Annotated in this window: 45 protein-coding genes and 1 tRNA gene; 22 read left to right on the top strand and 24 right to left on the bottom strand. The window is 67.4% G+C overall.

The genetic code is table 11. The features are described 5' to 3' along the window. The first annotated feature begins 322 nt into the window (after window positions 1–322). The gene (locus ACWEWT_RS33220; RefSeq protein WP_452564802.1) at window positions 323–757 is read left to right on the top strand and encodes an SRPBCC family protein; all 435 of its coding nucleotides are present in this window, start codon (window positions 323–325) and stop codon (window positions 755–757) included. Window positions 758–868: 111 nt separating this feature from the next. On the opposite strand, the gene ACWEWT_RS33215 is transcribed toward ACWEWT_RS33220, so the two are convergent. Beyond that, complete coding sequence (locus tag ACWEWT_RS33215) at window positions 869–1,222, bottom strand: VOC family protein (protein WP_452564801.1); 354 nt, start codon at window positions 1,220–1,222, stop codon at window positions 869–871. A 91-nt stretch (window positions 1,223–1,313) separates the two neighbouring features. Next, window positions 1,314–1,865 (bottom strand): hypothetical protein, encoded by a 552-nt coding sequence (locus ACWEWT_RS33210; RefSeq protein WP_452564800.1) that lies wholly within the window; start codon window positions 1,863–1,865, stop codon window positions 1,314–1,316. A gap of 139 nt (window positions 1,866–2,004) precedes the next feature. On the opposite strand from ACWEWT_RS33210, the gene ACWEWT_RS33205 reads away from it, so the two are divergent. Both ACWEWT_RS33205 and recR read left to right on the top strand, forming a co-directional pair. Then, complete coding sequence (locus tag ACWEWT_RS33205) at window positions 2,005–2,337, top strand: YbaB/EbfC family nucleoid-associated protein (protein WP_452564799.1); 333 nt, start codon at window positions 2,005–2,007, stop codon at window positions 2,335–2,337. An 18-nt stretch (window positions 2,338–2,355) separates the two neighbouring features. Beyond that, window positions 2,356–2,964, top strand: a complete 609-nt coding sequence (recR, locus tag ACWEWT_RS33200) for a recombination mediator RecR (RefSeq protein ID WP_452564798.1) — start codon at window positions 2,356–2,358, stop codon at window positions 2,962–2,964. 15 nt (window positions 2,965–2,979) lie between these two features. Here recR and ACWEWT_RS33195 read toward each other — a convergent pair whose 3' ends face one another. From ACWEWT_RS33195 to ACWEWT_RS33175, 5 genes are all read right to left on the bottom strand, one after another. Beyond that, window positions 2,980–3,624, bottom strand: a complete 645-nt coding sequence (locus ACWEWT_RS33195; protein ID WP_452564797.1) for a hypothetical protein — start codon at window positions 3,622–3,624, stop codon at window positions 2,980–2,982. A gap of 61 nt (window positions 3,625–3,685) precedes the next feature. Continuing rightward, window positions 3,686–4,396 (bottom strand): type 1 glutamine amidotransferase, encoded by a 711-nt coding sequence (locus ACWEWT_RS33190; RefSeq protein WP_452564796.1) that lies wholly within the window; start codon window positions 4,394–4,396, stop codon window positions 3,686–3,688. After that, the gene (locus ACWEWT_RS33185) at window positions 4,393–5,631 is read right to left on the bottom strand and encodes a MurT ligase domain-containing protein (protein ID WP_452564795.1); all 1,239 of its coding nucleotides are present in this window, start codon (window positions 5,629–5,631) and stop codon (window positions 4,393–4,395) included. Before ACWEWT_RS33185 ends, ACWEWT_RS33190 begins: the two co-directional genes overlap by 4 nt. A 415-nt stretch (window positions 5,632–6,046) precedes the next feature. After that, window positions 6,047–7,858 carry a hydroxysqualene dehydroxylase gene (locus ACWEWT_RS33180; protein ID WP_452564794.1) on the bottom strand — a complete coding sequence of 604 codons (1,812 nt, stop codon included), beginning with the start codon at window positions 7,856–7,858 and terminating at the stop codon, window positions 6,047–6,049. Between the two features lie 105 nt (window positions 7,859–7,963). After that, on the bottom strand, window positions 7,964–8,962 hold the full coding sequence (locus tag ACWEWT_RS33175) for an EamA family transporter (RefSeq protein ID WP_452564793.1): 999 nt from the start codon (window positions 8,960–8,962) through the stop codon (window positions 7,964–7,966). Between the two features lie 72 nt (window positions 8,963–9,034). On the opposite strand from ACWEWT_RS33175, the gene ACWEWT_RS33170 reads away from it, so the two are divergent. Beyond that, window positions 9,035–9,973 carry a LysR family transcriptional regulator gene (locus ACWEWT_RS33170; protein ID WP_452564792.1) on the top strand — a complete coding sequence of 313 codons (939 nt, stop codon included), beginning with the start codon at window positions 9,035–9,037 and terminating at the stop codon, window positions 9,971–9,973. On the opposite strand, the gene ACWEWT_RS33165 is transcribed toward ACWEWT_RS33170, so the two are convergent. Next, the gene (locus ACWEWT_RS33165) at window positions 9,967–11,361 is read right to left on the bottom strand and encodes a MinD/ParA family ATP-binding protein (RefSeq protein WP_452564806.1); all 1,395 of its coding nucleotides are present in this window, start codon (window positions 11,359–11,361) and stop codon (window positions 9,967–9,969) included. The two genes, ACWEWT_RS33170 and ACWEWT_RS33165, sit on opposite strands and share 7 nt — an antisense overlap. A gap of 1,158 nt (window positions 11,362–12,519) precedes the next feature. After that, a complete protein-coding gene (leuA, locus tag ACWEWT_RS33160) occupies window positions 12,520–14,319 on the bottom strand; it encodes a 2-isopropylmalate synthase (protein WP_452564791.1) in 1,800 nt (599 codons plus the stop codon). Between the two features lie 514 nt (window positions 14,320–14,833). Here leuA and ACWEWT_RS33155 point away from each other — a divergent pair. The 3 genes from ACWEWT_RS33155 (at window position 14,834) to ACWEWT_RS33145 (ending at window position 18,371) form a co-directional block, all read left to right on the top strand. Then, window positions 14,834–15,598 carry a sulfite exporter TauE/SafE family protein gene (locus ACWEWT_RS33155; RefSeq protein WP_452564790.1) on the top strand — a complete coding sequence of 255 codons (765 nt, stop codon included), beginning with the start codon at window positions 14,834–14,836 and terminating at the stop codon, window positions 15,596–15,598. A gap of 99 nt (window positions 15,599–15,697) precedes the next feature. Beyond that, window positions 15,698–17,335, top strand: a complete 1,638-nt coding sequence (locus ACWEWT_RS33150) for a GMC oxidoreductase (protein ID WP_452564789.1) — start codon at window positions 15,698–15,700, stop codon at window positions 17,333–17,335. Between the two features lie 184 nt (window positions 17,336–17,519). Further along, on the top strand, window positions 17,520–18,371 hold the full coding sequence (locus ACWEWT_RS33145; RefSeq protein WP_452564788.1) for an ion transporter: 852 nt from the start codon (window positions 17,520–17,522) through the stop codon (window positions 18,369–18,371). Here ACWEWT_RS33145 and ACWEWT_RS33140 read toward each other — a convergent pair. The 3 genes from ACWEWT_RS33140 to ACWEWT_RS33130 all read right to left on the bottom strand — a co-directional run bounded on the left by ACWEWT_RS33140 (window position 18,352) and on the right by ACWEWT_RS33130 (window position 20,443). Then, entirely contained in the window at window positions 18,352–19,563 is a 1,212-nt protein-coding gene (locus ACWEWT_RS33140; RefSeq protein WP_452564787.1) for a low temperature requirement protein A, read from the bottom strand. The genes ACWEWT_RS33145 and ACWEWT_RS33140 overlap by 20 nt on opposite strands. A gap of 62 nt (window positions 19,564–19,625) precedes the next feature. Next, entirely contained in the window at window positions 19,626–20,084 is a 459-nt protein-coding gene (locus ACWEWT_RS33135; protein ID WP_452564786.1) for an SRPBCC family protein, read from the bottom strand. Window positions 20,085–20,257: 173 nt separating this feature from the next. Then, on the bottom strand, window positions 20,258–20,443 hold the full coding sequence (locus tag ACWEWT_RS33130; protein WP_030524229.1) for a DUF1918 domain-containing protein: 186 nt from the start codon (window positions 20,441–20,443) through the stop codon (window positions 20,258–20,260). A gap of 311 nt (window positions 20,444–20,754) precedes the next feature. Between ACWEWT_RS33130 and ACWEWT_RS33125 the strand changes: the two genes are divergently transcribed. From ACWEWT_RS33125 to ACWEWT_RS33115, 3 genes are all read left to right on the top strand, one after another. Continuing rightward, window positions 20,755–21,339, top strand: coding sequence for a dihydrofolate reductase family protein (locus ACWEWT_RS33125; protein WP_452564785.1), 585 nt, complete (start codon window positions 20,755–20,757; stop codon window positions 21,337–21,339). Window positions 21,340–21,519: 180 nt separating this feature from the next. Further along, complete coding sequence (locus tag ACWEWT_RS33120; protein WP_452564784.1) at window positions 21,520–22,785, top strand: aspartate kinase; 1,266 nt, start codon at window positions 21,520–21,522, stop codon at window positions 22,783–22,785. Between the two features lie 75 nt (window positions 22,786–22,860). Then, on the top strand, window positions 22,861–23,895 hold the full coding sequence (locus tag ACWEWT_RS33115; protein ID WP_452564783.1) for an aspartate-semialdehyde dehydrogenase: 1,035 nt from the start codon (window positions 22,861–22,863) through the stop codon (window positions 23,893–23,895). An 18-nt stretch (window positions 23,896–23,913) separates the two neighbouring features. Here ACWEWT_RS33115 and ACWEWT_RS33110 read toward each other — a convergent pair whose 3' ends face one another. Then, window positions 23,914–25,272: a serine hydrolase domain-containing protein gene (locus ACWEWT_RS33110; protein WP_452564782.1), complete on the bottom strand. Its 1,359-nt coding sequence runs from the start codon at window positions 25,270–25,272 to the stop codon at window positions 23,914–23,916. A gap of 440 nt (window positions 25,273–25,712) precedes the next feature. Between ACWEWT_RS33110 and ACWEWT_RS33105 the strand changes: the two genes are divergently transcribed. Then, window positions 25,713–25,937, top strand: a complete 225-nt coding sequence (locus tag ACWEWT_RS33105; protein WP_452564781.1) for a hypothetical protein — start codon at window positions 25,713–25,715, stop codon at window positions 25,935–25,937. Window positions 25,938–26,499: 562 nt separating this feature from the next. Here the strand turns inward: ACWEWT_RS33105 and ACWEWT_RS33100 are convergent. After that, a complete protein-coding gene (locus ACWEWT_RS33100; protein WP_452564780.1) occupies window positions 26,500–27,780 on the bottom strand; it encodes an FAD-dependent monooxygenase in 1,281 nt (426 codons plus the stop codon). Window positions 27,781–27,886: 106 nt separating this feature from the next. Here ACWEWT_RS33100 and ACWEWT_RS33095 point away from each other — a divergent pair, with 106 nt between their 5' ends. Both ACWEWT_RS33095 and ACWEWT_RS33090 read left to right on the top strand, forming a co-directional pair. Next, window positions 27,887–28,468 (top strand): TetR/AcrR family transcriptional regulator, encoded by a 582-nt coding sequence (locus ACWEWT_RS33095; RefSeq protein WP_452564779.1) that lies wholly within the window; start codon window positions 27,887–27,889, stop codon window positions 28,466–28,468. Between the two features lie 167 nt (window positions 28,469–28,635). After that, window positions 28,636–29,583 (top strand): quinone oxidoreductase family protein, encoded by a 948-nt coding sequence (locus tag ACWEWT_RS33090; RefSeq protein ID WP_452564778.1) that lies wholly within the window; start codon window positions 28,636–28,638, stop codon window positions 29,581–29,583. A gap of 487 nt (window positions 29,584–30,070) precedes the next feature. Here ACWEWT_RS33090 and ACWEWT_RS33085 read toward each other — a convergent pair. Both ACWEWT_RS33085 and ACWEWT_RS33080 read right to left on the bottom strand, forming a co-directional pair. Further along, window positions 30,071–30,144 (bottom strand) — tRNA-Pro (locus ACWEWT_RS33085). An 85-nt stretch (window positions 30,145–30,229) separates the two neighbouring features. Then, window positions 30,230–31,192: a metallophosphoesterase gene (locus ACWEWT_RS33080; protein ID WP_452564777.1), complete on the bottom strand. Its 963-nt coding sequence runs from the start codon at window positions 31,190–31,192 to the stop codon at window positions 30,230–30,232. A gap of 204 nt (window positions 31,193–31,396) precedes the next feature. On the opposite strand from ACWEWT_RS33080, the gene ACWEWT_RS33075 reads away from it, so the two are divergent. After that, window positions 31,397–31,861, top strand: a complete 465-nt coding sequence (locus ACWEWT_RS33075) for a GatB/YqeY domain-containing protein (RefSeq protein ID WP_452564776.1) — start codon at window positions 31,397–31,399, stop codon at window positions 31,859–31,861. A 40-nt stretch (window positions 31,862–31,901) separates the two neighbouring features. Here ACWEWT_RS33075 and ACWEWT_RS33070 read toward each other — a convergent pair whose 3' ends face one another. Beyond that, window positions 31,902–34,289 (bottom strand): penicillin-binding protein, encoded by a 2,388-nt coding sequence (locus tag ACWEWT_RS33070; protein ID WP_452564775.1) that lies wholly within the window; start codon window positions 34,287–34,289, stop codon window positions 31,902–31,904. 350 nt (window positions 34,290–34,639) lie between these two features. On the opposite strand from ACWEWT_RS33070, the gene ACWEWT_RS33065 reads away from it, so the two are divergent. Beyond that, entirely contained in the window at window positions 34,640–34,963 is a 324-nt protein-coding gene (locus tag ACWEWT_RS33065; protein ID WP_452564774.1) for a WhiB family transcriptional regulator, read from the top strand. A 99-nt stretch (window positions 34,964–35,062) separates the two neighbouring features. Here the strand turns inward: ACWEWT_RS33065 and ACWEWT_RS33060 are convergent, their stop codons facing one another. Beyond that, window positions 35,063–36,202, bottom strand: coding sequence for an ArsA family ATPase (locus ACWEWT_RS33060; protein WP_452564773.1), 1,140 nt, complete (start codon window positions 36,200–36,202; stop codon window positions 35,063–35,065). Next, window positions 36,199–37,218 (bottom strand): ArsA family ATPase, encoded by a 1,020-nt coding sequence (locus tag ACWEWT_RS33055; protein WP_452564805.1) that lies wholly within the window; start codon window positions 37,216–37,218, stop codon window positions 36,199–36,201. Before ACWEWT_RS33055 ends, ACWEWT_RS33060 begins: the two co-directional genes overlap by 4 nt. Window positions 37,219–37,386: 168 nt before the next feature. On the opposite strand from ACWEWT_RS33055, the gene ACWEWT_RS33050 reads away from it, so the two are divergent. The 3 genes from ACWEWT_RS33050 (at window position 37,387) to ACWEWT_RS33040 (ending at window position 38,923) form a co-directional block, all read left to right on the top strand. Next, window positions 37,387–37,551 carry a DUF4177 domain-containing protein gene (locus ACWEWT_RS33050; protein WP_085995322.1) on the top strand — a complete coding sequence of 55 codons (165 nt, stop codon included), beginning with the start codon at window positions 37,387–37,389 and terminating at the stop codon, window positions 37,549–37,551. 5 nt (window positions 37,552–37,556) lie between these two features. Further along, window positions 37,557–38,039: a RidA family protein gene (locus ACWEWT_RS33045; protein ID WP_452564772.1), complete on the top strand. Its 483-nt coding sequence runs from the start codon at window positions 37,557–37,559 to the stop codon at window positions 38,037–38,039. Window positions 38,040–38,107: 68 nt separating this feature from the next. After that, entirely contained in the window at window positions 38,108–38,923 is an 816-nt protein-coding gene (locus ACWEWT_RS33040) for an MBL fold metallo-hydrolase (RefSeq protein WP_452564804.1), read from the top strand. A gap of 171 nt (window positions 38,924–39,094) precedes the next feature. Here the strand turns inward: ACWEWT_RS33040 and ACWEWT_RS33035 are convergent, their stop codons facing one another. After that, window positions 39,095–39,769: a Crp/Fnr family transcriptional regulator gene (locus tag ACWEWT_RS33035; RefSeq protein ID WP_030524212.1), complete on the bottom strand. Its 675-nt coding sequence runs from the start codon at window positions 39,767–39,769 to the stop codon at window positions 39,095–39,097. A 154-nt stretch (window positions 39,770–39,923) separates the two neighbouring features. Further along, window positions 39,924–40,163 carry a hypothetical protein gene (locus ACWEWT_RS33030; RefSeq protein ID WP_452564771.1) on the bottom strand — a complete coding sequence of 80 codons (240 nt, stop codon included), beginning with the start codon at window positions 40,161–40,163 and terminating at the stop codon, window positions 39,924–39,926. A 232-nt stretch (window positions 40,164–40,395) separates the two neighbouring features. On the opposite strand from ACWEWT_RS33030, the gene nth reads away from it, so the two are divergent. The 4 genes from nth (at window position 40,396) to ACWEWT_RS33010 (ending at window position 44,030) form a co-directional block, all read left to right on the top strand. Then, the gene (gene nth / locus ACWEWT_RS33025) at window positions 40,396–41,103 is read left to right on the top strand and encodes an endonuclease III (protein ID WP_452564770.1); all 708 of its coding nucleotides are present in this window, start codon (window positions 40,396–40,398) and stop codon (window positions 41,101–41,103) included. Further along, window positions 41,100–41,753, top strand: a complete 654-nt coding sequence (locus tag ACWEWT_RS33020; RefSeq protein WP_452564769.1) for a TlpA family protein disulfide reductase — start codon at window positions 41,100–41,102, stop codon at window positions 41,751–41,753. The genes nth and ACWEWT_RS33020 overlap by 4 nt, the downstream gene beginning before the upstream one ends. Window positions 41,754–42,135: 382 nt before the next feature. Beyond that, complete coding sequence (locus tag ACWEWT_RS33015) at window positions 42,136–42,840, top strand: NUDIX hydrolase (RefSeq protein WP_452564768.1); 705 nt, start codon at window positions 42,136–42,138, stop codon at window positions 42,838–42,840. Then, the gene (locus ACWEWT_RS33010) at window positions 42,837–44,030 is read left to right on the top strand and encodes a MarP family serine protease (RefSeq protein ID WP_452564767.1); all 1,194 of its coding nucleotides are present in this window, start codon (window positions 42,837–42,839) and stop codon (window positions 44,028–44,030) included. The genes ACWEWT_RS33015 and ACWEWT_RS33010 overlap by 4 nt, the downstream gene beginning before the upstream one ends. 24 nt (window positions 44,031–44,054) lie before the next feature. Here ACWEWT_RS33010 and ACWEWT_RS33005 read toward each other — a convergent pair whose 3' ends face one another. The 3 genes from ACWEWT_RS33005 to nhaA are packed head-to-tail and all read right to left on the bottom strand — an operon-like array spanning window position 44,055 to window position 46,822. Next, window positions 44,055–45,023, bottom strand: coding sequence for an alpha/beta fold hydrolase (locus tag ACWEWT_RS33005; RefSeq protein ID WP_452564766.1), 969 nt, complete (start codon window positions 45,021–45,023; stop codon window positions 44,055–44,057). 49 nt (window positions 45,024–45,072) lie between these two features. Then, window positions 45,073–45,573, bottom strand: coding sequence for a phage holin family protein (locus ACWEWT_RS33000; RefSeq protein ID WP_452564765.1), 501 nt, complete (start codon window positions 45,571–45,573; stop codon window positions 45,073–45,075). 37 nt (window positions 45,574–45,610) lie between these two features. Next, the gene (gene nhaA / locus ACWEWT_RS32995; protein WP_452564803.1) at window positions 45,611–46,822 is read right to left on the bottom strand and encodes a Na+/H+ antiporter NhaA; all 1,212 of its coding nucleotides are present in this window, start codon (window positions 46,820–46,822) and stop codon (window positions 45,611–45,613) included. Window positions 46,823–47,679 lie beyond the last annotated feature (857 nt).

Below are 47,679 nucleotides of genomic sequence, written 5' to 3'. Positions count from 1 at the left end.
TCGAGACTCGCGCCTTCGGCGCATGCGCTTCGAGGCCTGAACGGCGGGACGGGCCTCAACCCTTGGAGGTGTCTCGTAAGACTCGACTCGGGGGGTTGCGGGGGCATCGACGGCCTGGTCGGCATGTTTATTGATTGTGTGGGGGTGGGGCTCACTGTTGTTCGGAGTGGGCCGGCGTCGAGTGGAAGTTCCGGGCGGGGACGATCTCGCGGTCGATTCGGGGTGCGTCCGTAGGGGGGTTGACAGGGGCCCACCCCGGGCGCGCTGGGGGCGGGGCCGACAATACTGCCTGTCACAACGCATCCCGAATAAGGAGTTCACCGTGGGACAGGTCAAAGCCGGCAGTTCGATCGAGGTCGCGGCAGATCCGCAGCGCGCGCTGGCGGCGGTCACCGATTACACGGAGGTGCGCCCGAAGATCTTGTCGGCGCACTACCGCGACTACAAGGTCGTCGAGGGCGGCCAGGGCGACGGCACCGTCGCCGAATGGACCCTGCAGGCCACCGAGAGCCGGGTCCGCAATATCCGTGCCGAGGTTTCGGTCGCCGACCAGGTCGTCACCGAGAAAGATGCCAATTCCTCGCTCGTCAACACCTGGACGATCGCGCCGGCCGGGTCCGGTTCGACGATCTCGCTGGAGACCACCTGGCAGGGTGCCGGTGGTGTCAAAGGCATCTTCGAAGGCATTTTCGCCCCGCTCGGCCTGCGCAAGATCCAGGCCGAGGTGCTGGAGAATCTTAAGCGCGAACTGGCCTGATCGGGCCGGGATCGCCGTGTATCGGGCGGTCACCGGGCACGGATCCCGATCCGTGCCCGGCACCCGCCCGATACACGGTCGGGTGCCGCCGCCGCGGTCGCCGGGCAGCGGTCATGGGAGGGCCGCGATATCGAACAGGTTGCCCTCCGGATCGGCGAGGGTGGTCCATTTCATGCCGGACTCGCCGAAATCGCCGATATGTCGTGCGCCCAGCGCGAGTGCCCGCTCGATTTCGGCGGGCAGATCGTCGGCCAGCAGATCCAAGTGGATCGAGTTCTTGCCCGGGGTCCGTTCGGGCACTTTGACGAACATCAGCGGCGGGGTCATCCCCGATTCCCGACCGACGGTGGCGAAGAACTCGCCGGCTTCCGGGTCCACCGGGTGGCCGAGTAGCCGGGCGTAGAAATTCGCCAGTTCCGCGGCGTCGGCGCAGTCATAGGTTGTGCAGGCGATGGTCAGTCCCATTGTGTTCTCCTCGGGTCGGCGCATGCGGTCCGCGAAGACCGCAGCGAAGGCAGAGGTATCGCATCATCGGCTCACCTACCGACAGGTTCGCTCACGCGAGCACGAACGACAGCAGTACGGGGGTCTCGACAGCGCCGCGCCACCAGGAGTAGCCGAGCCACACCCCGGGTACGACCTCCCGGATCTCGTCGTACACCTGCGGCGTGATCGCGGATGTGTAGTCCAGCACCCAGGCCTGCTCGCCGTCTACGCGCGAGGGGGCCAGATAGACCTCCGCCGGCCAGCCCTCGATATCCGCGCCGGTGACCCGATTCGTCAACCGCCCGCCGTCGAGCTCGGTGTAGAAGGTCTTCCCGAGCCAGAACGCGGGCGCGAGGGAATCGACGGGAGCCGAGGTCGAGGTCACCCAGCCGTTCTGCGCGCCGGACGGAACCGCGCCCGCCCGGGCCGCGTGGAAGATCTGGACGTGCTGCCGATCGGTACAATTCGAGCGCAACGATTCGATGGTGACCGCCGGTGCGGCGGGATCGATGACGCAGCCGTTGCCGTGGTCGGTGGCCGCCTCGGGATCGGCTTCGGCGGCAGCCGCGCGGAACACGCCGGACACCATCATGAGGGCACCCAGCAAATACCCCTTGGACACAATCAGCTCCGTAGCAGTCAGGATTTTCGGCTCGGTACGAGTGCACCGGCAAACCGATATTAGGCGGGTGTGGGTGCGGCGGGATCCACGGCCGAGGCGGTCTAGGCTGAATCGTGACCCGTCCGTAGAGAGGAATCCCGTGCAGCCCGATGGTCAGTTCGATATGCAGCAGTTGCTCCAGCAGGCCCAGCAGATGCAGGAGCAGGTGATGGCGGCGCAGGCCGAGATCGCCGCCGCCGAAGTGGACGGTCAGGCCGGTAACGGTCTGGTCCGGGTGACGATCAAGGCGACCGGCGAGGTGCTGTCGCTGACGATCGCTCCGAAGGCCGTCGACCCCGAGGATGTGGAAACCCTGCAGGACCTGGTGATCGGCGCGGTCAACGATGCCATGACCAATGCCCAGCAGCTGGCGGCCGAACGGCTGGGACCGCTGGCCGGTGGCGGCGGCGCACCGGGTCTGCCCGGCTTCTGATCGCGCCGGGGTATCGCGGTGTACGAGGGTCCGGTTCAGGATCTCATCGACGAACTGGGGAAGCTGCCGGGTGTCGGTCCCAAGAGCGCCCAGCGGATCGCGTTCCACCTGCTCGGAGTGGAACCGCCGGAGCTCGACCGGCTCCAGGCGGTACTGCAGAAGATCCGTGACGGTGTCCGGTTCTGCGCACAGTGCGGCACTGTCGCCGACGGCGATCTGTGCCGGATCTGTGCCGATCCACGCCGCGATCGCAGCATGATCTGCGTGGTCGAGGAACCCAAGGACGTTCCGGCCATCGAGCGGACCCGGGAGTTCCGGGGGCGCTATCACGTGCTGGGCGGCGCGCTCGACCCCTTGAGCGGGGTGGGCCCCGAACAACTGCGTATCCGGGAACTGCTGACTCGTATCGGGAGCCAGGACGACGGCGTGGATGTCACCGAGGTGATCATCGCGACCGATCCGAACACCGAGGGCGAGGCGACGGCGACCTACCTGGTGCGGATGCTGCGTGATTTCCCCGGACTCACCGTCACCCGCCTCGCGTCCGGGCTGCCCATGGGCGGCGACCTGGAGTTCGCCGACGAGCTGACGCTGGGCCGGGCGTTCTCCGGTCGGCGCGCCCTGTAACCGGCGGACCGGCGGTCACAACTCCAACCGCTCCCAGGCCACACTGTCGAGCCGGGTGCGATCCTCGCGGGTCCAATCCCAGATGAGTCCGGCGACGGTATCCGGTCCGGCGACCCGCGCGCCGAAATGCCGATCGGCACCGCCGTCGCGGTACTCGACCGTGTATTCCTCGGCGGATTCCCGGTAGGTCTGGATATAGACCTCCGGGGCTCGCTCCACGATCAGATACGGGTTCGGGTCGATGAGCCCCCGCACCCACTCGGTGGCGAGTTTCTCTGTCAGATAGGGGAATTCACCCGCTCCGCCGTGCGTGACGGTGATCGGGATATGTCCGGTGGGGTCGATCAACCAGGTGAGTTGCGGATCGTAGACCGCGTACTGCCGCGGTGTGGCCAGCTCGAAGAGCAGATCGCGGACGAAGCCGATGGCGTCGTAGGGACTCGGCACCTGCAGCGCCGACCCGCTCGCCGCCCCACCCAGCGGCGAGACGCTGAGGAAACTGTCGGATTCGGGCAGCCCCGCATTACGCGCGTTCAGCTCCGCCGCCAGCTCTGCGACCACCACCGATTCCGCCTGGCCCTGCTGACTCGTGAGATACGCGTCGACCTCGGCTGGGGTGGAGGCGATACCGGACGGCAGCAGCACATGGTCGTAACTCACCCGAGGGAGTCTAGGGGGCGCCGCCCCGAGCGTTCAGGGGGGCGGCGCCGAAGAAAATATCTCAGGCGCGGAGACGTTCACGGCGGAGCTGGTCGACTTCGGGGAGGTCCAGGGGCGGTAGCGAATCCGTGCCGAGCGCCCGGCACAGCAGGTAGTCGGCCAGCTCGGGGTTGCGGGCCAGCGCCGGGCCGTGCATATAGGTGCCCAGGACCGAACCCTGCACCACACCCTCCATCCCGTCTCCGACACCGTTGCCGATACCCCGGGTCACCCGGGCCAGTCCGGTGGCGTCCGGTCCCAGGGTGGTCCCGCCACGATGGTTCTCGAATCCGGTGAGGGGCGCGGACAGGCCGGTGAGCAGCGGGTTCGTCGTCACTTCGCCGATCGCGCGGGTCTGTTGCGGTGAGGTGGTGGCGTCCAGGAGGCCCACACCCTCCACCCGTTCGCCGCTCGAGGTCTCGTACCAACGGCCCAGTACCTGGATCGCCGCGCAGATGGCCAGTACCGGAGCGCCGCGCCCGGCCGCGGTCTGCAGACCCGGGAAACGCAGTAGATGGCGGGTTGCCAGGCGCTGGGCCGAATCCTCGGCACCGCCGAGGGTGTAGATATCCAGCGAATCGGGGACGGGATCGGGCAGGGTGATCTCCACGATCTCGGCGTCGATATCGCGCAACCGCAACCGCTGCCGCAGTACCAGCGCGTTGCCGCCGTCACCGTAGGTGCCCATCACATCGGGCAGGACCAGCCCGATCCGGACGGTCGAATCACTCATCGGGTCCGCTCCTGGAGGTCACGGTTGAGATCGCGGAACGCGGTGTAGTTGGCGAGCACCTCGACCGAGCCCGCCGGGCAGGACGCGATGGCGCGGACGGGATCGGCGACGGTGGTGTGCGCGACCCCGGCATAGGTGAGCCGTACCGCGAGATCGGTCGCGCGTTCCCCCGCCGCGACCACATGCACATCCTCGAAATGCTCGAATCGTACGTCCCACAGCCAGGACAGGTCCTCGCCGTCGGGTACCTGCCCGTTCACGGCGATCACCAGCCCGGACGCACTGTGGTCGATCATCGACAGCGCCTCCTGCCAGCCGGCCGGGTTCTTGGCCAGCAGCAACCGGGCGGCGTGTTCGCCGACCTGGACGGTGCGGTAGCGGCCCGCGATCTCCTGCACGGTCCCGGTGGCGGCACAGGCCTGGTCGGTATCGGCGCCCATCGCCACCGCGGCGGCCACCGCCTGCGCGGCGTTACCCCGGTTCGCCCGGCCGGGCAGGGCCAGCCGCAGGGGCAGCCGTACGCCGTCGGGACCGCAGAGTTTATCGCCGTCCAGCCACCAATCCGGTTGCGGCCGGGAGAAATCGGTGCCGGTGCTGTACCAGTGCGGGCCTTCCCACAGGATCGGTTCCCCGCTGCGCGGGCAGCTGGTGGCGTCCATCGCCCAGCCGCCGCCGGCCGCGACCCACACCACGTTCGGATGGTCGTAGGCGATGGAGGTGATCAGTACGTCGTCGCAGTTGGCGATGACCACGGTGTCCGGATGCCGGGCCAGGCCCGAGCGCAGCCGGCGTTCGATCATATTGATCTCACCGACCCGGTCCAGCTGATCGCGGCTCAGGTTCAGCAGTACGACGGCCTCGGGCCGCAATGCGTCGGTCACATGCGGCAGATGTAGTTCGTCCACCTCGATCGCGGCCAGCGGCGCGTCCCGGTGCACATTGAGCGCCGATACGATCCCGGCGTCCATATTGGCCCCGTCGGCCTGGGTCGCCACTTCGCCCAGCGTGCTCAGCGCGGCGGTGGTCATCCGGGTGGTGGTCGATTTGCCGTTGGTGCCGGTGATCAGCACGGTGCGCCGTCCGCGACCCAACTGCTTCATGATCTGCGGGTCGACTTTCAGCGCGAGCAGTCCGCCGATCATCGACCCGTTGCCACGGCCCGCTCTGCGCGAGGCCCATGCCGCCGCGCCGGCCACCCCGAGGGCCAGTCGCCCCCGCACCGATATCTCTGCCACGCCGGGCAGTCTAATGACCCGCCGAGCTCGCACTCGCGCGGCGCGGGGGAGTTCACCTCATGGTGACACCGCGTCCGTGCCGACCTGCGGAGTCGTCTCTGTGTGCGCCCTGTTCCGGCGCGGGTACGCAGGCAGAAAGGTTGTCCGCGGTCAGGCTGTTGTCGCGATGCCGGTATCGCCCGGTGATGTCTGCGGCCGGGAGCGCATCGAGTCGCGACGATCGCCGGAGGCGCACCGGCAGATGTCTGCCGGCGTTCCGGCGATCATCCTGTACGCACTGTGCTCTGTAAGAAGCCCCGATGATGGTCGGTGGACCGAGACCGGCCGGCGGCCTCAGGTGGAGGGCTGAACTTTGGTCGGCCGCCGTGTCCCGGCCCGTCGTTATTCTCTGTTTCGGGAAGTGGTATCGCGACGCTCAGAGCTGGATATCGAAGATGTTCGGCCGCCCGGCCGCATAGGCGTCGGCGTCGGCCCGGCGCAGGGGTTCGAGTTCCGGGGCGCGCCAGAGCGTGTAGGTCCGGCAGCGGGGTGCATCCGAACCGATGACGTCCAGTAGCGCGTTCACGGCGGTCCGGGCGGATTCGTTGGCACCCTCCATCGTGGCCAGGTCGATTCCGGTGCGTACGTAATCGCCTGCGAGATAGAGGTTCTCGACGCCGCCGTATGCCTCCGGTCGCAGGTCCCAGGAACCCGCGGTGTTGATGAGCAGCGGGTCGGCGTTGGTGTTCTCGGCTCGGTCGGCGTTCCAGCTGATACCGGGGTCGAGGAACCAGGAGTGCAGGTCGGCCTCGCGCAGTATCTCCTCGCGGTCGTTGAGATGCGCGATGATCTGCGCCCAGGTCTCCCGGGCGATCTCCTCGTGCGTGCATTCCTTGGCGGTCTTGCCGAACAGGATGCCCGGGGTGTTCCAATCGGAGATATCGACCGACAGACAGTCGAGCACCGTGCCGTCCCCGTATTCGGGCAGTTTGCGCGCCCACAGAGCGTCCTGGGCGATGGAGGTGAGCGACCAGGGAGAGTCGATGTACGCGGAATGGCCGCCCCCGAGCCCGGGGCGGCGGCGCAGGTAGAACTGGATACCGCTCATCCAGTCGGTGAAGAGCCGGCTCATCCCGGCCAATTGCGGCCAGGCGGAGAGGATATCGGCGTTCCACAGGTCGCGGGCGCGTTCGGCGGGTAGGGCCACGACGAAATGGTCCGCGGTCACTGTTTCGGAAACACCGGAACCGTCGACGATCCGGGCACCGGTGATCCGCCGGTCGCTGACCTCCAGTCCGCGGACCTCGGCGCCCACCTCGAACCGCACACCCAGTTCGCGCAGGCGCGCGACCCACGGGTCGATCCACGCGATATTGGTCGGGCCGTCGAGCACCCGGTCCAGGTCGCCGTCGTTGCCGATCTGCATCGGGTTGCCGAGGAACTGCTCGCCCATCGACCCGATCGTGCGTACGCTGGCCAGTTCGTCTTTCGCGGCCACCAGCAGACTGGTGAGTGTGCGCGAGACCAGTGCGCGGAATTCGTGCGACCGTGCGTGCGCGCCGACGAAATCCGCCCAGGATGTGTGTTCCCACTGGCCGAAGCGGCGTGCGTCGCAGCTGGTGTTGAAGACCAGGAGCCGGTTGGCGAAGAACATGCCCTCCGTGGGCGGCATCTTCAGCGCGGTGGAGATCACCGCGGCCAGGCTCTCCCGCATCCCTTCCGGTGAAGCGGCGTCCATCCGGCCGAAACCCAGTGGCGCACGGATATCGTCTGCGTCGGCCCTGGAGAACCGGGCATCGGGGACACCGATCAGGTTGTCCCATACTCCGTTCGTGTTCTCGCCGAACGGGATCCGGCGCATGGTGTCGGGTATGTGCTGATAGAAGCCGGGAAAGAAACGGAAACCGTGCTCGCCGGGCAGGTCCGGGCGCCCGCCGGTCCCGGTTCCGGGTACCGGCATGCTGCGGGCCTTGCCGCCGAGCGCCCGGCGTTCGTAGACGGTGACCTCGAAGCCGCGTTCGGCGAGTTCGTGGGCGGCGGTGAGCCCGGCCACCCCGCCGCCGAGCACGGCCACCCGGGATTTCGTCCGTGCCCGGGCGCTGCCGCCGGGTAGTGCCGAAACCGCGGCCGCGCCGATGCCCGCGGCCGCGGTGGCGCGGAGCACGGTTCGCCGGGTGAATTCCCCCACCCCGGCAGATCGACCTGGAACGACTGTGGCACCCGACGTGGGCCACCGATGCTCTGCCATATTGTCTTCCGCTGCCTAACCCGGGGTGCTGTCTCGATCGCGCCATACTTTAACGGGGTGCGCCCGGTGGGGCGCACCGACCGCGCGGTCGGAGGCCGGGCCGGCTCACCCGACGACCGGCTCCAGGGGCTTCGCGTTTCGGATATCCACATTCGCCCGGAGCTCGGTCGTCTCCCTCGCCGGCGCCGCCGCGGTATCCCGGTCCGGCTGCCGTGGGGCGGCGGTCTTCTGGGCGCCCGCGGTCGCCGCGAAGGCCCCGGCGATGACGATCGCCCCGCCGATCAAGCTCATGGAGGCCGGCGTCTCGTCCAGGAAGATCCACGCGGCGGTGAACCCGACCACCGGAACGAGCAGTGTCAGGGGCGCGACGCTCCCGGCCGGGTAGCGGCTCATCAGGTACGTCCACAGTCCCGATCCCACGACTGTCCCGAGCACGACGATATAGGCCAGGCCGGCCAGCGCGGGCCAGCCGTCCGCGGTGAACGTGGCGGCGAGCGCGCGTACGCCCGTGGCCGGACCTTCCCAGAGAGCGGAGAGGGCGAACAGCGGGAGTACCGGTACGGCGGTGATCCACAGCGTGAGGTGCAGCGGATTGATGCCCGGCGATTCCACTGTGGCCCGGCGTGCCCCGATATTGCCCAGTGCCCAGCTGAAACCGCCCGCGAGGGTGAGCAGCACCGGTACCAGGGCGGCGTGTGCGAATTGATTCCAGCCGATCACCGCCATTCCCGCCACCGCGACCGCCAGGCCGGTGATCTGCACGGGTCGCAGCCGCTCCCGCAGCAGCAGGGCCCCGAGCAGCACGGTGAACGGTGCCGAGGACTGCAGTACCAGCGAGGCCAGTCCGGTCGGCATGCCCACTCGCATCGCGGTGAACAGGAAGGCGAACTGCAGCATGCCGAAACCCGTGCCGTACAGCAGTATCCAGCGCATCCGTACCGCGGGTCGCGGGATGAACAGCAGGACCGGGACCGCGATCACCGCGAACCGCAGAGCGGCGAAGAAGAAGGGCGGCAGATGGTCGAGTCCGACGCGGATGGCCAGGAAGTTCAGCCCCCACAGCAGGATGACGGTCAGGGCGAGCACGCGGTCACGGGAGGTCACCCGATAATCATGGGATGTATCAACTTGTGAGCACAATCGAATTGTTATGGACTAATGATTTAGTATTGCTTAATGGTCGATGCGCATTCGTCGCTTTCCGTGGAACGGCTCCGCATCCTGCGTGAATTCGCCGACCGGGGCACGGTCGGCGCGGTGGCCGCCGCTCTGTCCATGACGCCGTCGGCAGTATCACAGCAACTCAAAGTGCTGGCCAGGGAGGCGGGCGTCACCCTGCTCGAACCGAGTGGCCGCCGGGTCCGCCTCACCGACGCCGGGCACGCCCTGGTGGTCCGAGCCGACGAGGTCCTCGCGGCCCTCGACCGCGCGGTGGCCGAGATGGCCCACTACCGGGGTTCGCCGCGCGGCCAGGTGCGGGTCGGGGTATTCCCCTCCGGCGGCGCGCTCCTGCTCCCACATGTCCTCACGGCGATGGCCGGGAGCGGCGTGGAGATCGCCGCGGGGGACGAGGACGTACCGCCGCACGACACGCCGCGCCTGCTCGCCGACTACGACATCGTGCTCACCCACCGCGACGAACGAGCCGCTCCGGTATCCGGTCCGCGGGTCAGCTCCCGCGTACTCATGCGGGAGCCGATCGATGTGCTGGTCGCGCCCGACCATTCGCTCGCGGGCCGGACCGAGGTCTCGGCCGCGGAATTGGCCGAGGAGGCCTGGCTGAGCGTGCGCGGCGGGTTCCCGGTGGACGATGTACTGCGCTCGATCGCCACGGTGACCGGTGTCGAACCCCGTATCGTGCAGCGCCTCAACGATTTCCGCATGATCGAAACACTGGTCGCCGCCGGGTACGGGGTGGCCCTGATGCCCCGCTATGTCGTCACCCATCCGGCGCTGTCACAACTGCGGCTGTCCGGCGTCCGGGCCGCCCGCCTCTACGACCTGGTCACCAGGCCGCGCGCCGAGAACCGCCCCGCGATCGCCGCGGTACTGGACTCGTTCGCGGCGGCGGCCCGGCAGCTCACCGCCGAACCGCCGCCCGCGACCGATCAGTAGCGGTTGTTGTAGGGGTAGCCGTCCACACTCGCGAAATCGTCGGCGACCATCGCGGCGAGCTCCAGCAGCGCCTGCCGGGTCGGTTTGCTCACCAGTTCCAGATCGATCTCGGCACCCTCGGCGAGATGATCGTCGAAGGGGACGACCTGCACCGCCCGCGTACGGTCCAGGAACAACCGGCGCAGATGATCCAGATTCACCGAAGTGGACCCACGCCGCGAAGCGTTCACCACCACCACGGTCTGCTGCACCAGATGTGAATAGCCGTGGTAGTCCAGCCAGTCCAGGGTGGCCGAAGCGCTGCGCGCGCCGTCGATGGCCGGTGACGTCACCAGCACCAGGGAACTCGCCATATCGAGCACACCCGACATCGCCGAATGCATCAGTCCGGTACCGCAGTCGGTGAGGATGATGTTGTAGAACGACTGCAGGATCCCGATCGCCCGCCGGTAATCGGCCTCGCTGAACGCCTCCGATACCGCCGGATCCTGTTCACTGGCCAGCACTTCCAACCGGCTCGGCGACTGCGAGGTGTGCGCCCGGACGTCGGAGTAGCGCGTGATGTTCTGGTCTTCGAGCAGATTCCGTACGGTCGAGCGGGTCTGCCGCGGTACCCGGTGGGCGAGGGTGCCCAGGTCGGGGTTCGCATCGATCGCGATCACCCGGTCGCCGCGCAACGAGGCGAAGGTGGCGCCCAGCCCGACGGTGGTGGTGGTTTTGCCCACCCCGCCCTTGAGCGAGAGGATCGCGATCCGGAAATCGCCGTAGACCGGCGCGTTCACCCGGCCCACCAGATCGCGGTGGACGACATCGGAGGCGGATTCGCCCGGGTTGATCGCGCCGCGCGAGACCTTGTGCACCGCCCGGCGCCAGCCGCTGCGCGGTGCCTTCCGGGCGCGTTTCAGCAGATTCAGGTCGTTGACCGAATTGCCCAGCTGGCCGGGTTCGGGCATCTGGCGCTGTTGCCCGGGCTGTTGTCCCGGCTGCTGCCCGGGTTGCCCCGGGTGCTGGAACTGCTGCTGCGGTTGCGGCGCCGCCGGACGCCCGGGGTCGGCGCCCCAGTTCGGAGTCTGGAACTGCCCGGTCGGGGGGTTGTGTACCGGCGGCGCTGCCTGCTGGAACTGCTGCTGCGGAACCGGCGGCGGCGCGGCCGGCATCGGCGGTGGAGCCCAGCTGTAGATCGGTCCGCCCGAATCGGCCTCCGGTGCGGGCGCCGGGCCGGGTTGCGGCGCATAACCGCCGGGCGGCTGGGCGTACTGCCCGCTGCCGTCGGGGGCAGGTGACGAGTATTGGGCCTGCGCTGGATTGTGCTGGCCCGGGTAGGGATTGGGATCCTGCTGCGGGTAGTGGCCGCCGTGCGGCCCGGGGACCGCGAAGGGGTCGGGCAGGTTCTGCCCGGTCAGCGGCTGGTTCGGGTCCGGTTGCCGGAACTGCCCGCTGCTGTACCCGGTGTTCGGGGCTTGGAACTGCCCGGCGTCGGGTTGTGGGAATTGTCCGCTGCCGTGTTCGGTGTTCGGGGCTTGGAACTGTCCCGCGTCGGGTTGTGGGAATTGTCCGCTGCCGTGTTCGGTGTTCGGGGCTTGGAACTGTCCCGCGTCCGGTTGCGGGAACTGCCCGCTGCCGTATCCGCCGTCCGGAGCCTGGAACTGTCCCGCGTCGGGTTGCGGGAATTGTCCGCTGCCCGGACCGTATTGCGGCGCTTGGAACTGCTCGGCGTGGGGTTGCGGGAATTGTCCGCTGCCGTACCCGGCGTGCGGCGCTTGGAACTGGCCGGGCGCCGCCTGCGCGAGCTCACCGCCGGGACCGATAGCGGCCGGCTGGAACTGATTCGGGTCGGGTTGGGGAAATTCCGGGGTGCCCGGTACCGGGTGCTCCGGGGCGGGCGCGCTGAAAGCCCCGCCGGGCACGGGCGGCGGGACCTGATCGAACGGAGCGTTCTCGTAGAGGGAGCCGCCGTCGGTCGCCACCGGCGCCGGTGGCGGCCCGAGTTCGACCCCGTCCATCCACGGCGGGATCACCGGATCCGCGGGGCCGGCCGGTTGGACTTCGCCCGGTGCGCCGTCCTCGGTGGCCGCCGTACCGGGATCGGCGGATGCGGAGAGCTCTGCGCTTCCGGGTGTATCGGGCCCAGCGGTGGCATCGGTTCCCGGCTCCGGAACAGCGCCCTCGGACGCGGCTTCCGGGGGCTCGGAATCGGAGGATGCCTGCCCGGTTTCCTTCTCCGGCGCGGTGGCCGGTTCGGATTCGGTCGGCGTCGCGGGTGATTCGGTGTCGGTGGGCTGCACGGTATCCGATCCGCCGCCGCTACCGGCGGTATCCACCGGTTGACTCGGGGGCCAGGGCTTGGAAGTCGGGTCGTGTTCGTCAGTAGTCACAGTTCCCCCATCTGCTCGGGTTTTTCGAGCAGAGAGCTCGGCGGCGTGGAGTCCGGGCCCAACGCTAGCAGGTACGGGAATGTTCGCATGCCGGGCGGTTTACCACCGATGAAGCCGCCGCCACCCGCGTGCTACGGGTGACGGCGGCTTCGGGTGATGCCTGTGAATCGCCTACTTCTGGGCGGCCCGGTTCACGGCCGAGACCACGGCCCGCAGCGAAGCGGTCGTGATCGAGGTGGCGATACCGACACCCCAGACGACCCGGTCACCGATCGCGCATTCGACATAGGCCGCGGCCTGCGCGTCGTCGCCGGCGGACAGGGCGTGCTCGGAGTAGTCGAGCACCTCCACCTGATACCCGACTGCGGCGATGGCGTCGACGAAGGCCGCGAGCGGTCCGTTACCGCTACCGGTGACCTCCTGCTCGACCCCGTCCACCTTGACCACCGCGGTGATGCGGTCGGTACCGCCGTCGGTTTCGGCGGCGGTGACCTTCTGCCGCATCCGCTCCAGCGGCCGGATCGGGATCAGGTACTCGTCGGCGAAGGCGTCCCACATCTCCTTGGGGGTGATCTCACCACCCTCGCCGTCGGTGATCTGCTGGATGGCCTGAGAGAACTCGATCTGCAGCCGGCGCGGCAGGGCCAGGCCGTGATCGGTCTTCATGATGTAGGCCACACCGCCCTTACCGGACTGCGAATTGACCCGGATGACGGCCTCGTAGGTACGGCCCACATCCTTCGGATCGATCGGCAGGTAGGGCACCTCCCAGGAGATATCGTCCACATCGGATCCGGCCGAGTCGGCGGACGCCTTCATCGCGTCCAGGCCCTTGTTGATCGCGTCCTGGTGGCTGCCGGAGAAGGCGGTGTACACCAGATCGCCGCCGTAGGGGTGGCGTTCGTGTACCGGGAGCTGGTTGCAGTATTCGACCGTGCGCCGGATCTCGTCGATATCGGAGAAGTTGATCTGCGGATCCACGCCCTGGGAGAACATATTCATCCCCAGGGTCACCAGGCAGACGTTGCCGGTGCGCTCACCGTTGCCGAACAGACAGCCCTCGATCCGGTCGGCACCGGCCTGGTAGCCCAGTTCCGCGGCCGCGACGGCGGTCCCCCGGTCGTTGTGCGGGTGCAGCGACAGCACGATCGAATCGCGCCGGGCCAGGTTGCGATGCATCCACTCGATGGAATCGGCGTACACGTTGGGCGTGGCCATCTCGACCGTGGCGGGCAGGTTGATGATCAGCGGCCTGTCCGGGGTGGGGGAGATGATCTCGGAGACCGCGTCGCAGACCTGTTTGGCGTATTCCAGCTCGGTCCCGGTGTAGGACTCCGGGCTGTACTCGTACCGCCAGTTGGTGTCCGGGTAGCGCTTCTCGGTCTCCAGGCACAGGCGCGCGGCATCGGTCGCGATCTTCTGGACGGCTTCGCGGTCCGCCCGGAACACGACCCGCCGCTGCAGGATGGAGGTGGAGTTGTAGAAGTGCACGATCACGTTCGCGGCGCCCGCGCACGCCTCGAAGGTGCGTTCGATCAGTTCGGGCCGGCACTGCGTCAGCACCTGGATGCTGACGTCGTCCGGAATCGCGCCGTCCTCGATGATCTCGCGGACGAAATCGAAATCGGTCTGGCTGGCCGACGGGAAGCCGACCTCGATCTCCTTGTAACCCATCCGCACCAGCAGATCGAACATGCGGCGTTTGCGGGCGGGGCTCATCGGATCGATCAGGGCCTGGTTGCCGTCGCGGAGGTCGACGGCGCACCAGGCGGGCGCTCGGTCGATCACCTTGTCCGGCCAGGTGCGGTCCGGCAATGTCACCGGCTCGACCTCTTCGGCGAAGGGCCGGTACCGGAAGACGGGCAGCGACGAATTCTTCTGCTTGTTCCACGCGGGCTGGTCGGCGGGCGCGGGCTTGGCGGGCGCGGTGATGGTGCGCGTGCCGGATACGAAGGCGTCAGCGGGTGACATGCGATTTCTCCGTGGGTGAGATTGTTTCCCGAATTGGGTCGACCGGCGCGGCGGAACCCCGCGACGGGAAGCCGGTCCGATCAGACCCCGTCGCGGCGGCTGAGAAGAAGTGCCCGCTGCATGACCTGTGCGAGTCTACCTCCTCTGTCGTCGGCCCTGCCGAGGCGGTCCGGAGGGCCGATACTTCACAGTGCGGTGTGCCCCGGCGCTGCCGGATACTGCCGCCGTACCTGTCCGGCCAGGCCGGATGGGTACCCCGAGCGGTATTGCGATCGTCGTGAGTCTTGTCGCCGGCGGGGCTCCGTCCGTTTCGCCGCGCCGGGCGCCGGGGTGTGGGGTGGTGGATATCGAGCTGCCCGCCACGCGCTCGCCGTCGCCGCGGAACACGACCACCGGAACCCTGTAGCTCCCCGCTGCCCGGCCCCGTCGCGACCATCGGCCCGGGTAACCGATAGCGTCCCTGCTCGGGGTTGCGAGTGACCGGACGCCGGTCCGGAAAGGTCGAGGTTCGAGCATGACTTGGCTGGAGATGCTGGCTGTCTTCGCCGCGGGTATCGCCGCGGGTGGCATCAACACCGTCGTGGGTTCCGGGACACTCATCACCTTCCCGGTGCTGCTGGCCATCGGATTGCCGCCGGTCACGGCGAATGTCTCGAATACGGTCGGGCTCGTACCCGGTTCGCTGAGCGGAGCCATCGGCTACCGCCGTGAACTGTCCGGTCAGTGGGGCCGGGTGCTGCGCTACAGTTCGGCCTCGCTGCTGGGGGCCGCGGTCGGCGCGGTCCTGCTGCTGACCCTGCCCGAAGGGGCCTTCGCCGCCATCGTCCCGGTATTGATCATCGCCGCGCTGGTGCTGGTGGTGGTGCAACCGCGGCTGTCGGCGTGGGTCCGGCAGCGGCAGAGCGAGTCCGACAACGTTCCGGCGCACGGCGGCCCGATTCTGCTCGCCGCCATCTTCGGCACCGGTATCTATGGGGGTTACTTCGGCGCGGCTCAGGGAGTGCTGCTGCTCGCGCTGCTGGGGGTGTTCGTCCACGAGGACATCCAGCGCCTCAACGCGGTGAAAAATGTGCTCGCGCTGCTCACCAACGGGCTCTCGGCCGCCATCTTCATCGTCGTCGCCGAGGTGAATTGGCTGGTGGTGGCTCTGATCGCGGCCGGAGCGATCATCGGGGGACAACTGGGCGCCAAGGTGGGCCGGCGCCTGCCGCCCACCGCGCTGCGCGCGGTGATCGTGGTCGTCGGCACCGTCGCGGTGATCCGATTGGTCTTCGGCTGAGCGTTCGGAAGCGAATCGGCTTCCGCGCCAGGACTGTTCACACCGGTCGATTTCCCGGTACCATCCGTGCGCTGTTGCGTTACCGGAGAGGTGTTCTGGGTGGATAGGCGTGCCCTTTTCAAGGCCGCGGGGGCGGCTGCTCTTATCGGTGCGATGGGGTCGGCGGTCCCGAGAGCGGAGGTTGCTCTGCCGCGGGCCGCTGCGGCGGAACCGATCTGGCACGAACTGTTCGCGCAGTGGGTGCCGGAGATCTTCGCGCCGGTATCGGCTCCACCGGAACATACCGAGGCCATAGTCGTCGGTTCCGGGTTCGGGGCGGCGGTCAGTGCGTTGCGCCTGGCCGAGGCCGGGGTCGCGACCACGGTGCTGGAACGCGGTTCCCGCTGGCCCAATGATCCGTGGCGGGAGATCTTCACCGGCGACGATCTGCCCGACGGCCGTGGTTTCTGGCATTCCACCAGCTTCACCGGGGTGACCAAGGTGCCGATGCAGTTCGCCGATTTCGGCGGTGTGCTGGACTGCACCAGGTTCCAGGGGATCGATGTCTGGCGCGGTGCCGCCGTGGGCGGCGGTTCGGTGATCTTCAGCGGCGCGATGATCGCGCCCGAACGCCGGTTCTTCGATCATGTCTTCGGCGGGGTCGTCGACTACGGCGAACTCGAGCGCGTGTACTACCCGCGCGTCCGGTCGAAACTGCGGCTGGACACGATGCCCGGCGATATCTACCACTCGGCGCCGTTCACCCATTCGCGTGCCTGGGACGATCAAGTGCGGCAGGCCGGTTACCGGCCTGTTCCCAACGACTCCATCTTCACCTGGGATGTCCTGCGCAGCGAACTGGCCGGGACCTCCCGGGCCTCGGCTACCGCCGGCCGCAGCAATCTCGGCAACTCCAACGGCGCCAAATTCGATCTGAATCAGAACTACCTGCGCGACGCGGAGGCCACCGGGAAGGCCGAGATCTATCCGGGGCACCGGGTCGATACGATCGGCCAGGAACCAGGCGGTCGTTTCGTGGTCACCGTCACTCAGTTGACCCCCACCGGCGTGGTGCGCGGAAAACGAACTCTCACCTGCGACAAACTTCTTCTCGGCGCCGGGTCGATCGGTACTTCCGAGCTACTGGTCCGGGCACGGGAAACCGGGACCCTGCCGGAACTGAACGAACATATCGGTGACGGCTGGGGTACCAACGGCGATGTGGTGCTCGCCCGCGGCGCCAGTTCGGTCGCGGGTAACGGGCAGGGCGTACCGAGTGCCAGTCGTATCTTCGACGACACGGGAATGGCGTTGTCCCTGGAGAACTGGTACATCCCCGGGATCCCGTTCGAAACGGGCGCGCTGGCGTCGCTGGCCATAGTCCTCGATCCGACCCGGGCGCGGTTCGGCTACGACCCGGCATCGGGCGGGGTCGGCCTGTCCTGGCCGAGCAGGGCGCAGGACGAGGTGGCCGCGGCGGCCCGGGCGGTCGACCGGCGTATCGCGGATCGGGCCGGTGCGATGGCCGAATACAGCGCCCTCGGGTACGACGCCAATGCGCTGTTCACCGCGCACCCGCTCGGTGGCGCGGTGCTGGGCCGGGCGACCGACGCCTACGGCCGGGTACACGGGCATCCGGGTCTGTACGTCATGGACGGGGCCGCGATCCCGGGCAGCACCGGCACCGTCAACCCGTCCCTGACCATCACCGCCCTGGCCGAACGCAATATCGAGACGATCATCCGCGAGGGCCGCTGAAACTCTCTTCGCGAAAGCCCGGTGGCGTGAGTTCGCGTGATCGGAATAGCGGAACACACCTGCCGCTCGCCGTGCGAGTCCTGCTCAGTGGAGCGCGGGCGGTGGACCGGGGCGATGAGTGGGCTCCACGGCGCGCCGGCGAGTAATACTGATCCGCGATCTTTCGGCGTCGAAGGGAATGCAGGTGTCAATACAGTCGTCCACGGAGCCCGGTTCAGGATCCGTAACCGACTACCCGGAGCCGGAGGGTTTTCCCCGCAAACCTCCGGCCCTGTGGACGGATTTCGTCATGCTCGCGCTGGCCGCCGTCTCGGTGGTGCTGGTCTGCTGGATCACCTTCTTCCAGGTGCCGCCGCAGACCTACCGGATGATCGTGGGTATCGACTACGCGATCTGCGCGGTTTTCGCGCTCGAGTTCCTCTGGCGCTGGCGCCGGGCCGGCTGGCCGTGGACCTTCCCGTTCGTCTACTGGTACGAAGTTCTCGGCATGATCCCGGTGGCGAGCCCGTTCTTCCGTACCTTCCGGTTGCTGCGGATCGTGGTGATCCTGGTGCGGCTGGCCCGCGTCGCCGACCGGGTCTTCGGCGATCGGGTCACCGCCGCGGTGATCAATCATTCGGTCGGCACGATCGTGGAGGTCATCAAACGCCCGATGACCATCGCGATCATGGAAGAGGTCACCGCCGTCCTGCGCACCGGGCACTACACCCGCAATATCGCGGTCGCGCTGGAGGAGAACCGGGGTGAACTCGACGAGATGATCGTCGAGATGATCAAGAACGATCCGCAGACCGGCCGCGTCCGCTACATTCCGTTCCACGACGAGATCATCCGGCTGGTGGCCGATACCGTGTTCCGGATCCTGTTCCAGGTACTGGCCGATCCGCGGACCGACGAACTCGTCTCGGACATGATCCGGGAGAACGTGGACCAGATCCGTGATTCGGTGCGAACCGGAGTGAAGGTGGCGCCCGCGGCCTACGGTCCCACCGCGCATCACCTCACCGCCCGGCACCTCACTCAGCAGGATGTCTGATGCGATCCCGGGTCTCCGCGAACCGTACGGTCTCCCAGGCGATGAGTAGTGTCAGAACACCGCACAGCAGCCCCAGCGCAGCGAGTGCCGGCAGTTTCGCGGCCAGTGGGGTGAGCGCGCACAGCACCACGGCGGTCACCGGGCGCAAGAACCCGGTCCGCCCGGCGCCGAAGCGGTCGAATCCGACGAGTCCGGCGAGGAAGAGCACCACACCGCCGTACAACGCGACCAGCGGTATCCCGGTGAGCGCGTCGGTCAGGGTGTGGTCGCTCTCGTCACCGACGTAGACCAGCACCTTCTTCAACCCGAGCGAGAGCGCGATGATGCCGACGATCATCGGGAAGTGCCAGAAGGTGTAACAGGTCCGGGCGATCGCGATCTGCCGCGCGCCGGTCGCCGCGCGCAACGCGTGCTCGACCCGTAGTGCTTCGGTGTCGAAGTAGGCCCACCACAGCAGACCCGACACCATCAGACCCAGCATGGCCGCGACCACGATCGGCCAGGAGACCGGAAGCCCGGCCACGCCGATTCCGATGGCGACGATCGACTCGCCCAGTGCCACGATGATGATCAAACCGTGTCGCTCGGCGAAATGGCCGGGGGAGTTCAACCGCCAGTCGTTACCTGCGAAATGGGTCCACAGGTAATCGCCGCCGATGGCCGCGATCCACAGACAGATCTGTGCGGTGCCGCTGGTCGTTGCGGCGATCACCAGCAGCGTGGTGCCCACGGTGATGGAACCCAGTGCCCAGCGCAGCACCTGTCCGCGCAGTTGCGCGTCCTCGGCGCTGGCCAGCCAGAACATCGCCAGGTGCACCAACCGGACCAGCAGATAGGCCATCGCGAAGACCAGTGGCCCGTACCAGCCGCCGGATTTGTCCTGGAAGGCCTCGGGAATGGTGATCGCGGCCAGGAAACCGCCCCCCATGGCGACGAACATCGCGACCCGGGTCACCCCTTCGTCGGCGCGCAGCACATTGCCGAGCCAGGCGTAGTCGATCCACACCCACCACAGCACGGCCAGTACCAGCAGCGACCGCAGCATATTGACGGCGGTGGGTTCCTCGGCCGCCAGATCGGTGACCATGGTGAAAGCGAAGACCAGGACCAGGTCGAAGAAGAGTTCCAGCTGGGTGACCGAGGCATCCTCGCCCATCGGCTGGATCCGGCTGCGCTGCGTCAGACCTCGCATCGCCCTATCGTGGCAGCCCCCGGGCTGCCCGGGCGGGTCCGGCGCGGGCGCGTCGGGACGGATCAGACCAGGTCGTAGGTCTCGGACTCGGGGAACTGTTCGGCATAGGCGACGAAGTTCGCCACCAGCGCCTCATAGGATTTGCGGACCGATTTCTTGAGCAGGAAGCCGGGGACCGGCAGCGGCATGTACTGCTCGACGTGCAGCAGTACCTCGCTACCCGTCTCGCCCGCGCTGACCTCGAAGTATCCGCCCCCCTTGATTCCGCGGGTGCTGTCGGAGACCTCCCACGACATCCGGTTCTCCGACCAGTCGAATTCCCAGACCTGCATATCCGGGGTGGCGTTGACTCCGACCTGGATGAACATCCGGCGCGGGCGGCCCTCGTCGTCCCGGCCGGCGACGCGCGCGTCCCCGAAATCCGGCGACCATTCGGACAGCATTTCGACCGCCATCAAAGCGTCCATCACCTGACCGGGGTCGGCCACGACGTCGAATCTGATATCGGTCTTCGTACGCATTTTTCCCTCGCACCCCCGGGTTATCACGAATCGGCCACGATTCTTCCCCGGGGGTCGCGTGATCGTCAACACGCAGGTTCACCGTGGCGGTGCGCCCGCGCGTAGGCGTACCGGCCGAAAATGTTTGCGGGGCCGATCCCGAACCGGTGTGCTGTGCCCGTCTCGTGGGGAGGTCAGGGTGTGCGTTCGACTGTCGCGTCCGGACCCGGGAAGACCAGGGATTCGTGTCCGTCGTCGAAACGCACCAGATACGGCGGCGTTCCGTCGCGGCCGTGAACCTCGACGATCTCTCCCTCGTGGTCGACTTCGCCGACGGTGTGCCCGTGCACGTGCAACCGGTCTCCGACGTTTGCCATCATGCAGCCCATTATTCGGGCACTATGTCGGGCATCACAACCCCGGGGGAATTGCTATCGGAGTTTTCCGTCGCGAATGTATTCGGTTCCGATATCGGATCGGGGTTCCGGCGTTCGGCCGCGGTCGGCAGGGAATCGGCATCGGGCGAAGTCGCCCGCCCCGCTGTGGCCTGCCGGTGCATCGAATTCACGGGTCCGCGGAAATCCGCCGGGTGGATGTGGTGGCTGTGTCGGACCGTCACTTGACACCACTCTGGCTGTAGTACTACGTTCAAACCACTTCAAATAGAGTACTACGAATAGGGCGGTACCTCATGCGAAAGCTCGTCTACTACGTGGCTGTCTCCCTCGACGGCTATATCGCCGGTCCCGGCGGCGAGGTCGACTTCTATCCGGTCGGCGACGATATGGCCGAGTGGATCAATACGCGCTACCCCGAATCCGTCCCCACGCATATACGGGAACACGCGGGTATGGCACCCGATGTCCCGAATCGGCACTGGGACACGTTGATCATGGGCCGCGGCACCTACGAACCCGCTCTCGCGGCGGGGATCGTCAGCCCCTATGGCCATCTGAAGCAGTACGTCGTCTCCACCACTCTCGACAGGGTCGAGGACCCGGAGATCGAACTGGTGCGCACCGATCCGGTCGAACTCGTGCGGCAGCTCAAGAAAGAGGACGGGCCGGAGGCGAAGGACATCTGGCTCTGCGGCGGTGGCACCCTGGCCGGTGCGCTGATCGACGAGATCGACCAACTCGTCTTCAAGAGCTATCCGGTATTGGCCGGCGCCGGCGTACCTGTCCTGGGCGGCGCGTTCCGGCCCGCCCGGTTCACTCCGGTGCAGCGGCGGGAGTTCGGTAACGGGGCGCAGGTCACCTGGTTCGAGCGCGCCTGAAGGCGGCCCGGGCACCGGACCGCCGGGGCCCGCGCGTGCGGCGGGTGCGCGAGCAGGTAAACGTGACGTCACACGGCTGTGTGTTATTCCACAACCAGGGCGGATACTCCCGGAACAGCGTGACCGGCATCGGTACGCTATTGCACTGATCGCCTGTTCGCTGACATTGGAGGACCCCTCGTGGCACTCGTTGTCCAGAAGTACGGAGGATCCTCGGTAGCCTCTGCCGACCGGATCCGTCGCGTCGCCGAACGGATCGTCGAGACGAAGAAGCAGGGCCACGACGTGGTCGTGGTGTGCTCAGCCATGGGCGATACCACCGATGAACTGCTCGACCTGGCAGAACAGGTCTCTCCCGCGCCCCCGGCCCGGGAGATGGACATGCTGCTCACCTCCGGTGAACGCATTTCCAACGCCCTGGTGGCCATGGCAATCCACAGTCTCGGCGCCGAGGCGCGGTCGTTCACCGGCTCCCAGGCCGGTGTGATCACCACATCGGTGCACGGTAAGGCCAAGATCATCGACGTAACCCCCGGCCGGCTCCGGGAAGCCCTGGACGAGGGCACCATCGTCCTGGTCGCGGGTTTCCAGGGTGTCAGCCAGGACAGCAAGGACGTCACCACGCTGGGTCGCGGTGGCTCCGATACCACCGCTGTCGCGCTGGCTGCCGCGCTGGAGGCCGACGTCTGCGAGATCTACACCGACGTGGACGGAGTCTTCACCGCCGATCCGCGCATCGTGAGCGATGCGCAGAAGCTCGAGCAGGTCTCCTACGAGGAGATGCTGGAGATGGCGGCCTGTGGGTCGAAGGTGCTCATGCTGCGCTGCGTCGAATACGCGCGCCGCTACAACGTGCCCGTGCATGTGCGTTCGTCCTATACCGACAAACACGGCACCTACGTATACGGATCGATGGAGGACATTCCCTTGGAACAAGCAATCCTGACGGGCGTCGCGCACGACCGCAGCGAGGCCAAGGTGACCGTGGTCGGGCTTCCGGACGAACCCGGTTACGCGGCCAAGGTGTTCCGGTACGTGGCCGAGGCCGAGATCAATATCGATATGGTCCTGCAGAACATCTCCAAGGTGGAGACGGGCAAGACCGATATCACCTTCACCCTGCCCAAATCCGACGGCGTCCGGGCCGTGGAGATGCTCAGCAAGTATCAGGGTGAGATCGGCTTCTCCCAGGTGCTCTACGACGACCACATCGGCAAGGTGTCGCTGGTCGGGGCCGGTATGAAGAGCCACCCCGGGGTCACCGCCACCTTCTGTGAGGCGCTGGCCGAGGCCGGTATCAATATCGACCTCATCTCCACCTCCGAGATCCGCATCTCGGTCTTGGTCAAGGACAACGAACTCGACGACGCCGTGCAGGTGCTGCACCGCGCGTTCGATCTCGGCGGCGACGAGGTCGCCGTCGTACATGCCGGAACGGGGCGCTGACATGATCGGGTCGGAGGCGGTAGCGGCGGAGCGTAGCCACGGAGCGCTCCCGATCAGGTCGAAAGGATAGAGCAGATGGGTGTTCGTGTAGGTGTGGTCGGCGCGACCGGGCAGGTCGGCGCCGTGATGCGCAAACTGCTCGAGGAGCGCGATTTCCCCGCCGACGAGGTGCGGTTCTTCGCCTCGGCGCGTTCGGCCGGCAAGAAGCTGCCGTGGCGCGGCGGCGAGATCGTGGTCGAGGACACCGAGACCGCCGACCCGTCGGGCCTGGACATCGCGCTGTTCTCGGCCGGTGCCACCATGTCGCGGGTGCAGGCGCCGCGATTCGCCGCCGCCGGGGTCACCGTGATCGACAACTCGTCGGCCTGGCGTAAGGACCCCGACGTTCCGCTGGTGGTCAGCGAGGTCAACCCGGAGCAGACCCGCAACCTGGTCAAGGGCATCATCGCCAACCCCAACTGCACCACGATGGCCGCCATGCCGGTGCTCAAACCGCTGCACGACGCGGCCGGCCTGCAGCGCCTGATCGTGTCCAGCTATCAGGCGGTCTCGGGCAGCGGACTGGCCGGGGTCGAGGAACTCGCCTCGCAGACCCGTGCCGTGATCGACGACGCGGAGAAGCTCACCCACGACGGCAGCGCCGTGGATTTCCCGGCGCCGAACAAGTACGTGGCACCCATCGCGTTCAACGTGCTGGCCCTGGCGGGCTCGCTGGTCGACGACGGATCCGGCGAGACCGACGAGGACCAGAAGCTGCGCAACGAGAGCCGCAAGATCCTGGGTCTGCCCGACCTGCTGGTCAGCGGCACCTGCGTCCGGGTTCCCGTGTTCACCGGGCACTCGCTGTCGATCAACGCGGAATTCGCCGATCCGCTCTCGGTGCAGCGCGCGCAGGAGATCCTGGCGAAGGCTCAGGGTGTGCAGTTGGTCGATGTGCCGACCCCGCTGGCAGCGGCCGGTAAGGACGAATCCCTGGTCGGCCGGATCCGCCAGGACCCGGGTGTTCCGGACGGCCGCGGTCTGGCCCTGTTCATCTCCGGCGACAACCTGCGCAAGGGCGCCGCGCTGAACACGATCCAGATCGCCGAGGTCCTGCTCGCCGATCGCTGACGGCTGCCGCCGCCCGGCTCAGTGGATCCCCGGTGTGCGCGGATCGTTTCCGAGGCATACCAGGAGGACACAGCCGGGCGGTGCGTCGCTGAACGGTGGTGCGAGCGGTTCGCCGAGGCAGGCGAACACATCGCAGCCCGGGTACGCGGATCGGCCGATGCCGAAGACCGCCAGCAGGATATCGGTGTCGATATAGGAATTCGGATTCGTCACCAGTGGTGGTTCCACATAGGGGCCGGGGTCGGGCAGCGGCGGCTCGTGGAAGGCGGCCAGCAGCCGCCGGAAGAATTCGTGCGGTAGTTCCCCGGTGTTCTGGATGATCCCGCTCGGACCGTGTGCGCTCACATTCCCGAACACTCCGGTCCACACCACCACGAGATCCAGGCCGGGGACGACGAAGACGTTCTGCAGGCCCACCCCGGACATCGCATAGGTATCGGCCGGCAGGAACGAGGCATTCTCCGCGCAATCCGGACCGGTCCAGAACAGGTATCCGTAGCAGGGGTTCGTCGTGGACGGGGTGGTCGCGCGCGACAGATACCACTCGGGTACCACCTGCCGGCCGTTCCAGTTGCCCTCGTTGCCGACGAGCAGGCCGAGCTTGGCGAGGTCGTTCGGGGGGATCAGCAGATGCGCGTAACCGTAGGTGTGCCCCGAGCGGTCCCGAGCCCAGTACCAGTCACCGCGTTCGATACCCAGTGGTGTGAACAGCTCGCGTTGCGCGAAGTCCTGCAGTGGTTCGCCGACCGCGAGTTCGAGCACATAGGACAGTAGGTCCACGGTGCGCTGGCTGTAGGTGAACACGGTGCCGGGTTCGTGGTCGAGCGGTACGCCGAGGGCCTGCACCGCGCTGTTCGGATCGAGGGGTACCGCCCCGGTGAGCCCTTCGGTCACCACCCCGGTGCGCATCCCCGAGGTCTCGGTGAGCAGGTTCTCGACGGTGATCGTCCGCCGCTGCTCATCGCCGAGCCCGGGTGGGAGGTACCGGTCGATCGGGGCCGCGATATCGATCAGACCGCTTTCGGCCGCGATTCCGGTGAGCAGCGAGACCACGCTCTTGGTCACGCTCCACACATTCCAGGGAGTGTTACCGGTACGCGCGTTGCCGGGCCCTTCGCCGACCAGGCAGTTGTGCCGGAAGACCTGGATGTTCAACCGATTCCGGCCGGCGGCGAACGCCAGCGCGTCGGCCAGGCGGGCCGTGTCCAGTCCCACCTGTTCCGGTCGGGCCCGGGCCGGCTCCCGGCCGGAGGACACTTCACATCGGGTGGTCGCCGGTTCGTCGTCCGGGATCGCCTGCGCCGGGGTGGCGAAAAGCTGTCCCGCCATCAGTGTTACCACTGTGACCCCCGCCAGGAGCCCACCGAAACGCGCCATGCGGATCACCCTAATGCGCGTTCCGCCGGGAGGCCGTGCGGCGCGGCACCGGGTTCTCCGACAGTGCGACGCCCCTGCCCGATCGGGGGATCGGCTCAGGGGCTGTCGCCGACCGGCACGGGACTACACGGCGCCGGTGTGCTCTCTGTGCGGGGCCCGGCTACAGCAGGCCGAACCAGTAGAACGCACAGGCCAGGGCCCATACGACCAACGTATCCATCCACACTCCCACTCGTTGTCGTAGCGGATATCTCCATGATGCCCGAGATATACCGATCTCGGAGCAGTCCTCCCAGCTGTGCCCCGACCTTGTCTGCACCGTGACGAATCGTGGTCTCAGCGTTATAAGTTCACGTTAAGTGCGCGGCAAGCGCGGTGCCGCATTGTTGGTGTCGAGGCCGGAACGACCGGTCCGAGGACACCGCGAAGGGGACGCCGCAATGTTCAGCAAGCCGACCGCCGCGCTCACTCCCGCCGGCACCAGCACAGTCGTGGCGCCGGACGCCGGGCCCATCGTGGCTGTCGAGGGTCAACCGGTTACCGCCCTGGTCACCGGTACCCGTGGCGACGAGGTCGGCATCGTGGTCGACGCGCCCATTGTCGGGACGCGTTCGAGGCCGAGACGACATCGCACCCGACCCGGTGTATCCGGCACCCGCCAGTAGCCGGATACACCGCCCGAGGGGGCGGGGTGCCGACGGTGCCTGGGGAGGAGCCGGAAAGCATCCCGACGAGTGGGGAGTGGGGCGGATCCGGGAGGGATCCGCGGGGGTGGGACGAGGGGCACGGGCCTGGGGAGGAACCGTGTCCCTCGGGGCGAGGGGGTGCCGCGGAAACCGGTGGGGAGCCGGTGACCGCGGGTGGGTCGGTCTGTCCCGCGGGGTGGCAGACCGGCCCGTGGGCCGGGGCACCGTGCTCCGGACCGGTCTCGCGGGGTGACCGGCCCGGCGCACGGCCATCGAGCGATAGTTCGGCTCTTCCGGATGCTCAGCAGCGGAATCGGAAACGGTACAGGTCCCGTTGATCCGATCCGCAGCCGCGAAAGGTAACCGTGCGAAGAATCGGCGATGGTGGTTTCGGTGGATGTGCCGGTCGGGCGAATGTGGAGATGACAGTCGGTGGGTCGTCTCGCCCGGTCGGTGGTGGTTGTCCGGTGGTTTCGATCGGGACTCACGGTGAAGTCCCGATCGGGTGGAGCTGATGTTCGGTAGCGTTCCGGGCCGCCGGTCAATGTGACGAGGTTCCCTGTTCCGTCGCGGGGAGACCGGCGGCCGGGTAGTCGGGGAGATCGTAGTCCTCGGTTCCGGACAGCATGCGGGTCATCAGGGGCTGCATCAGCCGTGAGGTGGTGAACCGGACGAGGGCCAGTGACGCCCGGATACCCGCTCGGGTCCGCGGGGTCATGGCCCGCACACCACCCGGCGGAAGTTGCTGCGCGGATTCCACGAAAGGTCGCAGTGTTTCGCTGTACCGGTCCAGTGCTTCGGACGTCCGATCCGGTGTGCGCATGATCTCGCCGACCAGCACGTACGCGCCGACCAGGGCCATGGCCGTGCCCTGTCCGCTCAGCGGTGAGCCGCAGTACCCGGCATCTCCGACCAGTGCGATCCGCCCGGTTGTCCAGCGGGGCATGGTGATCCGCGCGATCTCGTCGAAATAGAAGTCCTCGGCGCGATCCATGGCCGCGGCGACTTCGGTAACCATTGGGCCGCCGGCCGCGAGACCCTCCCGCAGGAGTTGTTTCTGGGCGGCGATATCGCGTCGCAGGGTGGGATCGGCGGGGCGCCGGATGCTGATCATCGCCTTGGTCGTCGCCGGGTCGGCATCGGGCCGGAACCCGAGGAAGGTTCCGCCGGGCAGCAGTCGCACGGTCATCCAGTGCGGGCGGATACCCTCCGGGGTCGGCATGGTGAAGTACGAGGTGTAGCCGCCGAGATAGGTACTGAACTGCTCTTCCGGGCCGAAGGCCAGCCGCCGGGTGGTCGAGTGCAGGCCGTCGGCTCCGATCACCAGATCGAATTCCGCGGTGGCGCCGGAGGCGAAGTCCACCGAGACGCCGTCGGCGTGCTCACGCAGTGCCCGGATCTTTTCGCCGTACCGGTAATCGATCCCGGGCCCGCCGGGGCGCGTGGTCTCCGCGGCGACGGCATCCAGCAAAACCTGGTTCAGATCGCCTCGGGTGATCTCTATTTCGGCCACCGCTCCCTTGCCGTCGAAGAGTTCGGCGGGCATCCGGGCCGCCGCACGGCCGGCGGAGTCCACGTAGACCATGCCGCGTTCGTCCAACTGGTACCCACGGATGCCCGGCATGAGGCCCATCCGCTCCGCCACGATCCGGCTGGGTCCGCGCAGATCGACGGCTTGCCCACCGGGCCTCGGCGCGGCCGCGCGTTCGATCACCGTGGGCCGGATTCCGGCGCGGAGCAGCTGTAGGGCGACCGCGTTGCCGGCGATACCGCCGCCGGAGATGAGTACGCGCAGCGGGGCCGGGGTGGGCTGTGTGGTCATCGGTGTCCTCGCTCAGAGAATTAATCGAATGTCTTAGACGTATGTCTAACACAGGTTTAGCACGAGCGTCTAGAACAAATGTCTAATCCCTGGTTAGAGTGGGGTCATGGGAAACAAGGAGGATCTACTCGCGGCCGCGCGCACCTGCATCTACGAACGCGGGTTCGCCGCCACCACGGCACGCGATATCGCCACCACCGCGGGAGTCAGCCTCGCTGCCATCGGGTACCACTTCGGTTCGAAGGACCGCCTGCTCACCGAGGCGTTCACCGACGAGACGGGCCGCGTCATCGGCGACGACCTCGAAAGACGGATCCGGGCCACGGCCGGGCAATCGGCAGGCGAAGCGTTCCCGCAGGTCTGGGACGGTATCGCCGAGCTCTTCGATCGCAACCGGGAGGTTCTGGTCGCGAGTATGGAAAACCTGGTCCGCATCTATCGGACGCCGAGCGAGCAGCCCCGGATGGGGGAGATGTACGAGATCGCGGTCTCCGGAATCGCGGATATGGTCGCCGAGTCCTATCCCGGTCTAGACGGGTCCCGGGCGCAGGCCGTCGCCGAGTTGTACTTCGTCATCCTCAACGGTTTGGTCATGCAGTGGATGAGCAGCCCGGGGGGCGCCGTGCCCAGTGGAGCCCGATTGGGGGCCGCGCTCGATGCCTTGAACGGAGAAAAGGGCTCGCAGTAGGAGAGTTTCGGCCGCGGAGATCAGGAAGGACCCGCTCCCCGCCGGATGTGTGACCCGGATGGAGGCCCTGGCGTCCACCGATCCTCGATCGGTCTGTCCCGGAATATCACCGGTGAACATCTCGTTGGTCCGGTTCGATAACTATCGAACCGGAAGGTGGACGAACTATGCGGGTCATCGGTTTCGACGAGCCCGGGGGTCCCGAGGTGCTGCGCGCTTTCGAACTGCCCGAACCGCCGGTCGGACCCGGGCAGGTACGGATCCGGGTGCGGGCCGCCGCAGTCAACCCCTCTGATGTGGTCACCCGGAGTGGGCTGGTACACGATCGGTACGCCGCGGTGAATCCTCCGTACGTACCCGGCTGGGATGCGGCGGGAACCGTGGACGAGGCCGATCCGGACACCGGATGGCGCGCCGGTGCAGAGGTCGTCGCGATAACCCTGCCCGTACTCGACGGTGGCGGTGCCTACGCGGAGAAGATCGTCGTCCCGGCGGAATCGGTGGCCGCCCTGCCGGCCGGCCGGGATTTCGCCTCCGCCGCCACCCTGCCGATGAACGGGCTCACCGCCTGGCAGGCGCTCGACCGCCTCGCCCTGGAACCGGGGGCTGTACTGGTGGTCACCGGGGCGGCCGGTGCGGTCGGCGGTTACGCGGTCGAACTGGCGAAACACGCCGGTCTGCAGGTGATCGCCGATGCCGCTCCCGCCGACCGTGATCTGGTCCGGGCCCTCGGCGCCGATACCGTCGTCGACCGCGGCTCCGAGACCGTCGCGCAGATCCGTGCCCACTATCCGGAGGGGGTGGACGCGGTAATCGACGGCGCCCTCCTGCGTGACGACATCACCCCGGTCATCCGCTCCGGCGGGGCCTACGCCGCCCTGCGGCCCGAGCGGCTGGGTGGCGGCATTGCGTCCCGCCCCGGCCTGACGGTGCACGAGGTCATGGTCGGGTCCGATATTCGGGAGAAGAGCAGGCTCGACCGGCTCTCCGAACTGGCCGCCTCCGGAGCGCTGTCTCTGCGAGTCGCGGATCTGCTGCCCGCCGAGCAGGCGAGCGAAGCCCATCGCAGACTCGAACGAGGTGGGATACGCGGCCGGATCGTCCTCGAGTTCTGAACCCGACGTCCGCCGCCCGCGAGCTTCTGCACAATCCATCGCGAAACCAGTGGGCGGTCCATACAGCGCCGACCACCCGAGGCCGAACCACGCCGCACGCGGAACACCCCCTGCGCCCATCGTGGACTTTCCGGACCGGACCGATCAGGCCGATCGAGTATTCGAGGCGCCGCGGTCGTGCGAAGATGCTGTCATGATCGAGTCGGGCGAGGAGATCCGGAATAGGGCGTGACCGCCCACTGCGGCTGGAGCGCCAGTCCCTTCTCCAGGGTTCCCGCACCCGCCGTGTCCGGGCTGCGCGATTCTTAGGCTCGGCAACTCGGTTCGCCGGTCACTCGGCGATGACGACGAGTAGCGGAGCTCCGGCGATGCTGCCTTTTCGCTGCCTGTCGGGCTGAGTCGAGTGGCAAACCGTCGTAGTCGACGAGAAAGGCGCCTGATCGGATAACCCTGATCAGGCGCCTTATCGTGTCTCGACCAACACGAGTCGGGGTGGCGGGATTTGAACCCACGACCTCTTCGTCCCGAACGAAGCGCGCTACCAAGCTGCGCCACACCCCGTGAAGTGGACCTGCGATAGCTTACATCAGGTCCGGTCCGGAAAAGAAACCGCCTGTTCAGGCTCTACTTTCCGGCGACGGGTCGGCTACCGGGCGACTGCCTGTGATGTCGAGACACCACGGCCGGAGTCGGCCGCCGGCTGGTTGGGTGGCACCGCGACGAGAGTCAGCAGTGTCGCCTCGGGCCGGCAGCAGAAACGGTAGGGCGCCCACGGCGAGGTGCCGATACCGGCCGAGACGTGCAGCCGGGTATGGGCGCCCCATTTGGACGGGCCCTTGACCCGGGACCGGTCGATATCGCAGTTGGTGACCAGGGCGCCGTACCCGGGCAGGCAGAGTTGGCCGCCGTGGGTGTGCCCGGCCAGGATCAAGTCGTAGCCGTCGTCGGCGAAGCGGTCCAGTACCCGCGGCTCCGGGGAATGCGTCAGACCGATCCGGAGATCGGCGAGCGGGTTCGGGGCGCCGGCGATGGTGTCGTAGCGATCGCGCTGCAGATGCGGATCGTCCACGCCCGCGCTGGCGATACGGATCCCGCCCACCTCGATATCCCGGCGGGTGTGTGTCAGATCCAGCCAGCCACGCTCGGTGAACGCCGCCCGCAGATCCTTCCAGGGCAGCGGGGCGCCGTGGACGCGCTTGTGGTTCTTGTCGAAATACTTCAGCGGGTTCTTGGGCACCGGCGCGAAGTAATCGTTGCTGCCGAAGACGAACAGGCCCGGACGCGACAGGAGCCCACCCAGCGATTGGACGACCGCGGGCACGGCCTTCTGATGTGACAGGTTGTCACCGGTGTTGATCACCAGGTCGGGTTCGAGCCGGTCGAGTTCGCGCAGCCACTGCTGTTTGAGTTTCTGCCCGGGGGTCATGTGCAGATCGCTGATGTGCAGCACCCGCAGCGGGGCCGAGCCCGGCCGCAGCACCGGCATCGTCGCTTCGCGGAGTACGAAGGCATTGCGTTCGATCAGTGAGGCATAGCCGACTCCGGCCGCCGCGGCTCCGGCGGCGCCTAATGCGGTTCGGCGGAGGACCGACGTCGAGATCACGGGCATTTGCCCAGCATAGGTGACCACGTCGGTGAGCGCGCAGCGTGTTGACCCACAGTTTCGGCCGTGTGGCGGGCCGATGACGCGGTGTAACAACTGGGGACAAGCCTGTGGCCTCGGGAAATATCCGGAACCTCGCGAAGGAGAACACGCCCGCTTCAGTGGGTAATCCGGTGGGCGTGGCGGAGTGCAGCGGCTACCGTTCTGCCCATGTCGGAACTGAAATCGAAGCTGCGCGCCGATATGACCGCCGCGATGAAAGCGAAGGATTCGCTGCGTCTGAACACCTTGCGGATGCTCCTGGCCGCTGTCCAGACGGCCGAGGTCGCCGGGAAGGAAGCCCGCGAACTCTCCGACGCCGAGGTCGTAGCGGTGCTGACCAAGGAATCGAAGAAACGCAACGAGTCCGCCGAGATCTACACCCAGGCGGGTCGCGGTGAACTGGCGGCCAACGAGCACGCGGAGGCCCGCATCATCGACGAATACCTGCCCACCCAGCTGACCGAAGCCGAGGTCGCCGATCTCGCCGATACCGCGATCGCCCAGGTCGCGGAGGAACTCGGCGAACGGCCCGGGATGCGGCAGATGGGCCAGGTCATGAAGGTCGCTTCCGAACTGGCCGCCGGTAAGGCCGACGGCTCGCGGATCTCGGCGGCGGTGAAGGCGCGGCTCTAGGACCGGTTCGGTGCTCCCGGCCGCGCCCACACCGCCGGAATCACCGGGGGATGGGTACCGGGATCGGGATCGGCGGCAGGAACGGCGGCAGCGGCAAGCCCGGGGCGTTCGGGGTTGTCGCGGCCGGCCGGCCCGGCGGCGGTGGTTCGCGGACCGTGCCGTCGCTGAGGTAGATCGTCACCTGCGAGCCGGGGATCGCCGAGCCGTTCGGCGTCGAGCCGGTGACCGTGCCCTTGGGCGCCGAACCGGGCGAGGTCACCGAGGTGACCTTGAAACCGGCGCCGGTGAGCGCTCCGGTCGCCTCGCCCGCGGTCATCCCGACGACATCGGGTACCTGCGCGTTCTCCGCACCACGTACGTATTTCTCGTCCACCGGCGGTAGCGCCGGCGGCGGGAAGTTCGACGCCACGTCCTTGACGGCACCGAACCAGGTTCGAGCCGGTTCGTTACCGCCGAACAGGCCGTTCGCGTCGCTGGCCGGGCAGTTGCGCAGTGGGAACGAGCAGATCTCCCCGGGGGTCGGGCTGTCGCCGTAGACGTAGACCGCGCCCGCGAGCGAGTTGGTGAAACCCAGGAATGCCGAGGACCGGTGGCTTTCGGTGGTACCGGTCTTGGCCGATACCGGCATGTTCCATCCGGTCGACCCGGCCGCCGCCGAGGCGGTACCGCCGCCGGCGGAGTCCTTACCCATCGCGTTGGCCAGGGTATTGGCCAGCCCCGGTTCGACGACCTGTTCGCAGGCCTGTTCGGTCAGCGGAACCGGCTTGCCGTAGCGGTCCATCACTTCCGCGATCGGCGAGGGCGGACACCAGGTGCCGCCGGAGGCGATGGTCGCTGCCACATTCGACAGTTCCAGTGGGTTGACCGCGAGCGGGCCGAGGGTGAACGAGCCGAGATTCTGGCCCTTGATCATATCGGCGAGGCTCTGATTGTCGTCGTGTCCGGAGGTGCCCGGGTCGGTGTAGGAACGCAGTCCCAGCCGGACGGCCATATCCACGGTCGGGGTCACCCCGACGGCCTGGATGAGTTTCACGAAGGCCGTGTTCGGCGAGGTGGCCAGTGCCTCGGTCACCGACATGGGCGACCGGTAGTTACCGGCGTTCTCGACGCAGTAGGTGGCGGGTGGGCAGCCCGGGGCGCCGCCGTTACCCATGCCCCGGGCATCGAACCGGGAGGGCACATCCAACTGCGCGTTGGTGCCCATACCCTTTTCCATCGCGGCCGCGGTGGTGAACAGCTTGAAGATCGATCCCGCGCCGTCACCGACCATCGAGTACGGCTGGCCGAGCAGGGTTTCGTGCGCGTCCCGGTTCAGGCCGTAGGTACGACTGCTCGCCATCGCCAGCAGCGGGTGTTTGTCCTTGCCCGGGCCGATCAGCGACATGAGCGAGGCGATGTTCTCCAGATGCGGGTCGGCGTTCGCGTTGACCGAACGTTTCACCGAATCCTGGACGGCGGGGTCCAGGGTGGTGCGGATCAGGTAGCCGCCCTTTTCGATCTGTTCTTTGCTGAGCCCGGCGTTGGCCAGGTACGACAGGGCGTAATCGCAGAAGAATCCGCGGTCGCCGGCGGCGATACAACCCCGGGGCAGGCCTTTCGGCTCGGGCAGCACGCCCAGCGGCTGCGATTTCGCGGCGTGGAACTCGGCGGCCCGGCTGGGGATGTTCTGGATCAGGGTGTCCAGCACGGTATTACGGCGATCGGTGACGCCCTCGGGGTTGGTGTAGGGGTTCAGCTTGGAGCTGGACTGCACCATCCCGGCCAGCATCGCCGACTGGGCGATGTTCAGGTCCTTGGCGTCGATACCGAAGTAGGTCTGGGCAGCGTCCTGAATTCCGTAGGAGGAGTTGCCGAACGGGACCAGGTTCAGATAGCGGGTGAGGACTTCGTCCTTGGTGAGTTCCTTGTCCAGGGTCAGCGCCATCCGGATCTCACGGATCTTGCGTGCCGGGGTGGTCTCGATGGCGGCGCGCCGCTCGGCGTCGGTCTTGGCCACCACGAGCAGGTTGAAGTTCTTCACGTACTGCTGATCGAGGGTCGAGGCACCCTGCTGGACCTCGCCGCTGCTGGTGTTGGTCAGGAAGGCGCGAATGGTGCCCTGCCAGTCGACACCGTGGTGGTCGGCGAAGCGCTTGTCCTCGATGGAGACGATGGCCAGCTTCATATCGTTGGAGATCTGGTCGCTGGGTACTTCGAACCGGCGCTGCTCGTACAGCCAGGCGATGGGATTACCGGCCGCGTCCACCATGGTGGAGACGGCGGGGACGGTTCCCTCGACCAGTTCCGCGGACACGTTGTCGACGGCGTCGGCGGCGCGATTCGAGACGAATCCGAAACCTCCGGCGACCGGGAACAACAATCCGGCTACGAGCACGGAGGCGAGTACACAGCTGCCCGCCAGCTTGAGGAGCGCACGTGTGATCGGCACAGCACCAGCGTAGAGGGTCACGGTTCGGGGCTCGTGAAGTGTGGACGCCGGGTGTTGTCCTGGCTGATCAGTGGACTGAGCGGGGTGTCTCGGGGAGGGTGCCTGACATGCGTTTTCGGCTCGGGGGGTGGCGAACCCCGGGGGGTGCGCAGGCACGGACGTACCAAAAAGTCATCACTCGGTCTTGCGCAATCGGCATACCTTTACCTAGATTGAGAGCTCAGTGTGATAGAGCTAACACTCAATGTGGAATGTGGTGCACTTCGCAGCGGGGCTCGGGTTGCTGCGGAGTGGCACGCGATTCCGGAGCGCCGTGACCCGGTGTTCGGACTGGCAAAGGGGCACACCAAATGCACATGACAACCCCCGTCGCTCGATTGGACGTAGAGGAAGCCGAAGCAAGGATCGCCTGGGTGGCCCAGGCCCGATGCAAGGAAGTCGATCCCGACCAACTGTTCGTACGCGGCGCCGCTCAGCGCAAGGCGGCGACGATCTGCCGGCACTGCCCGGTTCTGATGGAGTGCGGGGCCGACGCTCTGGACAACCGAGTCGAGTTCGGGGTGTGGGGTGGAATGACCGAACGACAGCGGCGAGCGCTGCTCAAGCAGCATCCCGAGGTGACCTCGTGGTCGGATTTCTTCCACGCTCAGCGTCAGCACCAGGTGGCTATGTAACCGAATTCCCTATTGGACTACCCACCGCCGGGCACTCGAGTTTCGAGTGCCCGGCGGTTTGTCCGGTCGGGCCGATCGCGCGGCGGGCCCCGGGTCGATTCAGGCGTCCGCGGCGGCCCGGGTCCGGGCCAGTTGCGCCCCGACAGCCCGCAGGGCGGTCAGATCGGTGACATCGAACGGCAGCGCGGTCACCGATACGATGGGCACCCGCGGATGCGCACCCGTGAACCGGTGCAGCAGATGCTGTTCGCGCCGCGCGGTCGATACCCGCTGCGCGTGCACGCGCAGCACACCCGCCGATAGCGGATCCGAATCATCGAGCCGGTCGGCGGCGGTGAGCGCGTGATCCGACGGCAGTGAGCACAGCACCGGATGGGTCCGGTTGAGTACCAGGCCGGCCAGCGGCATCTGCTCGGTCGAGAGCCGGTCCACGAAGAACGAGGCCTCGCGCAGCGCATCGGGTTCGGGGGCGGCGACCACCAGGAAATGGGTGCCCGGTTTGGCGAGCATGGCGAACGTACGGTTGGCCCGCTCCTGGAATCCACCGAACAGCGATTCCAGCGATTGCAGGAAGTTCGAGGCGTCCTTGAGCATCTGGCCGCCCACGATGGTCGACACCCCGCGTAAGGCCAGGCTCATCGCGCCGGTGACGAACCGCCCGACCCCCCGCCCGGGCGCCATGATGACTCGGATCATGCGGCCGTCCAGGAAATTACCCAGCCGCTTGGGGGCATCCAGGAAATCCAGGGCGTTTCGCGAGGGCGGAGTGTCGACGACGATGAGATCCCACTCCCGGTGCCCCGCGAGCTGGCCGAGCTTCTCCATCGCCATGTATTCCTGGGTGCCACCGAACGAGGAGGCCACCGCTTGGTAGAAGGGATTGGCGAAGATCTGCTCGGCCTTGTCCGGGGTGGTGTGCTCCAGCACCATATCGTCGAAGGTGCGGCGCATGTTCAGCATCATGGCGTGCAACTCGCCCTTGGCCTCGGGCCCCAGTTCCACTCGCTGCGGGCTGTTGTCCAGATCCGCGACACCGAGCGACTGGGCCAGTCGGCGGGCCGGGTCGATGGTCAGCACGACGACCTTGCGGCCCTGCTCGGCCGCGCGCAACGCGATGGCCGCGGCCGTCGTGGTCTTACCGACGCCGCCGGAACCGCAGCACACCACGACCCGGGCGCCGGGATCGTCGAGGATGGTGGAGATATCGAGGGGTGCCGGGCCGGTCGGTCGGGTGCTCATCGGACTCCCTGCTCGTTCAGATGGGCGGCCAGTTCGTAGAGGCCGCCCAGATCCATACCGTTGGGGAGGGCGGGCAGCAGCAGCCGGGCGACCTCCAGATCGAGGAGTTCGGCCGCGCTGGTGTCCTGAGCGGTCAAGGTGGCCGAATGTTCCACCGTCTCGGTGAGCAGACCCGCGAAATCGGCATCGGACAGGGCGATCCCGGCGGATTCCAGACCGGCGCGCACGGAATCGGTGTCCAGTTCACCCGAGGCCGCGGCGGCCCGGATCTCCGCGCTCAGCGGACTGTGCACGGCGCGATTGACGATCACGCTACCGATGCGCAGATCATTGCCACGCAGTTCGGCGATCGCGTCCAGGGTCTCCTGCACCGGCAGCGCTTCGAGCAGCGTCACCAGGTGGATCACCGTCCGGTCCGAATGCAGCAGTGCGGAGACACCCTCGGCCTGGGCGGCGATCGGACCGCCTTTGGCGAGTTCGGCCATCGCTTGGGTGACATCGAGGAAGCTCGCGATCCGACCGGTCGGTGGCGCGTCGACGACCACCTCGTCGTAGGCGGGACGCCCGGATTTATCGGATCTGACCACGCATTCCTTGATCTTGCCGGTCAGGATGACATCCCGCAGGCCCGGGGCGATCGTGGTGACGAAATCGATGGCGCCCATCCGGCGCATCGCCCGGCCGGCGAAACCGAGGTTGTAGAACATATCGAGGTATTCCAGGAAGGCGTGCTCGATATCGAGGGCCAGCGCCACCACTTCGCCGCCGCCGTCGGCGGTCGCGATCTTCGTCTCGGTCGGTGGCAGGGGTGGCAGGTCGAACAACTGGGCGATCGATTGCCGGTTCTCCACCTCCACCAACAGCACCCGCCGCCCGCCGGCGGCCAGCGCCAGTGCGAGTGCCGCGGATACCGTGGACTTACCGGTGCCGCCTTTACCGGATACGTAGTGCAGGCGGGCTTTCGTCGCGCTGTCGGGCCACCCCGTCTTCAGGCCGGGTTCGGCCGATTCCGACATCGTCGTTGGTTCTGCCACGGTCGCGAGCCTATAACTCGCACTGGGCGGATGCCCGCATACTTCGGTTTGTGTGGATGTGGTGTACCAGACACTGGGACCGGGCCTCTATCACCGGACCCGCGGTCGCGCCGTCGGCCCCGGGAGTACAACCCAGTAGGCTCCGTGCGCATGAGCGATGTGACCCAGTGGGAATACGCGACCGTGCCGCTGCTGACCCATGCGACCAAACAGATCCTGGATCAGTGGGGCGCCGACGGCTGGGAGCTGGTGACCGTGCTGCCCGGACCGACCGGTGAGCAGCATGTCGCCTACCTCAAGCGCCCGAAGCAGTAAGCGCCGTGGCGGAATCCGAAACGAACCCGGTGACCGAATGGCGGGCCAACCTCGACCGCCTCGGCCTGGCGATACCGCCGGTGGTGGCACCGGTGGCCGCCTATGTACCCGCACTGCGCACCGGAAATTATGTCTACACCTCGGGGCAGTTGCCTTTCGTTGGCGGTGAACTGTCGGCGGTCGGCAAGGTCGGTGCCGAGGTCTCGCTCGACGAAGCGGTGACCGCGGCCCGCTGGTGCGCGGTGAACGCGTTGGCCGCCGTCCACGATCTGGTCGGCCTGGACGAGGTCGTGCGGATCGTGAAGGTGGTCGGCTTCGTCGCCTCGGCACCGGGTTTCACCGATCAGCCGCTGGTGATCAACGGTGCCTCGGAGTTCCTCGGCGAGGTGTTCGGACCGGCCGGCGCGCATGCGCGCTCGGCGGTCGGCGTCTTCGAACTGCCGAAGAACACCCCGGTGGAGGTCGAACTCATCGCCGAGGTCCGCTGAGCAGGCCGGTCGGCCCTGGCTCGGCAGGCTCGTCGCGGAGCCCATAGATTCGAAGGGGCGACTTTCGAATTGGAGGTGTTGTGGTGACACTCACCCATCCGGCCTACGGGCAACTGCGTGCGGTGACGCCGTCGGCGTCGGTACTGCTCGCGAACAATCCGGGCCCGATGACCCTGGACGGTACGAACACCTGGATCCTGCGATCACCCGATCGCACGGACTGTGTGGTGGTCGATCCCGGACCCGACGACGCGGAGCACATAGCGGCGATCGCGCGAGCGACCGGCGGCGCGGTGGCGCTGACGCTGATCACGCATCGGCATCCCGACCACACCGGCGGTATCGACGAGTTGGTGCGCCTGACCGGGACACCGGTGCGGGCCATGGACCCGGAATTCCTGCGCGGTGCGGTGACCGTGCTGACCGACGGAGAAGTGGTCGAGGCCGCCGGGCTGCGGATCACCGTGCTGCACACCCCCGGCCATACGGCCGATTCGGTGAGCTTCCTGCTCGGGGACGCGGTCCTGAGCGGCGACACCATTCTCGGCAAGGGCACCACGGTGCTGGATCGTGACGGCACGCTGCGGGACTATCTCCGATCGATGGACCGGTTGCTCGAAACCGGTACCGGGCGGGCTCTGCTGCCCGCGCACGGGCCCGATCATCCGGACGTGGCACCGGTGGCGCGGTATTACATCGCGCATCGGCACGAGCGACTCGCACAGGTCCGGGCGGCGCTCGACGAACTGGGTGCCGACGCGGACGCCATGGCGGTCGTGCGCAAGGTATACGTCGATGTCGACGAGAGCCTGTGGCCGGCCGCCCGTAGCTCGGTGGAATCGCAGCTCACCTATCTGCGGTCGGAGCCGGACACACAGAAATAGCCGAGCGGATCCAGAGCGGGCGGCACTCCGAGGGCGGTAACCCTCGCAGTGCCGCCCGTGCTGTGTAGAGATACACCGGTGGTACCGAGCGCGCGTCGGTGCGAACCGGAGCGGGGCCGCCTTCCGCAATCGGGCAGCCCCCGGCCACGCCGGGCTGTTCGTGCCTCGGTGTCAGCGCGCCCGGCGGGCCAGCCGCTCGGAATCGGAGATCAGCACGCTCTTGCCCTCGAGCCGCAGCCATCCGCGATGCGCGAAATCGGCGAGTGCCTTGTTGACCGTCTCGCGGGAAGCGCCGACGAGCTGGGCGATCTCTTCCTGGGTCAGGTCGTGGGTCACCCGCAGCGCACCGGCCTCCTGGGTGCCGAACCGTTGTGCGAGCTGCAGCAGCGCCTTGGCGACCCGGCCGGGCACATCGGTGAAGATCAGATCCGCGAGGTTGTTGTTGGTGCGCCGCAACCGGCGTGCCAGCACCCGCAACAACTGTTCGGCGATCTCCGGCCGCTGATCGATCCACGATTTGAGTGCGTCGCGGTCCATGGTCACGGCGCGGACCTCGGTCACCGTGGTGGCGGTCGAGGTACGCGGGCCGGGATCGAAGATGGAGAGTTCGCCGAACATATCCGACGGACCCATGATGGTCAGCAGGTTCTCCCGGCCGTCGGGGGAACGGCGGCCCAGCTTCACCTTGCCGGACGTGATGATGTACAGCCGATCGCCCGGTTCGCCCTCGTTGAAGATGACGTGGCCGCGAGGGAAATCCACGGGCTGCAGCTGTTTGGCGAGTGCAGCCACCGCGGTGGGCTCAACGCCTTGGAAGATGCCTGCTCTGGCGAGGGCCTCGTCCACGAATGTGCTCCTTAGGAAAATGGCTGTAGTCGTCGGGCGGACCGATGCGGTTCGGCCGACAGTGCAGTCTACGCGGCCTATCGACGCGCAGTGACAGACACCACGTAAGGAAGGTTAACCGTGGGCGAGTCGGAACGGTTCGGCGCCCGCTGGTTCAGCTCGCACGGGCGATGTCGACGGTCTCGCGCGCCTCCTCGCTGCGATTGCGACGGCGGCGCATACGCGCGACCGCCGCCGGTAGTCCGAGCTTCGTCAGCTCGTTGACCTCGGCGTTGCTGGCTTTGTCCAGGAAGGCCTGGACTTCCTCGTCGGGCTCGAGAAGTTTGCGCAGACGGTTCTCCACCCGTTCCATGCCGAGTGCGAACAGCATCAACACCACTGGGAAGAGCACCACAGCGAGTCCTTGCATGCCGGGTAGTTAACACTGTCGAGGTCTCAGATGGAATACGGGAGTAGAACTGAGAAGGCAACGTTGTCGGACGGTTCCGTATGGTGGACGGGTGCCTACCTCCCCTTCAGAAACCGTCGGAAGCGACATTTCCGGCACTGCCGAGGAGGCCGCCACGCGCCCGGCGGCAGGCGGGGCGCGCACCCGCAGATCCGGTACCCGACCGGCGGAAACCCGTTTGGGTCTGGTGCGCCGGGCCCGCCGGATGAACCGGCTTCTGGCACGTGCATTTCCCGACGCTCATTGTGAGCTGGATTTCGGTACTCCACTGGAACTCGCGGTCGCCACGATCCTGTCGGCGCAGTGCACGGATGTGCGAGTGAATATGACCACTCCGGCTCTGTTCGCCGCCTATCCGGACGCACGGGCGTATGCCGAGGCGAACCGTGCGGAGCTGGAGGAACTCATCCGCCCCACGGGTTTCTACCGCAACAAGACGAATTCGCTCATCGGACTCGGGCAGGCACTTCTCGAACACTACGACGGTGAATTACCTCACACGATGGCGGAACTCGTCCGATTGCCCGGAATCGGCCGTAAAACGGCCAATGTCATTCTCGGTAACGCATTCGGAATTCCAGGGATCACGGTCGATACCCATTTCGGCCGATTGGTTCGTCGCTGGGGGTGGACGGCCGAGGAGGATCCGGTAAAGGTCGAACACGCGATCGGTGCGCTGATCGAGCGCAAGGAGTGGACGATGCTGTCCCACCGGGTGATCTTCCACGGTCGCCGCGTCTGTCACGCCCGGAAACCGGCGTGCGGCGTATGTCTGCTGGCCAAGGATTGTCCCTCGTTCGGCGCCGGCCCGACCGATCCGGCGGCGGCGGCCGCGCTCGTGAAGGGGCCCGAGGCGCCACATCTGCTCGAACTGGTGGGCCGGTGAGCCGCGTTCCGGTTTTCTGGAAATGGGCATTGACGGCAGTGATCGTGGCTTTGGCGGCGGCGGTCGCTTTCTGGCCGCGCGGTGGTTCGGACGACGCCGGGCCCGCACCGGAACCGGCCCGGCGTATCGATCCCGCGCTGCGCGCGGCGTCGGGCGTCGCCGAATGCCCCCCGGAATCGGTACCGGCGGGCCGGCCCGGTCCGTTGGCCGATGTGCTGCTGACCTGTCTGGCCGATGGTTCTGCGGAGTCGCCGAGCCGATTCACCGACCGGCCCACGGTGCTCAACCTCTGGGCCTACTGGTGCCAGCCGTGCCGGGCCGAACTGCCGCTGTTCCAGGAATACGCCGACCGGGCGGGAGCCGCGGTACAGGTGGTCACGGTGCACAGTGACCCGGACGAGCGGAAAGCACTCACCCTGCTCGCCGCACTGAACGACGACCTGCGTGCGCAGGGCCGCCCCGAACTACACCTACCCGCCCTCCAGGACCCGGACGCCCGGGTGCGCGCGGCGGCGCAGGCCCCGACGGCCCTGCCGATCACCGTCATGGTCCGGCCCGACGGGTCGATCGCGGACTACGTCGCGCGCCCGTTCCACGACGTCGACGAGATCGCGGCCGGCGTCGCCGAAGCGCTGGGAGTCACCACATGATGCGATACTGCGATACCTCCGCCTTCGCTGCGGCCTCCGCGGATTGCATCTGGTCGTTCGGGCGAGGCATCGGTGATGCGATACCTTCGGCTTCGCCGCGGCCGCCGCAGTCACACGTGGGCGTTCCGGGGGAGTTTGTGCGCTTCGCTGCGATTTTCGTGGGCCGGCGTGCGAATCGATCCGCTGGAGGTTCGGTGAACGGCATACCTTCGCCACCGTCGCGCTTCTCCGGGCCGGGCATGATGATCGCTTCGGGGGAGGCTGTGCGCGGTGCCTCGGTGGGCCGGCGTTCGGTCGTTTCGAGAGAGGCTCGGTAATTGGCGCACTTCGGCCTTGGCTACCGTCTCCGCGGACCGTATGAAGTCCGTTCGACGGAGGCTCTGTGAGCGAAGAACATGTGCCGTCCTGGCTGAGCGGGGCGGCGGGACCGGGGCAGCCGGACTTCGCCGACACCCTGGGCCGGGCCCGGATGCTTCGCCGCAAACTCGCGGGTGAGGTGCGGCAGGCTGCGGTCCTGGTGCTCTTCGCCGGTGATCCGGCCGGGGACCCGGGCGCTCCCGGCGGGCTGCCCGCCGACGCGGAGGTCCTGCTGACCCAGCGCGCCTCCACCATGCGGCAGCACCGGGGACAGGTGGCCTTTCCGGGTGGCGCCGTCGACCCGGGCGACGAGGGTCCGGTCGATACCGCGCTGCGCGAGGCATGGGAGGAGACCGGCCTGGACCGGGCCGGAGTGCAGCCGATCACCACGCTGCCGAAACTGTTCGTACCGCCCTCCCGTTTCGATGTGAGCCCGGTCGTCGCCTACTGGCGGACCCCCAGCGATGTGCGGGTGGTGGATCGGGCGGAAACCGACCGGGTGGTGCGGGTACCGATGGCGGACCTGCTCGATCCGGCCAACCGCTTCCTGGTCCGCAGCGCGCTGGGCTACTCGAGTCCGGCCTTCCAGGTGGACGGGATGTTGGTCTGGGGGCTCACCGGCGGCATACTGGCCGGACTTGTGACTTCACTGGGCTGGGAATCGGAATGGGACCGAACCGACGTGCGTGATCTGGAAGAGGCGTTGGCCGCGGTGGGGATGGTGCTGTGAGCTCCTCGGCGTGGCTCGATATAGCGGTTGTCATATTGGCGCTCCTGGCCGCCTCCTCCGGGTGGCGGCAGGGCGCCGTGGCGTCCGCACTGGCTTTTCTCGGGGTGGTGCTCGGTGCGGTCGCCGGCATCCTGATCGCCCCGCACATCCTCGTGCACATCGATGAGGGCCGCAGCCGGGTACTGGCCGGTGTGCTGCTCATCGTGCTGCTGGTGATCGTCGGTGAGGTCGCCGGCATGGTGCTCGGCCGGGCCGCGCGCAGCGGTATGACCCATCCGATCGCCCGTGGCGCCGACAGCGCGATCGGTGCGGTGCTGCAGACCGGTGCCGTGCTGGTGACGGCGTGGCTGCTGGCGCTGCCACTGGCGACCTCGTCGCAGCCCGCCATCGCATCGGCCATCAACAGCTCCCGGGTACTGGCCGAGGTCAACCGCGTCGCACCGGACTGGTTGCGCCAGTTGCCCAACGAGTTCTCGAAACTGCTCAACACCTCGGGCCTGCCCGATGTCATCGGCCCGTTCGGGCGGGCTCCGATCGCCGCGGTGGAGCCCCCGGATCCCAGTGTGCTGGCCAGTCCGGTCGCCGGATCCCTGCAGCAGAGTGTATTGCGTATCCGCGGTGTGGCGCCGAGTTGCCAACGGGCGCTGGAAGGATCCGGTTTCGTGGTGGCACCGGAACGGGTGATGACCAATGCGCACGTCGTGGCCGGGACCACCAGCGTGACGGTCGATTCCGCGGCCGGTCCGCTGGACGCGACGGTGGTCGAATTCGATCCGTCCATGGATATCGCGGTGCTGTCGGTGCCCGGTCTGGTCGCGCCCGTGATTCCGCAGGCGCCGAAGCCGGCCGAATCGGGTGAGAGTGCGATCGTGCTCGGCTATCCGGGCGGCGGCCGGTACACCGCGAGCGCGGCCCGGGTGCGCGAGACGCTGGACCTCACCGGCCCGACGATCTACCGGGACGGCACCGTCGAGCGCGAGGTGTACACGGTGCGCGGTTCGGTGCGGGCCGGTAATTCCGGTGGGCCACTGGTCGATACCGAAGGCAATGTGCTGGGGGTGGTGTTCGGTGCCGCCGTGACCGACGACGACACCGGTTACGTGCTCACCCTCGACGAGGTCCGGGAACGGATAGATATCGCACCGTCGGCGAGTTCGCCGGTGGACACCGGTCCCTGCGTATTGAGCTGATGGGTTCCGCCCCGACAGCGCCCGTCAGGCGTACCGGCCCGGTCGCCGCCGGTCCGTTCCGGCGAGCAGTTTCGCGATCTCGGCGGTGACCGCGTCCGGGTTCTCCTGATGCGCGAAATGCGCCGCGTCGCGGATGGTGACCACGCGGCGGTGCGGTGAGAGCTGCGGTCCACGGTGCACCGTGGCCGGCAGGATGTATCGGTCGTACTCGCCCCGCATGGACACCACCGGGATATCGATCGGCTTTCGCATGACGGCGATGAACCGGCGGCCGTCGGCACGCCACTGACTGCGGAAGGCCCAGCGCCGGTATTCCAGGCCACAATGGGCCGTACCGGGAATCTGGATGGCCGAACGCATCCGGGCGGCGCTGTCGGCGAATTCCGGGGTCCGCGCCCAGGACCGCGCACCACGCCCGGCCAGGACCTCGACGGCACCCGCGCCGTCGTCCCGGGTCAGCCGGTGTTCGGGGTAGCGGGGGAGTTGGTCGCGCAGGAAATCCGGTAACCACGCGCGGCGCTGGGCGTTATCGCGCAACACCGAACTCTTCAGCGCCGCCGGATGCGGAGAGGAAACCACAGCGATCGACCGGACCAGTCGGGGATGCAGGACAGCGGTCGCCCAGCAGACCAGACCGCCGTCGGCATGCCCGACCAGGGTCGCGCTGGAGTGGCCGAGCGCCCGGATCAGTCCGGCGATATCCCCCGCGAGGGTCCAGCCGTCATAGCCGCGCGGCGGTTTGTCGCTGTCGCCGTAGCCGCGCAGATCGACCGCGACCACATGATTGCCGAGTTCGGCCAGTGCGGTGAGCTGATGACGCCACGACCACCAGAAGTCCGCGAAACCGTGCAGCAGGACGACCAGCGGCGCTTCCGGGTTCTCCGGCCCGGCACTCGCCACGTGCAGCCGTATCCCGTTGGCGTGCACATCGCGGTGCGACCAGGGCCCGTCGAAGCGCACGCTGGACGGGTCCGGTGGAAAGTTCGACGCCACGCCGTCCGAGCGTAGTGAACGCCGGGGCGTCGCCGTGTGCCGGACCCGCCTACCGGTGCGAGGTCTTCTCCAGTGCGCTCGGCTCGTCGTGGCTGCCGAAACCGGAGGGCAGCACGGTGCGGGTCTGCTTGAGCGAATCGATGGTCTTCTCCGGCGCGCGCAGTTTCTTCACCTTGCGGTAGCCGAGGAAGGCCAGCAGCACGGTCACCAGGATCATGAACGCGAAGACGATCCAGAACGCCGCCCACCGGGTGAGCCAGATGTCCAATGTCTCGGCCACGGCGAAGAAGAAGAAGAAACTACTGAACAGCAGTACCGTCAGCGCACCGATGAAGTAGACGCTGCCCTGCAGGCCCTTCTTGATCTCCCCGGTGACTTCGGCCTTGGCCAGGGCCACTTCGGCGCGGACCAGAGTCGAGACCTGTTCGGAGGCGTCGCGGACCAGACTGCCGAAACTGGCCGATGCGTGCGGGTCGATCTCGGACAGCGGGATCGAGGTGACCGCGCCGCCTCGTACACCGTCTCCGTTACCGCCCTGTGTGACACTCACGTGGTCGACCCTCTCCCTGTCCCGGTCCTGCTCGGTCTTACTGTTCTGGTTCTAGCGCATCCGCGTCACGCCGTGCGCGGTGGACACGCCCACGCCGCAACAGTAGCGCCGAACCGACCAGCGATGCGGCCATGGACGTCACCAGGACCGCGGCCTTGGCGAGTTCGGCGGAATCGGGATAGTCCTGCAGTGCGAGTTCCGCCACGAGCAGGCTAACGGTGAACCCGATCGCGCCGAGCACCGACAGGGCGAACATATCGCGATAGCCCAGGTGCGCCGGACGTTCGGCGATTCCGGTACGAATGGCCAGCCAGCTGATCCCGAAAATGCCGGTGGTCTTGCCGACCAGCAGTCCGAGAATGATCGCCAGTGACAGACGGTCGGTGAACAGATCGCCGAGTACCGCGCTGTTGATCGGCACCCCCGCGGCGAAAAGTGCGAACAACGGCACACACAGCCCCGCCGAAATCGGTTGGAACCGGTGTTCCCAGCGCTCGGCGGGTGCCGCGGCCTCACCGTCGTCTCGGCGGACTCTGGTGAGCAGGCCGCAGGCCACACCGGCCAGCGTCGGATGAATATGTGCCTCGTGCAGTGCATACCAGCAGATCAGGGCAAGTGGAATGTAGATCAGCGGAGAATTCCACCGTTTGTGCTGCGCGAACCACCAGACCGCACAGCAGGCGAGCGCGGCAGCCAGCCAGATGAAAGCCAGACCGGCGGTGAACAGGACCGCGATCAGCACGATCGCCATCAGATCGTCGACGACGGCCAGGCTCAGCAGGAAGACTCGCGCACCGGCCGGGATCCGGGAACCGGTCATGGCCAGGACCGCCAGGGCGAAGGCGATATCCGTGGCGACCGGGATAGCCCAGCCGCGATCCATTCCGTCGATTCCGAAACCGACCGTATAAGCGATGATCGCCGGGGTCACCACGCCGCCGACCGCCGCGATGATCGGTAGCGCGGCGCGCCTGGGATCGGCGAGTTCGCCGATGACGAGTTCGCGTTTGAGTTCGAGCCCGGCCACGAAGAAGAAGATCGCGAGCAGCCCGTCCTGCACCCAGTCGGCGAGCGTGAGATCGAGGTGCAGTGGCGGGATCGCCAGATGGGTTTCGGTCAGGTCGAGATAGCTCTGGCCCCACGGCGAGTTCACCCAGAGCAACGCCACCGTTGCCGCGACGAGCAGTAATGCGCCACCGACGGTTTCGGTCCGCAGATATCGGGCGAGTTCGGACCGAGGCCTGCTCAGCACGGGAAAACCTTTCGGTCGGACGGACTTCTACCGCGCCCGCCGCGGAAACTGCTCTCCACCGACGCGCGCCGATCTCGCCGACCAGACTTCCCGGCACACCTCGCGCAATTGTATTGGCGCCGCCTCCGGCGGCGCGGGTGGGGCCCTATCAACCCCGGTTCTTCACTCCTTCGCTCAGTCGCTGCGCTCCTTCACTTCGTCGCTCCAGAACCGGGGCGGGCCCCACCCATGAATGCTGACCATCCGGAGTGGACGGGAGGTGTGTGGTTCCGCATGCCGACGATCCCGAGTAGCGATAGACAGGGTCCACATGCCGGCCCATTCCGGCGTGGCGGAAACCGAAAGGCCCGGATGCCGACCATCCGGGCGTAGATGAAAAGTGTGGGTTCGCATGCCAACGATCCGGACCAGCGATAGACCGGAGCAGCAATAGGTACGGGTCGGCATGCCGACCTATCCGGAGTAGCAGAAACCAACGGTCCGCGTACGGCCCTGCTGATCGGCGCAGAAAGTCGGGGTCGGGGGTTCCGCACGCTTGACCACCCGGAGCGGCAAGAGCACAGTTCGCAGCTGACCCCCGGGATAGTGGAACCAAAAGGTCCGCACATCGACCACCCGGAGAGACAGAACCAAAAGTTCGGCATGCCGGCCCGGACACACCGCGGGCCCGCACGCCGACCGAGCCGTCGATGTCCCGGGGCCCGCCGGGCCCGTGTGCCCACATACCGACCAGGCCGTCAATGCCCCCCGCAACCCCCCGAGTCGAGTCTTACGAGACACCTCCAAGGGTTGAGGCCCGTCCCGCCGTTCAGGCCTCGAAGCGCATGCGCGAAGCGCGAGTCTCGAGGCCTGAA

This window comes from Nocardia sp. NPDC003963 (assembly GCF_053605105.1).
This window is presented reverse-complemented; position numbering and strand designations above follow the sequence as displayed.

What these genes read in the sequence shown, in the direction of transcription:
- ACWEWT_RS33180 (WP_452564794.1), bottom strand. Translation starts at nt 7,858, where the DNA reads ATGGCAGAGCATCGGTGGCCCACGTCGGGTGCCACAGTCGTTCCAGGT.
- leuA (WP_452564791.1), bottom strand. Translation starts at nt 14,319, where the DNA reads ATGTCACCCGCTGACGCCTTCGTATCCGGCACGCGCACCATCACCGCG.
- ACWEWT_RS33105 (WP_452564781.1), top strand. Translation starts at nt 25,713, where the DNA reads ATGTTCAGCAAGCCGACCGCCGCGCTCACTCCCGCCGGCACCAGCACA.
- ACWEWT_RS33080 (WP_452564777.1), bottom strand. Translation starts at nt 31,192, where the DNA reads ATGCCCGTGATCTCGACGTCGGTCCTCCGCCGAACCGCATTAGGCGCC.
- ACWEWT_RS33110 (WP_452564782.1), bottom strand. Translation starts at nt 25,272, where the DNA reads ATGGCGCGTTTCGGTGGGCTCCTGGCGGGGGTCACAGTGGTAACACTG.
- ACWEWT_RS33170 (WP_452564792.1), top strand. Translation starts at nt 9,035, where the DNA reads ATGGTCGATGCGCATTCGTCGCTTTCCGTGGAACGGCTCCGCATCCTG.
- ACWEWT_RS33090 (WP_452564778.1), top strand. Translation starts at nt 28,636, where the DNA reads ATGCGGGTCATCGGTTTCGACGAGCCCGGGGGTCCCGAGGTGCTGCGC.
- ACWEWT_RS33050 (WP_085995322.1), top strand. Translation starts at nt 37,387, where the DNA reads ATGAGCGATGTGACCCAGTGGGAATACGCGACCGTGCCGCTGCTGACC.
- ACWEWT_RS33075 (WP_452564776.1), top strand. Translation starts at nt 31,397, where the DNA reads ATGTCGGAACTGAAATCGAAGCTGCGCGCCGATATGACCGCCGCGATG.
- ACWEWT_RS33130 (WP_030524229.1), bottom strand. Translation starts at nt 20,443, where the DNA reads ATGATGGCAAACGTCGGAGACCGGTTGCACGTGCACGGGCACACCGTC.
- ACWEWT_RS33125 (WP_452564785.1), top strand. Translation starts at nt 20,755, where the DNA reads ATGCGAAAGCTCGTCTACTACGTGGCTGTCTCCCTCGACGGCTATATC.
- ACWEWT_RS33140 (WP_452564787.1), bottom strand. Translation starts at nt 19,563, where the DNA reads ATGCGAGGTCTGACGCAGCGCAGCCGGATCCAGCCGATGGGCGAGGAT.
- ACWEWT_RS33100 (WP_452564780.1), bottom strand. Translation starts at nt 27,780, where the DNA reads ATGACCACACAGCCCACCCCGGCCCCGCTGCGCGTACTCATCTCCGGC.
- ACWEWT_RS33060 (WP_452564773.1), bottom strand. Translation starts at nt 36,202, where the DNA reads ATGAGCACCCGACCGACCGGCCCGGCACCCCTCGATATCTCCACCATC.
- ACWEWT_RS33115 (WP_452564783.1), top strand. Translation starts at nt 22,861, where the DNA reads ATGGGTGTTCGTGTAGGTGTGGTCGGCGCGACCGGGCAGGTCGGCGCC.
- ACWEWT_RS33135 (WP_452564786.1), bottom strand. Translation starts at nt 20,084, where the DNA reads ATGCGTACGAAGACCGATATCAGATTCGACGTCGTGGCCGACCCCGGT.
- ACWEWT_RS33215 (WP_452564801.1), bottom strand. Translation starts at nt 1,222, where the DNA reads ATGGGACTGACCATCGCCTGCACAACCTATGACTGCGCCGACGCCGCG.
- ACWEWT_RS33065 (WP_452564774.1), top strand. Translation starts at nt 34,640, where the DNA reads ATGCACATGACAACCCCCGTCGCTCGATTGGACGTAGAGGAAGCCGAA.
- ACWEWT_RS33155 (WP_452564790.1), top strand. Translation starts at nt 14,834, where the DNA reads ATGACTTGGCTGGAGATGCTGGCTGTCTTCGCCGCGGGTATCGCCGCG.
- ACWEWT_RS33190 (WP_452564796.1), bottom strand. Translation starts at nt 4,396, where the DNA reads ATGAGTGATTCGACCGTCCGGATCGGGCTGGTCCTGCCCGATGTGATG.
- ACWEWT_RS33055 (WP_452564805.1), bottom strand. Translation starts at nt 37,218, where the DNA reads ATGTCGGAATCGGCCGAACCCGGCCTGAAGACGGGGTGGCCCGACAGC.
- ACWEWT_RS33095 (WP_452564779.1), top strand. Translation starts at nt 27,887, where the DNA reads ATGGGAAACAAGGAGGATCTACTCGCGGCCGCGCGCACCTGCATCTAC.